This window comes from Streptomyces sp. NPDC047974 (genome assembly GCF_040653375.1).
In the GTDB taxonomy this organism is placed as follows: domain Bacteria; phylum Actinomycetota; class Actinomycetes; order Streptomycetales; family Streptomycetaceae; genus Streptomyces.
On record NZ_JBEZNU010000010.1, the window covers coordinates 55,929 to 112,011 of the forward strand.

Below are 56,083 nucleotides of genomic sequence, written 5' to 3' on the forward strand. Positions count from 1 at the left end.
CGGTCTCACCCGCGAGGCCGACGCCGACGTCGACGGCACCGCCACCGTCGTCCTCAAGAGCAAGGCCGACAAGAAGGGCGAGACCACCACGCTGTACGTGGCCAAGGACTCCGCCAAGCCGTACATCCTCCGCTCCGTCACCGCCGGCGGCGACGAGCCCGGCACGGTCACCCTCAGCGACTACGACAAGCCGCTGAACGTCACCGCCCCGCCGGCCGACCAGGTCATGGACATGGAGGCGCTGATGAAGGCCGGCGCCGGCAGCTGACCCCCGGCACCGAGTAGCGGCCACGCGCGCGTGGGGCGACCCTGGTGACAGGGTCCGGGGGACTCCGGGGGGTACTCCGGGGGGACGAGGAGGCTCGTATGCGGTCCCAGTCCAGCCACCGGAAGCTCCGCGCCGCTGCCGTCGCCGCCGTCGCCGCCGTCGCGGTCCCCGCCCCGGCGGCGGCCTGGGCGGCGGCGCCGCAGGGCCACGCCCCTGCCGTCGCGGCCCCGACCCCGGATCCCTTCGACGGGCTCACCCCCGCCGAGATCGCCGACCGGGCCGTCGACGCCACCCGCTCCGCGGACTCCCTGCGCATGACCGGACAGGCCGTGTCCGAAGGGCAGGAATTCGACCTCGACCTCTCCGTCGACGACCAGGGCTCCTGCCAGGGCCGCATCGGCGTCGACGAGGCCGACGCCGAACTCCGCCGGCTCGACGGCGTCACCTACATGAAGGGCGACGCGGCCTTCTGGCGGGCCTCCATGACCGCCGAGGGCGTCCCCGAGAACCAGATCGACCCGGTCATCGAACTGATCGACGGCCGCTGGCTCAAGATCGGCCCTGGCCAGGCCGGGGCCGCCGACCTCGGCGAGGTCTGCGACCTCGACCTGCTCCTCGACGACCTCGGCGAGGGCCAGGAGGACCACGCCGGCTTCACCCGCGGCCCCGACCGCGAGATGGACGGCGACCCCGTCGCGACCCTCGTGGAGAAGGAGTCCGGCGAGACCACCACCGTCTCCGTCGCCCAGGAGGGCAAGCCGTACATCCGCCAGGTCGTCGTGACCGGCGGCGACGAACCCGGCTCGATGACCCTCTCCGAGTTCGACCGCCCGGTGGAGGTCACCGCCCCGCCCGCCGACGAGACCGTCGACCTCTCCCGGCTCGACTCCGGCACCCCTGCCTGAAACCCGCAGGTCAGCCCCGTGCCGGACGGGAATGTCCGACGACCCGGTTAGCCTCTTCAAGGTGACCGCACGCATCACCGACCCCGAGCAGCTCAAGGAGCTCCTCGGCATCCCCTTCACGCCGGAGCAGACGGCCTGCATCACCGCGCCGCCCGCCCCGCAGGTCATCGTGGCCGGAGCCGGCTCCGGCAAGACCACGGTGATGGCGGCCCGGGTCGTGTGGCTGGTCGGCACCGGACAGGTCGCCCCCGAGCGGGTCCTCGGCCTCACCTTCACCAACAAGGCCGCCGGCGAACTCGCCGAGCGCGTCCGCACCGCCCTCGTCCGCGCCGGCGTCACCGACCCCGACCCGGTCGACCCGGAGGACCCTCCCGGCGAGCCCCGCATCTCCACGTACCACGCCTTCGCCGGGCAGCTCCTCACCGACCACGGCCTGCGCATCGGCCTCGAACCGACCTCCCGGCTCCTCGCCGACGCCACCCGCTACCAGCTCGCCGCGCGCGTGCTCCGCGAGGCCCCCGGCCCGTACCCCGCGCTCACCAAGTCCTTCCCGACCCTCGTCGAGAACCTCCTCGCGCTCGACGCCGAACTGGCCGAGCACCTCGTCGAACCCGCCGAGCTCCTCGCGTACGACGCCGAGCTCCTCACCGCCCTCGCCGAGGCCCGGCTCACCAACGACGACCTGCGCAAGCTCCCCGAGACGGCCCACGCCCGCCGCGAGCTCACCGGACTCGTCACCCGCTACCGGGCCGCCAAGCGCTCCCGCGACCTCCTCGACTTCGGGGACCAGATCGCCCTCTCCGCGCGCCTCGCCACCACCCGCCCCGAGGTCGGCGGAATCCTCCGCGACGAATACCGGGTCGTCCTCCTCGACGAGTACCAGGACACCTCCGTCGCCCAGCGGCTCCTCCTCTCCGGCCTCTTCGGCCAGGGCAGCGGCCACCCCGTCACCGCCGTCGGCGACCCCTGCCAGGCCATCTACGGCTGGCGCGGAGCCTCCGTCGCCAACCTCGACGACTTCCCGGCCCACTTCCCGCACGCCGACGGCACCCCCGCGAGCCGCCGGTCGCTCTCCGAGAACCGGCGCAGCGGCGGCCGCCTCCTCGACCTCGCCAACGGGCTCGCGACCCCGCTGCGCGCCATGCACGAGGGCGTGGAGGCGCTGCGTCCGGCGCCGGGCGCCGAGGCCGACGGCACCGTCCGCGTCGCCCTCCTCCGCACCCACACGGAGGAGCTCGACTGGCTCGCCGACTCCCTCGCCCACCTCGTCCGCACCGGCCGCGAGCCCGGCTCCATGGCCGTCCTGTGCCGCACCGCCGGCGACTTCCCCGCGATCCAGGCGGCGCTCGTCGCCCGTGGCGTCCCCGTCGAGGTCGTCGGCCTCTCCGGCCTCCTCCACCTCCCCGAGGTCGCCGACCTCGTCGCCGTCTGCGAGGTCCTCCAGGACCCCGGGGCCAACGCCTCCCTGGTCCGCCTCCTCACCGGCCCCCGCTGGCGCATCGGCCCCCGCGACCTCGCCCTCCTCGGCCGCCGCGCCCGCCTCCTCGTCCGCCACGGCGACGCCGGCCCCGACCCGGCGCAGCGGCTCGCCGCCGCCGTCGAGGGCGTCGACCCCGCCGAGGTGACCTCGCTCGCCGATGCCCTCGACACCTTCCTCGACTCCGGCGGCCACCCCGACGACGGCCTGCCGTTCTCCGCCGAGGCCCGGGTCCGCTTCGCGCACCTCGCCGCCGAGCTGCGCTCGCTCCGCGCCTCCCTCGCCGACCCCCTGATGGACGTCCTCCACCGGGTCCTGACCGTCACCGGCCTCGAAGTGGAGCTCTCCGCCTCCCCGCACGCGCTCGCCGCCCGCCGCCGCGAGACCCTCGGCAACTTCCTGGACGTGGCCGCCGGCTTCGCCTCCCTCGACGGCGAGGCCGGCCTCCTCGCCTTCCTCGGCTTCCTGCGCACCGCCGTCCAGTTCGAGAAGGGCCTCGACAACGCCCTGCCGGGCGGCGAGAACACCGTGAAGGTCCTCACCGCCCACAAGTCCAAGGGCCTGGAGTGGGACGTCGTCGCCGTCCCCGGCCTGGTCGCCGGCCAGTTCCCGTCCGCACGCGCGCGTGAGTCCTGGACCTCCCAGCCCCAGGTCCTCCCGCACGCCCTGCGCGGCGACGCGGCGACCCTCCCGGACCTCGACGCCTGGGACGCCGCCGCCATGAAGTCCTTCAAAGCGGCGATGACGGACCACCAGCACACCGAGGAACTCCGCCTCGGCTACGTCACCTTCACCCGCCCCCGCACCCTCCTCCTCGCCTCCGCCCACTGGTGGGGCCCCTCCCAGAAGAAGCCCCGGGGCCCCTCGGCCTTCATGCAGGCCCTGTACGAGCACTGCGAGCAGGGCCACGGCGACATCGAGGCGTGGGCGGAAGCCCCGGAGAAGGACGAGGAGAACCCCCTCCTGGCGGAGGCCACCGGCGACCTCCCCTGGCCGCTCCCGCTCGACGAGGAGGCCCTGGCCCGCCGTAGGCAGGCGGCGGAGCACGTCAGGGCCGCCCTCCGGGCCCTCCCCCCGCAGCCCGGCCGCGCCACCCGGCCGGGCCCCGCCCCCGCCGCCGCCCTCCCGGACCGGCCCGCCGAGGGCCTCTGGCTCCCCGGCGACCTCGTGGAGGAGCCCCCGTACGAGCCCGGGGACGCCCCGTACGACGAACCCCCGTACGAGCCGGAGGAGACTCCGTACGACGAGCCCCCGGGCACCCCGGCCCCGTTCGGCGGGCCCGCGGACGGCGCCGGCCCGGCCGAAGCGATCCCGGCCGACGCGCTCCCGGCCGACGCGATCCCGCACCCCCGGGAGCACGGGCTCACCCCGGAGGAGGCCCGCACCATCGCCTCCTGGGACAAGGACCTCACCGCCCTCACCGAGGAGCTGCACCGCACCCGCGCCACCACCCGCGACGTCCTCCTCCCCGCCTACCTGTCCGCCTCCCAGGTGATCCGCCTGGCCGAGGACCCGGACGCCTTCGCGCAGGAGCTGGCCAGGCCCATGCCCCAGCGCCCGCAGCCCGCGGCCCGCCGGGGCACCCGCTTCCACGCGTGGGTGGAGTCCCGCTTCGAGGAGCTGCCGCTGCCGTTCCTCGCCCCGGACGAGCTCCCCGGCGGCGAGGACTTCGCGGGCGAGCCGGAGATCGTCGACGAGCGTGACCTGGAGAGCCTCAAGGAGGCCTTCGCGCGCACCCCGTACGCCCACCGCACCCCGCACCGCGTGGAGGTCCCCGTCCACCTCACGCTGGCGGGCCGGGTGGTCCGGGGCCGGATCGACGCCGTCTACCGGGACCCGGACTCGGGGGCGTACGAGATCGTCGACTGGAAGACCAGCCGGCACCGCACCGCCGACCCCCTCCAGCTGGCGCTGTACCGGCTCGCCTGGGCCGAGCAGCACGGCCTGGACCCGGAGGAGGTGGCCGCCGCCTTCGTCTACGTCCGGACCGGCGAGGTGGCCCGGCCGGCCCGGCTGCCGGGGCGGGCCGAGCTCGAGGCGATCCTGCTGGGCGGGGCACCCTCCGGCGCCGGATAGGCTCGTGACCATGAGCGAGACCCCGGACAGCGCCGTCCACCCCGTACGCGCGTACGTCGCGCAGCACCGCGCCGCCTTCCTCGGCGACCTCGCCGAGTGGCTGCGGATCCCCTCCGTGTCGGCGCAGCCGGAGCGCGCCGGGGACGTGCGGCGCAGCGCCGACTGGCTCGCCGGCGCCCTTGAGGACACGGGGTTCCCCACGGTCGAGGTGTGGGAGACGGACGGGGCCCCGGCGGTGTTCGCCGAGTGGCCGTCCGCCGACCCGGACGCGCCCACGGTCCTGGTCTACGGCCACCACGACGTGCAGCCCGCGGCCCGTGAGGACGGCTGGCACACCGACCCCTTCGAGCCGACCGTGGTCGACGGGCGGATGTACGCGCGCGGGGCGGCCGACGACAAGGGCCAGGTGTTCTTCCACACGCTCGGCGTCCGCGCCCACCTCGCGGCCACCGGCCGCACGACGCCCGCCGTCCACCTGAAGCTGCTCGTGGAGGGCGAGGAGGAGTCCGGCTCGCCGCACTTCCGCGCGCTCGTCGAGGAGCGCGCCGACCGGCTCGCCGCCGACGCGGTGATCGTCTCCGACACCGGCATGTGGTCCGAGACCACCCCCACCGTCTGCACCGGCATGCGCGGGGTCGCCGACTGCGAGATCGACCTGTACGGCCCCGACCAGGACATCCACTCCGGTTCCTTCGGCGGCGCCGTGCCCAACCCGGCGACCGTCGCCGGCCGGATCGTCGCCGCCCTCCACGACGACGCCGAGCGGGTCGCGATCCCCGGCTTCTACGACGGGGTGGCCGAGCTCACCGAGGCCGAGCGGCGGCTCGTCGCCGAGCTGCCGTTCGACGAGGCGGCCTGGCTGCGCACCGCCAGGTCCCACGGCACCCTCGGCGAGGCCGGACACTCGACCCTGGAGCGCGTCTGGGCCCGCCCGACGGCCGAGGTCAACGGCATCGGCGGCGGCTACCAGGGCCCCGGCGGCAAGACGATCGTGCCCGCCTCCGCCCACCTCAAGCTGTCCTTCCGGCTGGTCGCCGGACAGGACCCGGACCGGATCGAGACGCTGGTACGGAAGTGGCTGGCGGGACTCGTGCCCGCCGGGATCCGGTACGACATCGTCTTCGGCGCCCCGACCCGCCCCTGCCTCACCCCGCTCGGCCACCCGGCCCTGACCGCGGTGGCCGGGGCGATGAGCAAGGCCTTCGACGGGGCCACCGTCCGCTACACGCGCGAGGGCGGCTCGGGACCGGCCGCCGACCTCCAGGACGTCCTGGACGCGCCCGTGCTCTTCCTGGGCATCTCGGTCCCGTCCGACGGCTGGCACGCGCCGAACGAGAAGATCGAGCTCGACCTCCTCATGAAGGGCGTCGAGACGACCGCGTACCTGTGGGGCGACCTCCCGGCCGCCCTGCGCGCCGGCGGGCGCTGAGGCGCGGGGCCGGAGCCGTAATGACCGACACCGATCCGGGGGAGTAGGAAACACCTGTGGACACCCTGAGCAACGCGTTCGCGGACCACCCGATCTCGCTCACCGCCCCGAGCGGGATCGACCGCGCCGCCCACCACCGTCTCGACGAGGCGTGGCTGGCCGCCGCCTGGAGCCACCCGACCACCCGGGTCTTCGTGGTCTCCGGCGGCCAGGTGCTGATCGACGACCGGCCCGACGGCACCACCGAGCTGGTCATGACCCCGGCGTTCGAGGCGCCGATGACCGAGACGCACCGCTACTTCCTCGGCACCGACGCCGACGGGGTCTCCTACTTCGCGCTCCAGAAGGACTCGCTGCCCGGCCGCATGGACCAGTCGGCGCGCCCGGCCGGCCTGCGCGAGGCCGGTCTGCTGCTCTCGCCGCGCGACGCGGGCCTGATGACCCACGCGGTGGCCCTGGAGAACTGGCAGCGCCTGCACCGCTTCTGCTCCCGCTGCGGCGACCGCACGGTGATCGCGGCGGCGGGGCACATCCGCCGCTGTCAGACCTGCGGCGCCGAGCACTACCCGCGGACCGACCCGGCCGTGATCATGCTGGTCACCGACGACCAGGACCGGGCGCTCCTCGGCCGCCAGGTGCACTGGCCGGAGGGCCGCTTCTCCACGCTCGCCGGCTTCGTCGAGCCCGGCGAGGCGATCGAGGCGGCGGTGGTCCGGGAGGTCTTCGAGGAGGCCGGCGTCACCGTCGGCGAGGTCTCCTACGTGGCCAGCCAGCCGTGGCCCTTCCCGTCCAGCCTGATGCTCGGCTTCTTCGCCCGGGCCACCTCCCCGGAGATCGAGGTCGACGGCGAGGAGATCGACGAGGCCCGCTGGTTCTCCCGCGAGGACCTGGAGGCCGGCTTCGCCTCCGGCGAGATCCTCCCGCCGTACGGCATCTCGATCGCCTCCCGCCTCATCGAGCTCTGGTACGGCAAGCCCCTGCCGAAGCCCGGCGACGTCGTCTGAGCCGTACCCGGTCCTGCCCGGCCCCGTCAGCCCGCCCCGGGCGACGGGGCCGAGCCGTCCCCGCCGCCCGCGCTCCCGGGCGGCAGGGGCCGCCCCTCGATCGCCGCTCTCACGTGCTCCTCGGTCAGCCGGTCGCTTCCGTGGGCGTCGGCGAACGCCTGGAGCCGGCCGAGCGGCGTGTCCGGCGCCGCCGGTCCCTCGACGATCGTGAAGCCCCCGACCTGCGCCCAGAACTCCGCCCCCACGTCCTGCGGATCGTTGTCGTCCATGCCGGGGACGCTAGCGCCCGCCACTGACAAAGGGCCCCCGGCCGGTGCGGCCGGGGGCCCTTCGCGCGTGCGGAGGAGGCGCGGTCAGGCGCCGAGCGCCTGCTTGACCTGGGCCAGGCTCGGGTTCGTCATGACGACCTCGGCGGCGCCGGAGGAGGGCGCCACGCGGACGGTCGGAACCGTCTGGTTTCCGCCGTTGGCCTGCTCGACGAAGGCGGCCGACGCGGGGTCCAGCTCGATGTTGATCTCGGTGTAGGCGATGCCCTCGCGGTCCAGCTGGCCCTTCAGCCGGCGGCAGTAGCCGCACCACTCGGTGCTGTACATCGTCACGGTGCCCTGCATGGCCAGGCGCTCCTCTGGGGTCGGGGTCGGGGGTCGGTGCCGAAGGGAGAACGTACGCCACCGGGCCGGCCATTCCCGCACGCCGGGTGAGCTGCGCCGCTTCCCGCCCACCCGGGCGGGGTGATCATGCGACGGTACGACCGCGCCCCCGGGCCTGTGGACGACGCACCGCACCGGCCCGCCCGACCTGGCAGCATGGCGGAGTGACAGCAGCAACGCACTCCCCTCTCTTCCCGCGGGTCCCGGAGACCGCCGACGCGGTGCTCGACGGGCTCGACCCGGAGCAGCGCGAGGTCGCCCTCGCCCTGCACGGCCCGGTCTGCGTCCTCGCGGGCGCCGGCACGGGCAAGACGCGGGCGATCACCCACCGGATCGCCTACGGGGTGCGGGCCGGCGTGCTGCCGCCCGCGAGCGTGCTCGCCGTCACCTTCACCAACCGCGCCGCGGGCGAGATGCGCGGCCGGCTCCGCCAGCTCGGCGCGGGCGGCGTGCAGGCCCGCACCTTCCACTCGGCGGCCCTCCGGCAGCTCCAGTTCTTCTGGCCGAAAGCGATCGGTGGTCCGCTGCCCCGGCTCGTCGAGCGGAAGGTCCAGCTCGTCGCCGAGGCCGCGGCCCGCTGCCGGGTCCGGCTCGACCGCAGCGAGCTGCGGGACGTCACCGCGGAGATCGAGTGGGCCAAGGTCACCCAGACCGTGCCCGCCGACTACCCGGCGGCCGTGGCCCGCGCCCGGCGCGACGCCCCCCGGGACCCGGCCGAGATCGGCCAGCTCTACGCGATGTACGAGCAGCTCAAGGGCGAGCGCTCGGTGATCGACTTCGAGGACGTGCTGCTGCTCACCGTCGGCATCCTCCAGGACCGCCACGACATCGCCGAGCAGATCCGCGGCCAGTACCAGCACTTCGTCGTCGACGAGTACCAGGACGTCTCCCCGCTCCAGCAGCGCCTCCTGGAGCTGTGGCTGGGGGAGCGGGACAGCCTCTGCGTGGTCGGCGACGCCAGCCAGACCATCTACTCCTTCACCGGCGCCACCCCCGACCACCTGCTGGACTTCCGCCTCCGCCACCCGCGAGCGACCGTGGTCAAGCTGGTCCGCGACTACCGCTCCACCCCCCAGGTCGTCCACCTCGCCAACGGCCTGCTCAACCAGGCGAGCGGCCGGGCCGCCGACCACCGCCTGGAGCTGATCTCGCAGCGCGAGGCCGGCCCCGAGCCGGTCTACACCGAGTACGGCGACGAGCCCGCCGAGGCCGAGGGCACCGCCCGCCGCGTCCGCGACCTGATCGCCGCCGGAGTCCCCGCCGGCGAGATCGCCGTCCTCTACCGGATCAACGCCCAGTCGGAGGTCTACGAGCAGGCCCTCGCCGACGCCGGCGTCCCCTACCAGCTGCGCGGCGCCGAGCGCTTCTTCGAGCGCCAGGAGGTACGGGAGGCGGGCGCGGCCCTGCGCGGCGCGGCCCGCTTCGGGGCGAACGACTCGCTCCTCGACGGCGCCGACGACCTCCCGGCCCAGGTGCGAGCGGTGCTTTCCGGCCAAGGCTGGTCCAGCGAACCGCCGGCGGGCTCCGGCGCCGTCCGCGACCGCTGGGAGTCCCTCGCCGCGCTCGCCCGGCTCGCCGACGACTTCGCCGCCGCCCGCCCCGGCGCCACCCTCTCCGACCTCGTCGCCGAGCTCGACGAGCGGGCCGCCGCCCAGCACGCCCCCACCGTCCAGGGCGTCACCCTCGCCTCGCTGCACGCCGCCAAGGGCCTGGAGTGGGACGCCGTCTTCCTCGTCGGCCTCACCGACGGCATGCTGCCGATCACCTACGCCAAGACGGACGAGCAGATCGAGGAGGAGCGCCGGCTCCTCTACGTGGGCGTCACCCGCGCCCGGGTCCACCTGACGCTCTCCTGGGCGCTCTCCCGCTCCCCGGGCGGCCGCGCCTCCCGGGTCCCCAGCCGCTTCCTCAAGGGACTGCGCCCCGGCTCCGGCAGCCGGGCGGGCGGGTACGCCGCGGCCGGCGGCATCGAGCGGGGCGGCTCCGGCGGCCCGGCCGGCGCGGGTGCCCGCCGCCGCCCGCGCGGCCCGGTCCGCTGCCGGGTCTGCGGCACCACCCTCACCGAGGCCGGGGCCATGAAACTCCTCCGCTGCGAGGACTGCCCCTCGGACATGGACGAGGGCCTGTACGAGCGGCTGCACGCCTGGCGGGGCGAGCGGGCCCGCGAGCTCGGCCAGCCCGCCTATTGCGTCTTCACCGACAAGACGCTCATGGCGATCGCCGAGCGCGTCCCCTCCTCCGGCGGCGAGCTCGCCATGATCGCCGGGGTCGGCACCCGCAAGCTGGACCGCTTCGGAGCCGATGTCCTGGCCATCTGCGCAGGTGAAGAGGGTGTGACGGAGCCGACGGAAGACTGATCGAAACTCGTGGGAAAAATAGTTTGCGCCCGCCCCGTCAAGCCCCATAGGTTCTTAACCACGCAACAGCGGCTTCATATGAAGCGCTGTCTCGTGCTGTACTTGTCCAAATGAACATCGAGAGCCCGGCTCACCCCCGAGCTCTCCGAGACGCCGAGAGGAGGCGATTCCAGTGATCAGCACCATCAAGAGCACCACCGTCATCAACGACACCGTCGTCAGCACCGCCAAAATGACCGATCGCTCGGTCGTCTCCGCCTGCTCGCTCGGCCTCTCCGCCTTCGCGCTCCTTGGCAGCGGTCTGCCCGTCACCGGTCTGTCCGGTCGCGGCATGGCCGCCATCGAGCGCGACGAGCGACCGACCAAGGCACGGGTGGCTGAAGAGACCAAGGCCGGATTCACGGCCTACGGCTTCGCGGCAGCCGGTGCCGGCAAGCAGCAGACGACGACGCACCACCACATGATGTGGGCCTTCCGTGGGCTCGAACCCTGGAGTGATCCAGCCTGACCCGATCAGGCCGGCGCCTTCAGGGCCGCGGAACCCCACCCGGGATCCGCGGCCCTTCTGTTTGTCCCCGAACGGGGACGACGGAGCGAAGGGGCCTCGGGACAACCAACCCGGTACCAGCCGAAGACCCGGCCGACCGGCCGGAAACGACCAGACGAGGAAAGACACCCGTGCAACTCGAAGCGCACGCCCCGTCCGTACCGCCTTCCGAAACGATCCCCCCGTCCGGCCTCACGGAGGACCACGCCTTGACCCCCCTGACATCGCTCACCGCGCTCGACGACGCCATCGAGAACCTCGGCGTCCCGGTCCCCTGCCGGGCCTACGACCCGGAGGTCTTCTTCGCCGAGTCCCCGGCCGACGTCGAGTACGCGAAGTCCCTCTGCAAGACCTGCCCGCTGGTCGCGGCCTGCCTCGCCGGCGCCAAGGAGCGCCGTGAGCCCTGGGGTGTCTGGGGCGGCGAGCTCTTCGTCCAGGGCGTGGTCGTCGCCCGCAAGCGGCCCCGTGGCCGCCCGCGCAAGAACCCGGTCGCGGCATGACCGCCCTGACCTGGGAGGCAGTACCCCACAAGGCCCCCAGGCGCACCGGAACGATCGACCACCCCCTCACGCACGATCCCCAGAAGCAGGCCCCGATGACCACGTCCGCCTTCGAGCCCATCCGCTCCGCTACCCCCGACTTCTCCACCGGCGGCGCCCCCGCGTCGCGTCAGAACAGGACCCGTGACATGCAACTCATCCCAGAAGCCCTGGCCCGTGCCCATATGCGCGAGCGCCGGCGTGAGGCCGAGGCGGAACGTCAGGCCGTGCGCCTGATCGCCGCCCGGCGCATGCAGCGCCGCGCCGAGCGCGTCTCGCTGCGCGCCCGCCGCGCCCTCGCCATGGCCGTCATGAACTGAGCGCCCCACCAGGCGTCCCCGCGGGGGCCGGTCCGAACGGACCGGCCCCCGCGGTGCGTTGCACCACCGCGGCCGCCCCGCCGGGCTATCGTCACGAGGATGAACGAGCCCCGCGCCGCGGAGGAGCCCGTGGTCTGCGCACGCTGCGGCAGGACCGCCGACACCCTCCCGATCACCTGGACCTGCTCCGTCGAGAACGGCCGCCGCCAGTACTTCTGCGAGGAGTGCGCCCGCGCCAACATCCGGGCCATCGAGGGCCGCCTCGACTCCTCCTGGTGGTGAGCCGGCTCAGGGCGCCGGATCGAAGCCGGGGAGCCAGGCGGTCAGCTCGTCCCGCAGCCGCACCGTCGCGTTCAGCTGGCAGAGCACCCCGATCGTCGACAGCGTCACCCGATGGATCAGCAGATACGAGGGCGGCAGGTTCAACTGACGCCCCAGCTGGTGCGCGGGGGAGCGGGGGTCGGCGATCCGGGCCGCCTGCGTCCGCATCCAGCCCCGGGTGAAGACGAAGGACTCGGCCTCCGCCGGCTCGATGATCGGCAGCAGGTACTCCAGGACCTCCTCCGGATCGAGCGCCACCGACTCCTTCACGAAGCCCTCCGACCGCAGCAGCGCGTACACGGTCTCCGCCTCGCCGGCCAGCGTCATCCGCAGACAGGTCCCGATGGTCTCCGGCAGCCCGCCCGGCAGCCGGTCCACCGTGCCGAAGTCCAGCACCCCCAGCCGCCACCCGGCCGGATCGTCCGCTCCGCCGCCGGCGGCCGGCAGCAGCCGGAAGTTCCCCGGATGCGGATCCGCGTGCAGCAGCCCGGTCCGCGCCGGACCCGAGAAGAGGAACCGGGCGAGCAGCTGGCCCGCCCGGTCCCGCTGCTCCTGGCCGCCCTCCGCGATCACCTCCGCGAGCGGGATCCCGTCCATCCACTCGGTCACCAGGACCTGCTCCGCCTGGTGCACCACCTCGGGCACCACCACGTCCGGATCGTCCGCGAAGACCTCGGCGTGCTCCCGCTGCGCCCGCGCCTCCAGGGCGTAGTCCAGCTCCTCCGACACCCGCTCGCGCAACTCCGCGATGAGCGGCTTCACCTCGATCCCCGGCACCAGCGGCCCGAGCAGCCGGGCGAACCGCCCCAACTGCGCCAGGTCCGAGAGCAGCGCCTCCCCGGCGCCCGGGTACTGCACCTTGACGGCGACCTCGCGGCCGTCGTGCCAGACCGCCCGGTGCACCTGCCCGATCGACGCGGCCGCCGCCGGCTTGTCCTCGAACTCCAGGAACAACTCCCGCCATCCGTCCCCGAGCCGCTCCGCAAGCACCCCGTGCACGGTCTTCACCGGCATGGGCGGGGCCGCCTCCTGAAGCTTCGTCAGCGCCGCCCGGTAGGGGCCGGCGATCTCCTCCGGCAGCGCCGACTCGAAGACCGACAGCGCCTGGCCGAACTTCATGGCCCCGCCCTTGAGTTCGCCGAGCACCTTGAACAGCTGCTCCGCCGTCCGCTCCTGGAGCTCCCGGGCCACGAACTCCGCCGACTTGCCCCCGATCCGCTTCCCGAGCCCCCATGTCGCCCGGCCCGCGAAGCCCAGCGGCAACGCGGCCAACTTGGCGGTCCGGGTGACCGCCTTCCGGGGAAGATCAGACATGCGCCCCTCCAATTCCCAGACTGCCGTGCCGCGCAGGGCTGCGCCCCGCCATTGTGGACCCAGCCTCCCCGGCGCCCGAGGCGCCCACCCCCACCCTGCCCCGGGCGGCCCCGCAGGGACAGGCCGGGTGCGGCACCAGTCGCTCGGACCGCCACCCCAGCGAGGGCATGGCCGCCTCCCACCGGACCCCGGTGCTCGCCGGCAACTCCCCGTCCAGGAAGGCGAGGGCGTGCCCGGCGGCCAGCCCCGCCACCGCCGTCGCCAGCGCCACGTCACAGGCCGGCAGCGGATGCGGCGCCCCCGAACGCCACTGCGCGAGCAGCCGGGGCCACGCCGGGTCCCGGTCCGTCGCCTCCTCCTGGAGGCACCGGGCACACGCGGTCCCGCCCGGCAGCACCAGCGGCCCCACCACCCCGGTCGCCTCCAGCACCCCCGCGTACAGATGGGGCACCCCGGCCGCCATCCACGGCTCCGCCGGCACCGGGTCCGGCACCCGCACCCCGAGCCCGTCCCGGTCCGTCACCACCACGAGTGACACCGCGGCCCGGCCGTCCCCGTCACCCGGTGCGCCCCGCCGGCCCGTCCGCCACGCCGCCACCGGACCGCGCGACCAGCGCCCCACGAGCCTCCGCGCCGCCGCCACCCGCCGCTCGCCGACCGCCTCTGCGGGCAGTCCGCCCGGCGCCGTCTCCCATGGCTCGACCCGGCCGCCGTCCACCACCTCCACCCCGCCCACGCCGGCCGCCGCGAGCAGTGCCGCCACCATCGAGCCCACCCGCCCGGCACCCCGCACCCGCACCCGCTTCTCCCGCCGGGCCGCGAGCGTCCCCAGCGCCCGCTCCGGCTCCGGGCACACCACCGACAGCGCGGCCAGATCCGCCCGCAGCGGATCGAGCGCCGTGTCCACCGCCCCGGCCGCGGGCCCCGCCCGCCCCGGCCGCCCGGCGGCGGCCTCCACGAGCAGCCCCACCGCCGCGAGCCTCCCGAGCAGCGCGTCGAGCCGCCCCTCCGGCAGCCCGAGCGCCGCCGCCTCCGCCCGCAGCAGCGCCGTCCCGCGCGTGCCGTCCATCAGCCCCAGCAGCCGGCCCGTCGCCGCGTCCACCGGATCCAGCACCACCGCGTGCGCGGGCGCCACCCCGTACTGCACGCACGTGAGACTCCGCCACGCCCGGCGCAGCGCCGGCTTCACCATCGGATGCATCCCCGCCCCCGTCCTCCGCCGTGTTCCCTCGGTGATCAGAGTGCCCACCACCGCGGAACGCCGCGGAAAGTTGTCCACAGGTCCGCCCGAAAGTCCTACGGGCGGAAAGTCACACCGGACATGCGCGGGGGATTCCGCCGCTCCCGCCGGGTACCGTCGAGGGCGTGTCAGTCGAGATCCGCAGGAGCGCCCGCCGCACCCGTTCCGTCTCCGCCTACCGCGAGGGGGACCGCACGATCGTCCTCATCCCGGCCCGGATGTCGGAGGCCGAGGAGCGCCGCTGGGTCGGCGTGATGCTGGAGAAGCTCGACGCCAAGGACCGGGACAAGGAGCGCCGCGCCACCCGCGGCGACGCCGAGCTCGCCGAGCGGGCGGCCCGGCTCTCCGAGCGCTACCTCGACGGCAGGGCCCGGCCCGGCTCGGTCCGCTGGGTCACCAACCAGAACAGCCGCTGGGGCTCCTGCACCCCCGCCGAGGGCAGCATCCGGCTCTCCCACCGCCTCCAGCCGATGCCCGAGTACGTCGTCGACTACGTCCTCCTGCACGAGCTCGCCCACCTCCTCGTCCCCGGCCACGGCCCCGACTTCTGGCGGCTCCTGGAGGCGTATCCCCGCACCGAGCGGGCCCGCGGTTACCTCGAAGGAGTGGTCGCCGCGGACCGCCTCCCGGTGCCGCCGGACGCCGATCCCGCACCCTGAGGCCCTTTTTCCCGATTCCGTACCGGATCGGACCTCCCCTGTCTCAATGTCGTCCCCAGCGGTTAGCCTGGCGCGAGTCATTCGCCATCGGGATGGGGGACGGTCGTTACGCATGGCCAGGGAATTCCAACGCGGCCACAAGGCCAAGATCAGTGATCTGACCGCGGGCACCGATCTGTACGTGGGCGTGCAGATCTCCGCTCCCGGGCTCACCTTCGACATCAGCTGCTTCGGTCTCGACGCCGAGGAGCGGCTGTCGGACGACCGGTACTTCGTCTTCTTCAACCAGCCGAAGTCTCCCGAGGAGTCCATCCAGCAGCTCGGGGCGCAGGCCGGGGACACCGAGTCCTTCCGCGTCACCCTCGACCGGATCCCCCCGCAGATCCACAAGCTCGCCTTCACCGCCACCATCGACGGCGACGGCCAGATGTCGCAGGTCGGCCCCGGCTGGATCCGGATCGTCGCCGGCGGCGAGGAGGTCGCCCGCTACGCCTTCACCGGCGCGGAGTTCTCCACCGAGCGCGCGGTCATGCTCGGCGACTTCTACCTGAAGGACGTGTGGCGCTTCGCCGCCGTCGGCCAGGGCTTCGACGGCGGCCTGGAAGCGCTGCTGCGGAACTTCGGCGGAGAGGTCCTGGAGGAGGAGCCCGCCGTCCCGCAGCCGGCCGCCCCCCAGCAGGCCGCCCCCGGCTTCGCCGCCCCCGCCCAGACCGCGGCCCCGCCCGCCTTCGGCGCCCCCGCCCCCGCCGCCCCGGCGCCGGCTCCCGCGCCCGCCCCGGCCTTCGGCGCCCCGCAGCCCGGCTACGGCGCGCAGCCGCCCACGCCGCCGCCGGCCCCGCAGCCGGTGCACACCCAGCCCACGATGGTCGCGCCGCTCGCCCCCGCGCCCGTGCCGCCGCCGCCCCCGGCTCCGGCCGCCGGCCCGTACGGCCAGCAGCCGCCGCAGGCCCCCTACGGGCAGATCCCCGGCCAGACCCCGCCGCCCGGCGCCCCCTACGGGCAGCCGCCGCAGGCGCCGTACGGCCAGCAGCCCGGCTACGGCCAGCCCGCCCCGTACGGCCAGCAGCCCGGCATGCCGCCGGGCATGCCGCCGCAGGGCGTCCCGCAGGGCGCGCCCGCGACCGGCGCCGGGCTCGCCGCCGCGCTCGCCCCGTTCAAGGAGACCGCGACCGGCGCCCGCTGGACCCCGCAGAACCAGCAGCTCATGCGGGTCGACCTCAGCATGGGCGGCACCCCCGTCCTCGCCCGCCAGGGCTCCATGGTCATGTACCAGGGCAAGGTCGACTTCTCCTACAAGGGCGCGGGCTTCGCGGGCCGGATCGTCGGCAACGCCACCGGCCAGGAGATGCAGCTGATGCGCTGCTCCGGCCGCGGCCAGGTCTTCCTCGCCGAGAGCGGTGCGCATCTGCACCCGATCGAGCTCCAGGGCGACGCCATCTGCGTCTCCGCGGAGAACGTGCTCGCCTTCGACGAGTCCCTCCAGTACGAGGTCCGCCGCATCGAGGGCCACGGCATCCCCGGCGGCGCCCTGTTCACCATGCAGTTCCAGGGCACCGGCACCGTGATCGTCAAGACCCACGGCGTCCCCGTGGTCCTGCCCGTCACCCCGACGACCTTCGCGGACTGCAACGCGGTCGTCGCCTGGTCGGCCGCCTCGCAGGTCATCCTCTCCAGCCAGGTCCGGCTCCGGCGCAACGCCTACCCCGGCCACAGCGGGGAGACCGTGAACCTCCAGTTCCGGGGCGCCCCCGGCAACTTCATCGTCGTTCAGCCGTACGAGGTCTGAGGGAGCCCGACACCATGAACCAGCAGCTCGCGGGCTATGCCCCGACCCCCATCGCGGCCCGCATGGAGAACCACGGCCGCACCATGCTCAAGGTGGCCATGGCCTCCGGCCAGGACCTCTACGCACGGTCCGGCTCGATGGTCGCCTACGAGGGCTTCATCAGCTACGAGCCCAATCCGCCCGCCGTCCGCCAGGTCGCCAGGGAATGGGCCACCGGCGAGGGCGCGCCGATCATGAAGTGCGCCGGCGACGGCCTGCTCTACCTCGCCGACTACGGCGCCGACGTCGTCGTGATCAACCTCCAGAACGACGCCATCTCGGTCAACGGCTCCAACCTCCTCGCCTTCGACGCCCACCTCCAGTGGGGCGTCGAGCGGGTCAAGGGCCTCGCCAAGTTCGCCGGCCAGGGCCTGTTCAACGTGGGGATCGCCGGCACCGGCTGGGTCGCGCTCACCTCGCGCGGCACCCCGATCGTCGTCGACTGCGGCCGCGGCGAGGACGAGACGTACGTCGACCCCGACGCGCTCGTCGCCTGGTCGCCGGCGCTCAAGGTCAAGGGCAAGCGCAGCTTCAAGGCGTCCTCCCTCATCGGGCGGGGCAGCGGTGAGGCATACCAGATGGCCTTCTCGGGCCAGGGCATCGTCGTCGTACAGCCCAGCGAGGACAGCAGCGACCGGCTTCGGGTCCGGGGCTGAGGGGGAGCGAGAACACATCATGCAGAGCCCGCTTTTCAACCACGCCGAGCAGCAGAGCCAGGAGCGGTACGTCATCCAGAACCCGCAGCTGCTGCGGGTCAGCCTCACCGGCCACGACGACATCCTCGCCCGCAAGGGCGCCATGGTCGCCTACCAGGGCCTCGTCGACTTCGACGGCGAGTACCAGAGCGCCAACCAGCAGCGGGCCCGCGCCCGCACCGGCGAGGGCCTCGACCTGATGCGCTGCTCCGGCCAGGGCACGGTCTACTTCGCCAACCTGGCGCAGTACATCCACGTCGTCGAGGTCGAGCAGGAGGGCCTCACCGTCGACAGCGCCTACGTGCTGGCGCTCGACACCAGCCTGCACACCGAGGTCATCGCCGTCGACAGCCAGTACGGCGTCTCCGGCACCGGCAAGTACCAGCTCAACATCACCGGCCGCGGCAAGGTCGCCCTCATGACCTCGGGCCAGCCGCTGATGCTCCAGGTCACGCCGGAGAAGTACGTGAGCGCCGACGCGGACGCGATCGTGGCCTGGTCCACCTCGCTGCGGGTCCAGATGCAGGCGCAGACGCACAACAGCAGCGTCCGCAGCCGGCGCGGCAGCACCGGCGAGGGCTGGGAGCTCAGCTTCCTCGGCCAGGGCTTCGCCCTCGTCCAGCCCAGCGAGGTCATGCCCCCGCAGAACGCCGCCATCGGGCAGGGCGTCGCCGCCCAGTTCGGCGTCGGCCAGCAGGGCGCCCACGGCCAGAACCAGAACAACGCCTGGAACTGACGCGCGGACGGCAGCACGGCGAAGGGCCCCCGGTCTCCCGGGGGCCCTTCGCCGTGCTGCGGCCCACCTCACAGGCGGGCCAGCGTCGCCTCCGTCAGCCGCACCACCGAGGTGTCCGCCACGGCGGCCACCTCGTCGTACGCGAACCACTTCAGGTCCAGCGACTCCTCGCTGATCTGAGCCACCGCCTCCGCCGGGGCCAGCGCCGCGTACTGCACGTCGAGGTGCCAGTGGCAGGGCGCCGGGATCGGATGCCGGTCGAGGCGCACCGGACCGCCCGGCAGCAGCGTGAGACCCGCGATCCCCGACTCCTCGGCGGCCTCGCGCAGCGCCACCGCCTCCATGGTCGTGTCGCCCTCCTCGCAGTGACCGCCCATCTGGAGCCACATGCCGAGCTTCTTGTGCAGGGTCAGCAGCACCCGCCCGCGCGACGGGTCGATCACCAGCGCGCTGCCGGTGAGGTGACCGGCCGAGCAGGGCTTGTACATGCCGTCCGGATGCGCGGCCAGGTGCTCCAGGTAGAGCGCGCGCAGCTCCGGCTGGCCCTCGTACCCCTTGAGGACGAGGACCGCGTCGTCGTGCAGCGTCACTTCGCGTCGTCCCCGTCCCCGTCCTCGGGCGTGTCGCCCTTGGCGGCCTCGCCGAGCAGCTTGTCCAGCTCGGAGAAGTCCAGGTGCTCGCGGTGGACGAAGCCGTCCGGGTCGTCGAGGTCGGTCGCCGTCGGCAGCATGTCCGGGTGCTCCCACAGCGCGTCACGGCCGTCGACACCGCGCGCGTCGGTGAGCGAGGCCCACAGCCGGGAGGCGTCCCGCAGCCGGCGCGGCCGCAGCTCCAGACCGATCAGGGTGGCGAAGGTCTGCTCGGCGGGACCACCGGTGGCCCGGCGCCGGCGCAGCGTCTCGCGGAGCGCGTCCGCCGAGGTCAGCCGGGTCTTGGCGGCCTCGTGGACCACCGCGTCCACCCAGCCCTCGACCAGCGCGAGCGCCGTCTCCAGACGGGCCAGGGCCGCCTTCTGCTCGGGCGTGTCCTGCGGCTGGAACATGCCGGACTGGAGCGCCTCCTGGAGCTGCTCCGGGTGGGTCGGGTCGAGCTGGGAGACGGCCTCCTCCAGCTTCGAGGTGTCGACCTTGATGCCGCGCGCGTAGGACTCGACCGCGCCGAAGAGGTGCGCCCGCAGCCACGGCACGTGCGCGAAGAGCCGCTGGTGGGCGGCCTCGCGCAGGGCCAGGTAGAGCCGCACCTCGTCGGCGGGCACGCTCAGGTCCTTGCCGAAGGACTCCACGTTCAGCGGGAGCAGCGCGGCCCGGCCGGCCGGGCCGAGCGGCAGGCCGACGTCGGTCGAGCCGACGACCTCGCCCGCGAGCGCGCCGATGGCCTGCCCGATCTGCTGGCCGAACATGGCGCCGCCCATCGACCGCATCATGCCGATCAGCGGGCCCGCCATGGCCTGCATCTCCTGCGGCAGCACGTCGCCCATGGCGGTGCCGACCCGCTCGGCGACCGGGTCCACCAGCTCCTTCCACGCCGGGAGGGTCGCCTCGACCCACTCGGCACGGCTCCACGCCACCGCGGTGTTCGCCCCGGAGGGCAGCGAGGTGACCTGGTCGAGCCACAGGTCGGCGAGGCGGACCGCCTCCTCGACCGCGGTCTTCTCGGCCGGGCCCACGCTGGCGTCCTTGACGCCGTCGGCGGTGCCCTGGGCGACCACCTGGCGGGCGATCTGCTTGGCCATGTCCCAGTTCACGGGACCGCCCTCGTAGCTCAGCATCTGGCCGAGCTGCTGGAAGGCCGCGCCCAGGTCCGTCGGGTTCATCGACCCGAACATCGCGGCGAAGGGATTGTCCCCGCCACCCTGGCCGCCCATGCCGGGGATGCCGAATCCGAACGGGTTCGCCCCGAACGGACCGCCGCCCTGGCCACCGGACCCCTGGCCACCTCCGGCGGGGTCCTTCTTCTTGCCTTCGTCGCCGTCCTCCGGCTCCTCCGGCGGAAGGCCGAATCCGAATGGGGTGTCACTCACAGGTTTCCTCGGCTCCTAGGGCCGCCGGCTCTCCGCCGGCGGCGACTGCCCGCTGCACAACACCAGCGTAGACATCCGGGTCGGATATGGGCTCAAGTCTCCGCCGGGCCGTGCCCTGCGGCAGGATGGACGCCACCTGGTACGTACGCGTCATCCCCGTACGTACTGAAGACAACCACTGGAGTCGGTCGGTGAGTTCCCCAGATCCGCAGGTTCGCGGAGCGCGAAACCACTCAACCCGGTCCGCCGCGCGCGGTCCCGTCGTCGCGGTCACCGGCGCCGCCACCGGCGTCGGAGCCCTCCTGACCAGGCGTCTCGCCGATTCGGAGGAGGTCCGGCGGGTCATCGCCGTCGACGAGCGGCGCGGCGAGGTGGCCGAGGCGACCTGGCATGTCCTCGACGTACGGGATCCGGCCATCGCGGAGAAGCTGCGCGGCGCCGACGTCGTCGTGCACCTCGCCGTCGACCTCGATCTGGAGACCGACCCCGCCGCCCGGTCGGCCTACAACGTGCGCGGCACCCAGACGGTCCTCACGGCCGCCGCGGCGGCCGGTGTCCACCGGGTCGTCCTGTGCACCTCGACCATGGTCTACGGCGCCCTCCCCGACAACGACATCCCGCTCTCCGAGGACGCCGAGCTGCGGGCCACCGCGGAGGCCACCGGCGTCGGCGACCTCCTGGAGATCGAACGGCTCGGCCGCCGCGGCTCCCGCGCCCACCCCGGCCTCAACGTGACCGTGGTCCGCCCGGCCGTCCTGGTCGGCGGTACGGACACGGCGCTGACCCGCTACTTCGAGTCGCCCCGGCTGCTCGTCGTCGCCGGCTCCCGCCCCACCTGGCAGTTCTGCCACGTGGAGGACCTGGTCAGTGCCCTGGAGTACGCGGCCCTGGAGAAGGTCGACGGCGAGTTCGCGGTCGGCTGCGAAGGCTGGCTGGAGCAGGAGGAGGTCGAGGAGCTGTCGGGGATCCGCCGCATGGAGCTGCCCTCGGCGGTCGCCCTGGGCGCCGCGGCCCGGCTGCACCGCATCGGCCTCACCCCGTCCCCGGCGGGTGACCTCGCCTACACCATGCACCCCTGGGTGGTGAGCGTCGGCCGGCTCCACGACGCGGGCTGGCGCCCCAGGTGGACCAACGAGGAGGTGCTCGCGGCGCTCCTGGAGGAGGTCCAGGGCCGGCACACGGTCGCGGGCCGCCGGCTCGGCCGCAAGGACGCCACGGCGGCGGGCGCGGCGGGCGCCACGGTGGCCCTCCTGGGCACCGCGGCCCTGGTGCGGCAGATGAGGAAGAGGCGCGGCCTGTAGGACCCTCCTACGGAGGGTCCCGGTCCACCGGTCGAAAACGCTATTCCGGGATGTCGGAGCCGTGCGGCACCATGGACGGCATGACGACCACGCACGACCACCCCGGTGAGCAGGCCGCGGACGACCCGATCAAGCTGCTCGCGATCCGCGACACCCCGCTCTCGGTCGACGAGGTCTTCCGGGCCGTCGGCGACGACGCGGCGGGCGGCACGACCCTCTTCGTCGGCACCGTGCGCAACCACGACGGCGGAGCCGACGTGGACGCGCTGGGCTACTCCTGCCACCCCAGCGCCGAGGCCGAGCTGCGCCGGGTCGCCGAGAAGGTCGTCGCGAACTACCCGGTCCGCGCCCTGGCGGCGGTCCACCGCGTGGGCGACCTGGAGGTCGGCGACCTGGCGGTCGTCGTCGCCGTCTCCTGCCCCCACCGCGGCGAGGCCTTCGAGGCCTGCCGCAAGCTGATCGACGACCTCAAGCACGAGGTCCCGATCTGGAAGCACCAGACCTTCTCGGACGGCACAGAGGAGTGGGTGGGAGCCTGCTGAGCCCTCGCCCCGAGGCTGGGGGTCCCCCCGGACGGAGTCTGGGGGAGGGTGGGAGCCTGCTGAGCCCTCGCCCCGAGGCTGGGGGTCCCCCCCGGACGGAGTCCGGGGGAGGGTGGGAGCCCCCCTGAGGGGCCCCTTGAGAGGCTTGTACGGGTGGCAAGCAGGCGCGCCGACACGGTGTAGCCGAACGCCCGATTTGCGTAACCGGCCCCCAGGCCCGAGCGTTGGTGGCACAGATGAATAATCTGCTGATCAACTCACTGGGGATGGGAGGTCGGGATGGCAGTGCTGGCCTGGTTGCTGATTCCGCTTTTCGCAGTCGTCGGCGCGGCGATATGGGGAAGCTGGGTCCAGAGGAACAAGACGATAGGTGACGTGGCCGAACTCGCCGGCTACGCCCGCTTCAGGGACGCCATGGAGCGTTCCCACCCCACCGCACCCGATTCCGCTCCGTTCCGGCCCGTGGCCGAGCCCGCCCCCGCGGAGTCCTGACCGGCCCCTGACGGAGGCCCGGCGGCGTCCCGTACGGACCGCCCCAGGGGTGCGCGCACAGGCGAGTCCCGTACTGTCGTTCCATGCCACGCCGCACCGCGACGATGCTCGCCTCCACCCTGGTCCTGATCTGCCTGCTGATCGCCGGCGTCCTGATCCCGGTGCCGTACTCGGAGATGAGCCCCGGGCCCACGGTCAACACCCTCGGCGAGGCGCGCGGCGAGCCGGTCCTCCAGATCTCCGGTCGCAAGACCTACCCGACCGACGGCCACCTCAACATGACCACGGTCAGGGTCACCAGCGCGGACTACAAGATGAACGCCGTCGAGGCGGTCTACGGCTGGCTGACCCACGACAACGTGGTGGTGCCGCACGACACCCTCTACCCGGACGGGAAGACGGAGGAGGAGTCGAGCCAGGAGAACGCCGAGGAGTTCTCCCAGTCGCAGGAGAGCGCCAAGGTCGCCGCCCTCGACGAGCTCGGCATCCCCTTCACCACCCGGGTCGTCGTCGCCTCCGTGGTGAAGGACTCCCCGGCGGAGGGCACCCTGCACGCCGGTGACGTGATCAAGGCCGTCGACGGCGTGCCGGTCACCAAGCCGGCCGACGTCGCCGCGCAGGTGACCAAGCGGAAGCCGGGCCAGAAGGTCGAGTTCACGATCGTCCCGGCCAAGGAGGCGGCCGCCGCCGAGAAGGCGCACAAGGAGGCGACCGTCACCCGGAAGGTCGCCGTCACCACCGTGAAGTCCGAGGAGGGCGACCGGGCGATCGTCGGCATCCAGGCCGGCACCGACCACGTCTTCCCGTTCACCATCGACATCAAGCTGGCCGACGTCGGCGGCCCCAGCGCGGGCCTGATGTTCGCGCTCGGCATCGTCGACAAGCTGACCCCGGAGAGCCTCACCGGCGGGAAGTTCGTCGCGGGCACCGGCACCATCGACGACGACGGCAAGGTCGGCCCGATCGGCGGCATCCAGATGAAGCTGGTCGGCGCGCGGAACGCCGGCGCCGAGTACTTCCTCACCCCGGCCGACAACTGCGCCACGGCGGCCGACGACACGCCCGACGGGCTCACCCTCGTCAAGGTCGACACCATCGACGACGCCACCAAGTCGCTGGAGAAGCTCCGCAAGGGCGACACGGCGGGCCTCCCGAGCTGCTCGAAGAGCTGAACCGGTACGGGACCCCGCGCGGGGCCCCGTACCCGTACCGCTCAGCCCTCGAAGGTCGCCGCGAGCGCGTCGGCCAGCCCCGGCACCAGGTCCGGGCCGGTCAGCACCTCGGTCGGCGAGTCCTTCTCGCGCAGCCGGATCGCCGCCTCCCGGGCGCCGGTCCGCAGCACGGCCACGGTCATCCGGACCTCCTGGCGGTCCGGGTGCGCGGCCACCCACTTGTTCAGCTTGGCGCCGCTCAGGTCCTTGGGGACCTGGGCCTCCGCCGACGGCGGCAGCATCAGCCGCTCCACGGTGAGGGCGCAGCCGGCCACCCCGTCCGGCCAGGCGATGGTGCCGAGGAACTCGTCGAGCGGCTTGCCCTTGGGGATCTCCTCCTGCTCGATGGGGGTGTAGGCGGTCGCGTCCTCGCCGAGCTTCAGCGAGGGCGCCTGGGCGCGCAGCCGGGCGGTGTCGACCAGGGCGAAGAGGCGGGCGGGCCGGTCCCAGCCGAGGCCCGAGGCGTACTCGTCGATCTCGAGCACCGCACGGGTGAGGGGACTGGAGGCCATCGGCGGGCCCGAGGGGGAAAGGTTGGACATGACCAATATCCTGCCTCCTCTTCCCCCGGAGACGGGAACTAGGTAAAGCGTCAGTAAGTTGCACCAGTGGGCCCTACGATCGCGGGGCCCGCTTTCCGACGCATCAACACCGAGGGGCGCACGTTGGCTTTCCAGATGCCGGACCGTGGCGGCAGCCCGTCCGGGCCAAGGATCAGAGTCGGCCGGCCGTCCCGGCGGGCCCGCACCCTGCTGATGACACTGGGCGTCCTGGCCGTCCTGGCCATGGCGTTCGTGATGTTCGCCGGGTTCTGGACGGACTGGCTCTGGTACCGCTCGGTCCACTACTCGTCCGTGTTCACCACCACCCTGTGGACCAAGATCGGCCTGTTCGCGGTCTTCGGGCTGCTGATGGGCCTCGTCGTCGGCCTCAACATCTGGCTGGCGTACCGGCTCCGCCCGCCGCTCAGCGCGATGTCGCTGGAGCAGCAGAGCCTCGACCGGTACCGGATGGGCGTCGCCCCGTTCAAGAAGTGGGTGCTGCTCGCGATCACCGCCCTGGTCGGGCTGATCGCCGGCGCCTCCGCCTCCGGCCAGTGGCGCACCTGGCTCATGTGGGTCAACGGCGTGGACTTCGGTGAGAAGGACGTCCAGTTCGGCAAGGACGTCTCCTTCTACGCCTTCGACCTGCCCTGGTACCGCTTCCTGCTGGCGTTCGGCTTCGCCGCGGTGGTGCTCTCGCTGATCGCCGCGGCGATCACCCACTACCTGTACGGCGGGCTGCGGGTCACCAGCCCCGGCGCCCGCGCGACCGCCGCCGCCACCGGCCACCTCTCGGTGCTGCTCGGCGTCTTCGTGACGCTGAAGGCCGTGGCGTACTGGCTCGACCGGTACGGCCTGGCGGTGAAGTCCAGCGACTTCAAGGCCACCGGCAACTGGACGGGCCTCCGGTACGTCGACGCCAACGCCTACCTGCCGGCGAAGACGATCCTCTTCTGCATCGCCGTCATCTGCGCCGTGCTCTTCTTCGCCACCCTGTGGCGCCGCACCTGGCAGCTGCCGGTCATCGGCTTCGGCCTGATGGTGCTCTCCGCCGTCCTCATCGGCGGCCTGTACCCGGCGATCGTGCAGAAGTTCCAGGTCCAGCCGAACGAGCAGGCCAAGGAAGCCCCGTACATCCAGAACAACATCGACGCGACCCGCAAGGCGTACGCGATCGACGACACCAAGCTGGAGAACTACTCGGGCAAGTCGACGGTGAAGGCCAAGGACAAGCTGCGCGCGGACGCCGACACGGCGGCCGCCTACCGCATCCTCGACCCGAACATCGTCTCGCCGACCTTCCAGCAGCTGGAGCAGAAGCGGAAGTACTACCAGTTCCCGACGACGCTCGACGTGGACCGCTACCAGGGCCAGGACGTCGTCATCGGTCTGCGCGAGCTGAACATCCGCGGCATCCCGAAGCGGAACTGGATCAACGACCACTTCACCTACACCCACGGCTACGGCGCCATCATGGCCCGCGGCACCCAGACCGACGCCAACGGCTCCCCGGTCTTCACCGAGTCGGGCCTGCCGACCACGGGTGAGCTCGGGAAGTACCAGCAGAAGATCTACTACGGCGAGAAGACCGACCAGTACTCGATCGTGGGCGGCCCCCAGAAGGAGCTGGACTACGAGGAGAACGGCGAGAAGACCACCAGCTACGAGGGCAACAGCGGCGTCAGCCTGGAGAGCGCCTTCAACCGCGCGGCCTACGCGGTGGCCTTCAGCGAGCCGCAGATCCTCTACTCCGGGGCCATCGGCGACGGCTCGCGGATCCTGTACAACCGCACGCCCAAGCAGCGCGTCGAGGCCGTCGCCCCGTGGCTGACCATCGACGGCGACGCCTACCCGGCGGTCGTCGAGGGCAAGATCAAGTGGATCGTCGACGCGTACACGACCACCAACGGCTACCCGTACGCCTCGCGGACCACGCTCGGCGACACCACCGCCGACTCGCTGACCGTCGGCAACCAGCAGCGCGCGGTCGTGGCCCAGCAGAACCAGGTCAACTACATCCGCAACTCGGTGAAGGCCACCGTCGACGCCTACGACGGCACGGTCACCCTCTACCAGTGGGACACCGAGGACCCGGTCCTGAAGACCTGGATGAAGGCCTTCCCCGACACGGTGAAGCCCAAGTCCGAGGTCAAGGGCGACCTCCTGGAGCACCTGCGCTACCCGCAGGACATGTTCAAGGTCCAGCGCGAGCTGCTGACCCGCTACCACGTCACCGACCCGGCCCAGTTCTACAGCGGCTCGGACGCCTGGCAGGTGCCGAACGACCCGACCAACAAGGACAACGTGGCGGTGCCGCCGTACTACCTGAGCATGAAGATGCCCGGGGACGCGGAGCAGCGCTTCTCGCTGACCACGACCTTCACCCCCAACGGGCGGCCCAACCTCGGCGGCTTCATGGCGGTCGACGCCGACGCCACCAGCAAGGAGTACGGCCGGCTGAGGCTGCTCCGGGTCACCGAGGACGTGCCCGGCCCGGCGCAGGTCCAGAGCAAGCTCAACAGCCTGCCCGACGTCGCCACCTTCGTCCGTGACATGCGGGGCGCCGACTCGGACATCCAGTACGGCAACCTGCTGACCGTGCCGCTCGACGGCGGGTTCCTGTACGTGGAGCCGGTCTACGCCCAGGGGCGGAACGCGCTCTACCCGCTCCTGAAGAAGGTCGCGGTGTCGTACGTGGACGCCGACCAGCCGGGCGGCGACACCACCAAGGACACCACGGTGTTCGAGAACACCCTCACGGAGGCGCTCAACGCGGTCTTCGGCGTGGAGGGCACGACCCCGCCGACGACCCCGCCGGGCACCGAGCAGCCGCCGACCACCCCGCAGCCGCCGGCCTCGGCGGACGCGGCGCTGAAGCAGGCCATCGCCGACGCCCAGAAGGCGTACGACGCGGGCGAGGCGGCACTGGCGAAGCAGGACTGGGCCGCCTACGGCAAGGCCCAGGAGGACCTCCAGGACGCACTGGAGAAGGCCGCCGAGGCCGGTGCCAAGCTCCAGCCGTCCGGTGCGGGCGGTGCCGAGAAGCCGGCCGAGAAGCCGGCCGAGGGCAGCTGACCTGCGAGATTCACCCCGCGTCGTGATAGTGTTACTTCACCGACGCGGGGTGGAGCAGCTCGGTAGCTCGCTGGGCTCATAACCCAGAGGTCGCAGGTTCAAATCCTGTCCCCGCTACTGACACGAGGGCTCGGATCCATAAGGATCCGGGCCCTCGTCGCGTGTCGGCATGACGGAGGGCATCGAAGAGCGGTACGGAAGGGGCGAGTTGAGGCCTGACGTGTTTGACTTGTCTCTCTGTGGGCATGTCGACAAAACGCTGAGGTGACCTCACGGGCTGCGGTATACCGGGTGTGCGCGGGTTGCGGGTGGTGCGACGATGGTATTTATGGGGGACAGGGCAACTCTGTTGGAGACAGGGCGGTTTGTGCAGCGGCACGCCAGAAATGCCGCGGACGAGATCATCGAGGCCGTGCCGGCCGTCGATGCGGTCGTCGTCGACAGCACCCCCCGAGCCGGGGCCGTCCCGGACGCCGGACCGGACACCGAGGCCGAGACCGAGGCCGAGACCGAGGGCCGGCACCGCAGGGCCGCCGAGCGCGGTGACACCGACGCCATGAGCGCCCTCGGCGCCCTCCTGCTCCGCCGCGGCGACCTCGACGGCGCCGAGCCCTTCCTGCGCGGCGCCACCGCCGAGGGCGACCGCGCCGCCGCCAACAACCTCGGCGTCCTCCTCCACCAGCGCGGCTACCCCGACGAGGCCGCCGGCTGGTGGCGGGTCGCCGCCGTCGCCGGCTCCGCGCCGGCCGCGCACGCCCTGGGCCGCCTCCACCGTGAGCGGGGCGACGAGCCCGCCGCCGAGTACTGGCTCCGCCAGGCCGCCGAACAGGGCCACGCCCTGGGCGCCTACGCCCTCGCCGACCTCCTGGAGCACCGCAGCGACGTCGGCGCCGAGCGCTGGCTGCGCGCCGCCGCCGAGCAGGGCCACCGCGAGGCCGCCTACCGCCTCGCCCTCGCCCTGGAGCGCCGCGCCACCGAGACCCTGCGGGGCCCGCACGCCTACGGCCCCACCACCGCCACGGGCCGCGCCGGCCACGCGTACGACACGGCCGGCCGCCTGCGCGCGGCCGACCCCGCGCGCGCCGGCGACGACCGGCCGCCCGTCCCCGTGCCCGCCCCGGCCCGGGCAGGCGAGACCGGCGGCGCCGGGCCGCTCGGCGAGGCCGAGCAGTGGTTCCGGCAGGCGGCGGCCCGGGGACACCGGCGGGCCGCGCTGCACCTCGGAGCCATCCTGGAACAGCGCGGCGAGCTGAAGGAGGCCGGCCGCTGGTACCTCAGCTCCGCCAAGGAGGGCGAGGCGAAGGCCGCCTGCGCCCTCGGCTTCCTGCTGCGCGACGCGGGCGACGAGGAGAGCGCCGCCGTCTGGTGGCTGCGCGCCGCCCAGGACGGCGACGGCAACGCCGCCAACGCGCTCGGCGCCCTGCACGCCGCCCGCGGCGAGCAGCAGACCGCCGAGCGCTGGTACCGCGCCGCCATGGACGCCGGGGACGTCAACGGCGCCTACAACCTCGGCCTGCTCTGCGCCGCCCAGGACCGCCTCCCGCAGGCCGAGCAGTGGTACCGCCGCGCCGCCTACGCCGGCCACCGCGAGGCCGCCAACGCGCTCGCCGTGCTGCTCCTCCAGGCCGGGGACGCGGGCGGCGCCGAGCCGTGGTTCTCCAAGGCCGCCGAGGCCGGCTCCGTGGACGCCGCCTTCAACCTCGGCATCATCCACGCGGGCCGCGACGAGGACCGCTCCGCGCTCGCCTGGTACGAACGGGCCGCCGCCGCCGGGCACACCGAGGCCGCCCTCCAGGTCGGCATCGCCGCCCTGCGCGACGGCGACGAGCGGACCGCCGAGCGCCACCTGCGCTGCGCGGCGGGCGGCGGCAGCGCCGAGGCCGCCTTCCGGCTCGCCACCCTCCTGGACGCCCGCCGCCCCGACCCCGGTCCGGTGGTCCTCGGCGCGCCCGTGGACCAGAAGACCGAGTGCGAGGAGTGGTACGAGCGGGCCGCCCAGCAGGGCCACCGGCGCGCCCAGGTCCGGGTCGGCATGCTCGCCGCCGGCCGGGGCGACCTCACCGGGGCCGCCCGCTGGTACCGGGAGGCCGCCGAGGCCGGCAGCCGCAACGGCGCCTTCAACCTCGGTCTGCTCCTCGCCCGCGAGGGCAGCGAGCGCGAGGCCGCCCTCTGGTGGACCCGGGCCGCCCGGGCCGGGCACGGCCGCGCCGCGCTCCGCCTCGCGCTGCTCGCCGCCCGCCGGGGCGAGCTGTCCGAGGGCCGCAAGTGGTGCGCCCACGCCGTGGAGCTCGGCCCGGCCGAGGTCGCCGAGCGGGCGGCGCGGCTCAGCGAGGCGCTGCACCAGGAGCTCACGGCGTAAACGCGATTTGCTCCTGTCACGACAGTCCCGTAAAGTGGTGTTCACCGACGCGGGGTGGAGCAGCTCGGTAGCTCGCTGGGCTCATAACCCAGAGGTCGCAGGTTCAAATCCTGTCCCCGCTACTCAGTAGCCCGAAGGCCCGGATCGTATCCATACGATCCGGGCCTTCGGCGTTTCGGTGTGTCCGGAGGCGCGGGCACACGAAGAAGGGGCGCCCCGGCGGGGCGCCCCTTCTCGGTGGACGGCTAGGCCGCCGCGCAGTTCGGGCAGAGGCCGCGGTAGGTGACCTCGACGTTCGAGATGGTGAAGCCGAAGCGCTCCGCGTCCGGCAGGTCCTTCAGCGGGTCGCCCGCCGGGTGGACGTCCCGGATGGCGCCGCAGCCGGCGCAGATCAGGTGCTGGTGGGGCCGGTGGGCGTTGGGGTCGTACCGCTTGGCGCGGCCGTCGGTGGCGACCTCGATGACCTCACCGAGCGTCACCATCTCGCCCAGCGTGTTGTAGACGGTGGCACGGGAGATCTCGGGCAGGCGCTCGACGGCGCGGGCGTGCACCTCGTCGGCGGTGAGATGCACGTGGTCGCCGTCGAGGACCTCGGCGACGACACGGCGCTGGGCGGTCATCCGCCAGCCGCGTCCGCGCAGTCGTTCCAACAGGTCGCTCATGAGGGTCAGGGTAACAGCGGGGGGAATTTCAGTCGGCCACGCTGTGGGCCGGCAGCCAGCAGCGGATGATGTCGCGGACGGACACCATGCCGACCGGTCCCAGGTCGTCGAGGACCACGAGGTGGCGGAAGCCGCCGCGGGTCATCGCCTCGGCCGCCTCCTGGAGGGTCCAGCCGGGGGCGGCGAAGACCACCTCGTGGGTGGTGTGGGAGCCGGCCGGCTCCCGGTCGGGGTCCTCTCCCCGGCCGAGCGAGTTGAGGATGTCGCGCTCGGTGAGGATGCCGAGCCCGGCGTCGCCGTCCAGGACGACGGCCGCGCCGACCCGGCGGGCCGACATCAGCCGGGCGGCCTGCCGGAGTGTGTGGGCGGGTCCGATGGTGAGGACCACCGTGCTCATGGCGTCACGGACGAGCATGGATGGAGCCACCTCCTCGGCGAACCGCCCCTCAGGAGCGGTTCACAAATGCACAAGTGGGGGCTCCCAGAGTTGCACCGGGAGAGGGGTCCGACAAGGGGGCGCGCAAGGCGTCCCCCGGGGCGGACGGGAGCGCGTTCAGGCGCCGGGCGTCCCCGCGGACCCCAGCCGGCCGAGCAGCTCCTCGTGCAGCAGACCGTTGGAGGCCGCCGCGTTCCCGCTGTGCGGGCCGGGCCGGCCGTCCAGGCCGGTGTACGAGCCGCCGGCCTCCTGCACCACGATCGCCACCGCCGCCATGTCCCAGAGCGACAGCTCCGGCTCCGCGCACAGGTCGACCGTGCCCTCGGCCACCATCATGTACGGCCAGAAGTCGCCGTACGCCCGGGTCCGCCAGCACGCGCGCGTGAGGTCCAGGAAGGCGTCCAGCTTCCCGCGCTCCTCCCAGCCGCTCAGCGAGGAGTACGCGAAGGAGGCGTCGGCCAGCGAGGCCACCTGGGACACCCCGATCCGGCTCCCCGACGCCGGGCCGGTGCCCGTGAAGGCTCCCAGCCCCTTCGCCGCCCACCAGCGGCGGCCGAGCGCGGGCGCCGACACCACGCCGACCACCGGCTCGAAGCCGGTCTCGCCCTCCTCCATCAGCGCGATCAGGGTCGCCCACACCGGCACCCCGCGCACGTAGTTCTTGGTGCCGTCGATCGGGTCGATCACCCAGCGGCGCGGGCCGGTGCCCTCGACGCCGTACTCCTCGCCGAGGATCGCGTCCCCGGGCCGCTCCTCCTGCAGCCCGGCGCGGATCAGCTCCTCGGCGGCCCGGTCCGCCTCGCTCACCGGGGTCATGTCGGGCTTGGTCTCGACCTTGAGGTCGAGGGCCCGGAAGCGGGCCATGGTGGCCGCGTCGGCGGCATCCGCGAGGGCATGGGCAAGACGCAGGTCATCGTGGTAATCGGCCATGTCCGGCACTCTAGCGCCGCCCGGACGCCGCCCGCCGGACCGTCTCGCGCGGCCGTGCGAACCCTCCCGTCCCTTGACAGCGCAGGTGCGGCCTGCCGACGCTGGGGGGCCACCGTCCCGGTCCGGAGGCGCCCATGCCGACCGCCCGCGAGGCCCTCCTCGACGCCGCTCTCGCCGCCCTGGCGCGGCACTCCTGGTCCGCCGTCCGGATGGCCGACCTCGCCGTCGCCGCCCGGGTCTCCCGGCAGACGCTCTACAACGAGTTCGGCAGCAAGGAGGGGCTGGCCCGCGCCCTCGTCCGGCACGAGGCCGACGCCTACCTCGCCGGCGTACGCCGCCTCCTCGCGGCCCAGGAGCCGCCCCCGCGGGCCCTCGCGGCCGTCGCCGAGTGGACCGTCGTCCGGGCCGGCGACCGGCCGATACTGCGCGCGCTGCTCACCGGCGCCTGGACGGAGGGCCTGCCCCGGCCCCGCCCCGCCCGGCCGGGCGCCCGTCCCGCCCCCGTACCGGCGCAGCGAAGGGCCGACGCAGGGCCGCCGGCGCCCGGGGAACTGCTCGCGACGACGGCGCTGTGCGCGGGGGAGCGGTGGGCGGCCGGCTGCGAGCTGGCGCTGCGGCTCGCCGTCAGCCATGTGGTGGCCCCGGCGCTGCCGCCGGAGGGTCAGTGCGCGGAGCCGGACAGCTGGAGGCCGATGACCCCCGCGATGACCAGCGTGATCGAGACGATCTTGAGCGTGGAGACCACGTCGCCGAGGAAGACCATGCCGTAGATCGCGGTGCCGGCCGCCCCGATCCCCGTCCACACCGCGTACGCGGGCCCCACGTCGAGCTTCCGCAGGGCGAGGGTCAGCAGCCCGAAGCTGCCGAGGGCGAAGCAGGCGAAGGCGATCGTCGGCCAGAGCCGGGTGAATCCGTGGGAGAGCTTCAGGCAGACCGCGAACCCCGTCTCCAGGATCCCGGCGACCACCACCAGCAGCCACGCCATCGTTCCCGCCTCCCACCAGGTCGGATTCCTCGCACTTGTGCGGTTATGTCCATACCGGCATGGAGGCGGGCGTAAACACCGGCGGGGGAGCGGTCAGTCGCCCTCGCGGCGCTCCCGGGTGGCGAGCAGCCGCCGCAGCGAGAAGAGCCGCGCCGGATCCGCGTGCCCCTCCGCCACCCAGGCGTCCAGGGCGCACTCCGGCTCGTCGTGGCTGCACGCGCGCGGGCACTCCTCCGTGCCGGGCTCCAGGTCGGGGAAGGCGTGGATGACCCGGGCCGGGTCGACGTGGTGCAGGCCGAAGGAGCGCACGCCCGGGGTGTCGATGACCCAGCCCTCGGCGGCGTCCAGGGGCAGCGCGAGCGCCGAGGTGGTGGTGTGCCGGCCGCGGCCGGTCACCGCGTTCACATGGCCGGTGATCCGCCGCTTCTCCACCGGCACCAGCGCGTTCACCAGCGTCGTCTTGCCGACGCCGGAGTGGCCGACGAAGGCGGTGACCCGCCCGTCCAGGTGCTCCCGCACCCGGTCCGCCGCGCCGCCGTCGTACAGCTCCTCGCGGTTCACCACCACGTGCGGGATGTCCAGGTCGCCGTAGAGCTCCAGGAGCTTTTCCGGCGGGGCCAGGTCCGACTTCGTCATCACCAGGAAGGGCTCCAGGCCGCCGTCGTACGCGGCCACCAGGCAGCGGTCGATCAGCCGGGGGCGCGGCTCGGGGTCGGCGAGCGCGGTGACGATCGCGAGCTGGTCGGCGTTGGCGACGACCACCCGCTCGTACGGGTCGTCGTCGTCGGCCGTGCGGCGCAGCACCGAGTCCCGCTCCCCGATCCGCACGATCCGGGCCAGGGTGTCCTTCTCGCCGGACAGGTCGCCCACCAGGGAGACCCGGTCACCGACGACCGCGGCCTTGCGGCCCAGCTCGCGGGCCTTCATCGCGAGCACGGTCCGGTCCTCGACCAGACAGGTCAGCCGGCCGCGGTCCACGGTGAGGACGAGGCCCTCGACGGCGTCCTCGTGCTTGGGACGGATGGAGGTGCGGGGCCGGGTGCCCTTGCGGTTGGGCCGCTGGCGGATGTCGTCCTCGTCGGTGCGCTTGCCGTAGTGCCGCATCGTTCAGGCTCCGAGCATTTCGGTCCACATCCCCGGGAAGTCCGGCAAGGTCTTGGCCGTCGTCGCCACGTCCTCGATCTCCACGCCCTTCACGGCGAGGCCGATGATCGCGCCCGCGGTCGCCATCCGGTGGTCGTGGTACGTGTGGAACACGCCGCCGCGCAGCGGGCGCGGGCGGATGTGGAGGCCGTCCTCGGTCTCCGTGACGTCACCGCCGAGGCCGTTGATCTCCCGGGTGAGCGCCGCGAGCCGGTCGGTCTCGTGGAGCCGCAGGTGCGCCACCCCGCGCAGGGTCGAGGGGGAGTCGGCGAGGGCGGCGACGGCCGCGATGCCGGGGGTCAGCTCGCCGACCTCGCCCAGGTCCACGTCGATGCCGTGGATCCGGCCCGTGCCGGTGAAGGTGAGACCGGCCTCGGTGAGCTCGCAGGCGCCGCCCATCTCGGTGAAGATCCGGCGCAGCTCGTCGCCGGGCTGGGTGGTGCGGGCCGGCCAGTCGGGGACGGTCACCCGTCCGCCGGTGATCAGCGCCGCCGCCAGGAACGGCTGCGCGTTCGACAGGTCGGGCTCGATGACCAGGTCACGGCCGCGCAGCGCCGACGGGGCCACCCGCCACACGTCCGGGGCGCCGCCGTGCTCCGGCTCGTCGACCTTGGCGCCCACCGCGCGGAGCATGTCGACGGTCATCCGGATGTGCGGCATCGACGGCAGCCGGCCGCCGACGTGCCGGACCTCGACGCCCTGGTTGAAGCGGGCACCGGAGAGCAGGAGAGCGCTGACGAACTGGGAGGACGAGGAGGCGTCGATCTCCACGACCCCGCCCTCCAGGCCGCCGGTGCCGTGCACGGTCATCGGGAGGGCGCCGCGGCCCTCGTCGTCGATCCGGGCGCCGAGCGCGCGGAGCGCGTCGATCACCCCGTGCAGCGGGCGCTCGTGGGAGCGGGGGTCGCCGTCGAAGCGGACCGGGCCGTCGGCGAGCGCGGCGACCGGCGGCAGGAAGCGCATGACCGTGCCGGCGTTGCCGACGTCGACCGTCGCGGGGCCGCGCAGCGGGGCGGGGATGATCCGCCAGGCCTCGCCGCTGCCGTCCGGGCCCACGCCCTCGTCGATCTTCACGCCCAGGGTGCGCAGCCCCTCGGCCATCAGCAGGGTGTCGCGGGAGCGCAGCGGGCGGCGCACCCAGCCGGGCTCGGCGGCGAGCGCGGCGAGCACCAAGGCGCGGTTGGTGACCGACTTCGAGCCGGGCACGGTCACGGTCGCGTCGACGGGGCCGCCCGCGTACGGAGCGGGCCACAGGTCCTGGGCTGCGGAGTGCGACGGATCGGGGTGCGCGGGGGAAGCTGCGGTCATGCCCTCACTGTACGGGGGTGTCAGAGACCGAGAAGCCAGGTGGCGCCGCCGATCAGGCAGCTGAGCGACACGACGTGGAAGAAGGCCAGCCACACTCCGGCGGGCACATGGGTGAGCCGGGAGAGCTGGTCGGCGTCGGAGGTGGGGGCCCCGCCGTGCCGGCGCGTGGACTGGAGCTCGAAGGGGGGCCGGACCCCGCCCAGGAGCAGGAACCACACCACCGCGTACGCGAAGGCGGCCTGCACCTCCGGCGCGGCCAGCCAGGACACCAGGACGAAGAGTCCGCCGGTGAGGAGGACGCTGAGGATCCCGTACGCGTTGCGGACCATGACCAGGACCGCGAGGAGCAGCGCCGTCGCCGCCCACAGCAGCACGGCGACCAGGCCCGCGCCGAGCAGCGCCGCCCCGCCGAGGCCGAGCAGCGGGGCCGCCGTGTAGCCGGCGGCCAGGGTGAGGACGACGCCGAGGCCGGTCGGGCGGCCCCGGGTGACGGTGAGGCCGCTGGTGTCCGAGTGCAGCCGGATCGCCTGCAGCCGGCGGCGGCAGGCGAGCGCGACCAGGGCGTGGCCGCCCTCGTGGGCGATGGTGATCGCGTTCCGCGCGAGCAGCCAGATCCGGCGGGGCACGGTGACGGCGAGCGCGGCGACGCCGGTGGCGATCACCAGCCACTCGGGCGGGGCGGCCTGCGGGCTGAAGAGGTCCATCCTTCGGTCCGCTCCTCTCGGGCTCGGGGATCGTGGCAGTGTGGCACGCATGTGCGGACGATTTGCGGCCGGCCGGCGCCCCGAGGATCTCGTCGAGACCTTCGGGATCGAGAAGTGGGAGCCGACGGAGACCCTGGAGCAGGACTGGAACGTGGCCCCCACCAAGGAGGTCCACGTCGTTCTCGAACGCCCTCTGAAAGACGCGGAGAGCCGCCGTCCGGTTCGCCAGCTGCGCGCGCTGAAGTGGGGACTGGTCCCGTCCTGGTCGAAGTCGCCGGAGGGCGCGGCCCGGATGATCAACGCCAGGGCGGAGACGCTCCACGAGAAGCCCTCCTTCAAGCGCGCCTTCCAGTCCCGCCGCTGCATCCTGCCCGCCGACGGCTATTACGAGTGGGTGACCGGCGCCGCCGAGCGCGACCTGGAGGTCGAGGGGAGGAAGAAGCGGCCCCGCAAGCAGCCGTACTTCGTGACCCCCGCCGACGGCTCCGTCATGGCCATGGCGGGTCTGTACGAGTTCTGGCGGGACCCCGCGCTGCCGGCCGAACACCCGCACGCCTGGTGGGCCACCTGCTCGGTGATCACCACCGAGGCGGAGACCGCCCCGCTCGGCGTGGCGCCCGCCGAGGGCCCCGGCTCGCTCGCCGAGATCCACCCCCGGATGCCGCTGATGCTCACCGAGGACCGCTGGGACGCCTGGCTGGACCCGGCCACCACCGGACTCGACGAGCTGCGCGCCCTGCTCGCGCCGCCGCCGGAGGGCCTGATGCGGGCCTTCCCGGTCGCCACCGCCGTCAGCAACGTCCGCAACAACGGCCCCGAACTGCTCGCCGAGCTGGCGGGACCGGAGCTCGGCACGCTGTTCTGAGGCGCGCGGTCCCGAGGCACCCGCTTCTGGGGCACGTGGTTCCGAGGCGCGCGGTCCCGGACCGCCCCCGGGGCCGCCCCGGGCGGCAGGATGGGGACGTGACGAAGATCGAGACCGTGCCCACCGACGCCGGTGAGGCCCGCATCACCTGGCACCCCGCCCGCGAGGCCCGCCGCGTCCTCGCCCTCGGCCACGGCGCCGGCGGCGGCATCGAGGCCCGCGACCTCGCCGCCCTCGCCGCCGCCCTGCCCGCCCACGGCGTCACCGTCGCCCTGGTCGAGCAGCCCTGGCGGGTCGCGGGCAGGAAGGTCGCGCCCGCGCCGAAGACCCTCGACACCGGCTGGCGCGGGCTCTGGCCCGCCCTCGCGAAGCCCGGCCTCCCCGTCGTCGCGGGCGGGCGCAGCGCGGGCGCCCGGGTCGCCTGCCGCACCGGCGCCGAGCTCGGCGCCGCCGCCGTCCTCGCCCTGAGCTTCCCGCTCCACCCGCCGGGCAGGCCGGAGAGCTCCCGGGCCGCCGAACTCCTCTCCACCGGCCTCCCCACGCTCGTCGTCCAGGGCGGCAACGACCCCTTCGGCAAGCCCGCAGAGTTCCCGTCCGGAGGCACGTACGAACTCGTGGAGGTCCCGTACGGCGACCACGGCTTCGCCGTCCCCAAGCGCGCCCCCGTCGACCAGGACGAGGCCGTCCGCGGCATCGTCGGAGCGGTCGCCGACTGGCTCGCCGCCCTGCGCTGACCCCGCCGCCGCCCCGGGAATGCCGGGGCCCGGGGCGCTGTTGTGGAGAGCGTCGGTGTGAGAAGCGAGAGAGGGAGTCCGTCGCATGGGTTCGACCATCTGCCCGGAGCGGGCCAGGTCCGCGGAGCTCGACTGGACCGTGCTGCCCGCCCCCAAGGCCGCCCCTATTCGGGCGGCGGGCGGAGCCGATCCTCGTCTATCCTCCGAAACGAGCGGGTCCGGCATCGGCCCCGTCACCGCGCTGGAGGAGGTGGGTCCGGTCACTGGGACCGACACAGGGACCGACGACGGCCCCGAGGAGACGACCGAGGAGCGCAACGCGCGCTTCGAGCGGGACGCCCTCGGCTTCCTCGACCAGATGTACTCCGCCGCGCTGCGGATGACGCGCAACCCCGCGGACGCCGAGGACCTCGTGCAGGAGACCTACGCGAAGGCGTACGGCTCCTTCCACCAGTTCCGCGAGGGCACCAACCTCAAGGCGTGGCTGTACCGCATCCTCACCAACACCTTCATCAACTCGTACCGCAAGAAGCAGCGCGAGCCCCAGCGCAGCGCCGCCGAGGAGATCGAGGACTGGCAGCTCGCCCGCGCCGAGTCGCACATGTCGACCGGACTGCGCTCCGCCGAGTCGCAGGCCCTCGACCACCTCCCCGACTCGGACGTGAAGGCGGCGCTCCAGGCGATCCCCGAGGAGTTCCGCATCGCGGTCTACCTCGCCGATGTCGAGGGCTTTGCCTACAAGGAGATCGCCGACATCATGGGGACCCCCATCGGTACGGTGATGTCCCGCCTGCACCGGGGCCGCCGCCAGCTCCGCGGCATGCTCGAGGACTACGCCCGCGAGCGCGGCCTCGTCCCCGCCGGCGCCGGAGAGTCGTCCAAGGATCTGAAAGGCGCGGACTCATGAGCTGCGGAGACCCGCACGAGACGGACTGCTCGGAAGTCCTCGATCATCTCTACGAGTTCCTCGACCGGGAGATGCCCGACGGTGAGTGCACCAAGTTCGAGGTGCACTTCGAGGAATGCTCCCCGTGCCTGGAGAAGTACGGCCTGGAGCAGGCGGTGAAGAAGCTCGTCAAGCGCTGCTGCGGCAGCGACGAGGTCCCCACCGACCTGCGCGCCAAGGTCATGGGCCGGATCGACCTGATCCGCGCCGGGCACCTGGTGCCCGAGCAGGACGCGGTCGCCCCCGAGGCGCAGACGCCGCAGACCCCGGCCGCCCAGGAGTGACCGGACGGGTGTGCGGGTCCTCCGCCGCGCATCCGTCAGCTTGTATCACCCGATGGTAGGAATCGACGGCGGCCCGCCTTGAGCGGCCGCCGTCCTCGCTAGCGTGCACCGCGTGACGGTCGTGAAGCCCCTCCCGCGAACGGCCCGCGCGTACATCGTCTGCGCCGCCCTCGGGGCCGGAGCGTGCGCCCTGCCCGCGCTCCTCCCCCCGTCGCCCACCCCCTGGGCGACCGCCGGCCTCCTCGCCGCCCTGTACGCGCTCTGCGAGCTGCCCGCCCGCTGCCGCCTCCTCGGCCGCTCCGCCGGCGGCTCCGTCCCCATGGGCACCGGCTCCTTCTACCCGGTGCTGCTCGCCGCCGCCCTGCTGCTGCCCCCGGCCGCCGCCGCGCTCACCGCCCTCCCCGGCGGCCTCCTCGCCCGGGTCGACGAACCCCCCGCCCGCTGGCGCCGCACCTGGCGCGCCGCCGCCACCGCCCTCGCCGTCTGGGCCGCCGCCCACACCGCCGCCGCCCTCGACGCCCCCGGCGGAGCGTTACCCCACGCGCTGCTCCCCGCCCTCGGCGCGGCCCTCGCCTTCTGCCTCGTCCTCACCGCCCTCGACGGCGGCATCCGCGCCACCGCCGACGGCCTGCCGCCCCGCGCCGCCTGGCGCGGACTCCTCGGCCGCGCCCTCGCCCCGCACCTCGTCCACGGCCTCGTCGGCCTCATGATGGCCGTCCTCTGGCGCAGCCCCCACGGCCCCGCCGCCGCCCTCCTCGTCCTGCTGCCCATGTACCTCTCCTGCTGGGTCTTCGCCCAGTACCACCACGAGCGCGCCGCCCACCAGGCCACCATCCGCGCCCTCGTCCAGGCCGTCGACATCAAGGACAGCTACACCCGCGGCCACAGCGAACGCGTCGGCCACGCCTCCGTCCTGATCGCCCGTGAGCTCGGCATGGACGGCGACCGGCTCGACACCGTCCGCTTCGCCGGCATCCTCCACGACGTCGGCAAGCTCGGCGTCCCCACCCGCGTCCTGCGCAAGGACGGCCCGCTCACCCCCGAGGAGCGCCGGATCATCGAACTCCACCCCGAGTACGGCCACGAGATGGTCCGCGGCATCGGCTTCCTCGGCGAGGCCCGCGCGGCCGTCCTCCACCACCACGAACGCATCGACGGCACCGGCTACCCCTACGGGCTGCGCGGCGAGGAGATCCCCGAATGCGCCCGCGTCGTCGCCGTCGCCGACGCCTTCGACGCCATGACCTCCACCCGCTCCTACAGCCGCGCCCGGCCCGTCGCCACCGCCCTCGCCGAGCTGGAGCGGTGCGCCGGCAGCCACTTCGACCCCCGGATGGTCGCCGCCCTCGCCCGCGCGCTCGACCGCTGGGGCTGGCGGACCGCCGTCACCGCCGACGAAGCCGGTACGCAGGTCCCCGCGCCCCGCGCCCCGGGACCGCTCGCGCCCCAGCCGAAGGAGCCCGCATGAGACCGGGCGCGGCCACCGTCGGCGCCGTCCGCGCCGCCGCCCTCCTCCTCGGCGCGGCCGGCCTCGCCCACACCCTCTGGCACGGCCTCGCCGAACCCGGCAACGCCCTCGCCTTCGGCACCCTCGTCGCCCTCGGCGAACTGGCCCGCCGGGGCGCCCGCCCCGTGAGCGAGGCGCTGCGGGGGAGCGAACCCGCCCCGCTCGCCGCGGCCGCCGCCCTCGCCTACGCCCTGCTCGGCGCCGACGCCGGCACGCCCACCACCCACGGCGTCCTCCAGACCGTCGCCGTCGTCTGCGCCGCCGGCCTCGCCGGGATCGTGCCCCACATCGCCCGCCGCCGCGCCCAGGACGACGACCGGGGCCCCGACCCGGACCACCTCGCCCGCCGGGTCCTCACCGTCGGCTTCGCCGCCCTCTGCTTCCAGCCGCTCTACAACGCCGGCGCCCTCACCGGCCCCGTCGGCACCGGCGCCCCCTACGTCCTCTTCCTCCTCCTCGTCCTCGTCCTCACCGGCCTCTGCGACGCCGTCCTCGCCGCCCTGCTGCTGCGCGCCCGCACCGCCTACCCGTACGGCCCCCTCCTCCGCGACGAACTGCGCGCCCTCCTCGGCATCGGCTCCGCCGTCTGCGCCACCGGCGTCGTCATGGCCCTCGGCGTCGCCGCCGCCGGACTCTGGGCGCTGCCCGTCCTCGCCGTGCCGCTGCTGCTCACCCAGGTCTCGTACCGCCGGTACGAGACCGTGCGCACCGTCAACCGGCAGACGATCGCCTCCCTCGCCCGGGCGACCGAGATCGCCGGCTGCACCCCACCGGGGCACGCCCGCCGGGTCGCCGCCCTCGCCACCGCCGTCGGCCGCGAGCTGGGCCTCGGCGGCTCCGAGCTGACCGTCCTGGAGTACGCCGCCCTCATGCACGACATCGGCCAGCTCTCCCTCCTCGACCCCGTCCCCGGCGGCGCCACCGCGCCGCTGCCCGCCGAGGACCAGCGCCGGATCGCCCTGCTCGGCGGCGAGGTGGTCCGGATGACCGGCGTCCCCGCGGCCGTCGCCCACGTCGTCGAGCGGCAGGCCGATCCGTACCGCGAGCAGCCGCTGCCGGCCCGGATCGTCCGCACCGTGAACGCCTACGACGACCTCGCGGGCGAGGACGGGGGCGCCGCCCTGGAGGCCCTGGAGACGCTCAGGCTCGGCACCGCCCGCGACCACCACCCCGAGGTCGTCGCCGGTCTGGCCCGGGTCCTCGCCCGCGACGGAGCCCCTGGGGTGACCTCGTCCCCGACGGGGTAACCCATGGGTAATGAGCGCGCGTCCGACCCGGCATGGTTGGATGCGAACAAGAGGGTGAAGCGACCGGCAGGCGGGAATCGTGAGGATCTTCGGGAAGGTACGGCATCGGCCCTCCGCCTCGTGGCGGCAGGCCACCGACCGCGCGTTCACGCTGATCGGCGACGGCCGGTACGAGGACGCGGGCGCGCTGCTCACGCGGGCGGCCGATCTGGAGCCCTGGCTCTCCGAGTCCTGGTTCAACCTGGCGCTGCTGCACAAGTTCCGGCACGACTGGGAGCAGGCGCGCGCCGCCGGACTGCGGGCCGTCGCCCTCCTCGACAAGGAGACCGGCGCCCCCGACTGGTGGAACGTCGGCATCGCCGCCACCGCCCTCCAGGACTGGCCGCTGGCCCGCCGCGCCTGGCAGGCGTACGGCCTGAAGGTCCCCGGGGCCTCCTCCGCCACCGGCGAGCCCGCCGGCATGGAGCTGGGCAGCGCCGCCGTGCGGCTCTCGCCCGAAGGGGAGGCCGAGGTCGTCTGGGGCCGCCGGCTCGACCCGGCCCGCATCGAGGTCCTCTCCATCCCGCTGCCGTCCTCCGGCCGCCGCTGGGGCGAGGTCGTCCTCCACGACGGCGTCCCGAACGGCGAGCGGACCACCACCGCCGGCCCCTCCTACCCCGTCTTCGACGAGATCGAGCTGTGGGCGCCCTCCCCGGTCCCCACCTGGGTCGTCCTCCTGGAGGCCGCCACCGAGGCCGACCGGGACGCCCTGGAGCAGCTCGCCGCCGAGGCCGGCTTCGCCGCCGAGGACTGGTCCTCGTCGGTACGGCTCCTGTGCCGCGCCTGCTCCGAGTCGACCATGCCCAGCGCCGAGGGCGAGGGCGACCACGTCGACCCGCACGACCACAGCGAGCCCGGCCACCCCGGACCGCTCGGCCACCGCTCGCCCGGCGAGCTGTGGGTGCCCGAGCGCGAGTGCGGCATCGCCGCCCCGGCCGACCTGGTCCGCGGACTCCTCGACGGCTGGGTCGCCGACAGCCCCGACAGCCGGGAATGGCGCGATCTCGAAGAGGTCTGCTGAGCCTTCCGCCCCGGCCCCGTAGGCTGTCCCCGACGGAATCGGGTTTTCAGGAAGGCGCGGCGGCACATGGCGCAGCAGGAGTCGGGCGAGCAGATCTTCACGGGCTACGCCCTGGACGACGACGGCTACATCGTGGACACGGAGGACTGCGAGGCGCGTGAGCTCGCGCACCGCGAGCGGGGCACGTCCCGCCCGATCACGGTCGTCGGCAACCCGGTGCTGCACCACGAGTGCAAGGACGTCACCGAGTTCGGCCCCGAACTGGCCGCCCTGGTCGACGACATGTTCGCCAGCCAGAAGACGGCCGAGGGCGTCGGCCTCGCCGCCAACCAGATCGGCGTCGGCCTCAAGGTCTTCGTCTACGACTGCCCCGACGACGAGGGCGTCCGGCACACCGGCCACGTCGTGAACCCGGTGCTCCAGGAGCTGCCGGCCGACCGCCGCCACCTGGACGACTCCAACGAGGGCTGCCTCTCGGTCCCCACCGCCTACGCGGAGCTGGCCCGCCCCGACTTCGCCGAGGTCCACGGCCAGGACCTGCACGGCAACCCCATCAAGGTCCGCGGCACCGGCTACTTCGCCCGCTGCCTCCAGCACGAGACGGACCACCTCTACGGCTTCCTCTACATCGACAAGCTCTCCAAGCGCGACCGCAAGGACGCGCTGCGCCAGATGGAAGAGGGCACCCCGCGCTACCCGGTCGTCGCCAACGGCTGACCGGCCCGCCCGTGACGAAGGGCCCCGCACCGGCACGGTGCGGGGCCCTTCGTCGTACGTCCTACTGCCAGCTCATGTCGCCGAGGACGTTGACCGGCACGGACTGCCAGCTCATGTCCCCCGCGGAGGCGGTGGCGGCGGTGCCGCCGACGATCAGCAGGGTGAGGACGGCGGTCGCGAGGGCGCGGGTCTTGCGGGTCAAGGTGTTTCCCCCAGAGGAGCGGTGACGCTGTACAAGATCAACTCTAGTGCGGTCGCCGCGCCCCGGCGGGAAACCTTCACATCCGGAGCTCAGAAGTCCTCGTCCAGGTCGACCGTGCCCTCGACCGCCACCTGGTAGGCGGAGGGGCGGCGCTCGAAGAAGTTGGTGAGTTCCTGGACGCCCTGGAGCTCCATGAAGGAGAAGGGGTTCTCGGAGCCGTAGACCGGCGCGAATCCGAGGCGGACCAGACGCTGGTCGGCGACGCACTGGAGGTACTCGCGCATGGACTCGGTGTTCATGCCGGGCAGGCCGTCGCCGCACAGGTCGCGGCCGAACTGGAGCTCCGCCTCGACGGCCTCCTGGAGCATGGCCGTGACCTGCTCGCGCAGCTCGTCGTCGAAGAGCTCCGGCTCCTCCTTGCGGACCGTGTCCACGACCTCGAAGGCGAAGTTCATGTGCATGGTCTCGTCGCGGAAGACCCAGTTGGTGCCGGTCGCCAGGCCGTGCAGTAGGCCGCGGGAGCGGAACCAGTACACGTAGGCGAAGGCGCCGTAGAAGAACAGGCCCTCGATGCAGGCGGCGAAGCAGATGAGGTTGAGGAGGAAGCGGCGGCGGTCGGCGGCCGTCTCCAGCTTCTCGATCTTCTCGACCGAGTCCATCCAGCGGAAGCAGAACTGCGCCTTCTCGCGGATCGAGGGGATCTCCTCGACCGCGTCGAACGCGGCGGCGCGGTCGTCCGGGTCGGGCAGGTAGGTGTCGAGCAGCGTCAGATAGAACTGGACGTGCACGGCCTCCTCGAACAGCTGGCGCGAGAGGTACAGGCGCGCCTCGGGGGAGTTGATGTGCTTGTACAGCGTCAGCACGAGGTTGTTCGACACGATCGAGTCGCCGGTCGCGAAGAACGCGACCAGCCGGCCGATCATGTGCTGCTCCGCCGGGCTCAGTTTCGCGAGGTCGGCGACGTCGGAGTGCAGGTCGACCTCCTCCACCGTCCAGGTGTTCTTGATCGCGTCCCGGTAGCGGTCGTAGAAGTCCGGGTAGCGCATCGGACGCAGGGTCAGTTCGAAGCCCGGGTCCAGCAGGTTCTTCTTCTCGGTGGAGCTCATTACTGGCAGGCCTCGCAGGACTCGGGGTTTTCCAGGGAGCAGGCGACCGCGTCGGGGTCGGCGACCTGCTGGACGGGGATCGTGGCGGCGGCCGCGGACGCGGACGCGGCGCGGGCGATCCGCGTCGCCGGGCGCGAGCGCAGGTAGTACGTCGTCTTCAGGCCCTGCTTCCAGGCGTACGCGTACATCGACGACAGCTTGCCGATGGTCGGCGTCTCCATGAAGAGGTTCAGGGACTGCGACTGGTCGAGGAAGGGGGTGCGGTCCGCGGCCATGTCGATCAGACCGCGCTGCGGGATCTCCCACGCCGTGCGGTACAGGTCGCGGACCTCGGCCGGCACCCAGGTGAAGTCCTGCACCGAGCCGTTGGACTCGCGCAGCGCCTCGCGGGTCTGCGCGTCCCACACGCCCAGCTCCTTCAGCTCGGCGACCAGGTACGAGTTGACCTGGAGGAACTCGCCGGAGAGCGTCTCGCGCTTGAAGAGGTTGGAGACCTGCGGCTCGATGCACTCGTACACGCCGGCGATCGACGCGATCGTCGCGGTCGGCGCGATGGCGAGGAGGAGGCTGTTGCGCATGCCGGTCGACGCGATCCGCTCGCGCAGGGCCGCCCAGCGCTCCGGCCAGTTCAGCTCGACGCCGTAGTGGTCCGGGTGGAGCACGCCCCGGGCGGTGCGGGTCTTCTCCCAGGCCGGCAGCGGGCCGTTGCGCTCGGCGAGGTCGGCGGAGGCCTCGTACGCGGCGAGCATGATCCGCTCGGCGATCCGGGTGGACAGCGCCCGGGCCGCGGCGGAGTCGAAGGGCAGCCGCAGCTTGAAGAAGACGTCCTGGAGGCCCATCGCGCCCAGGCCGACCGGCCGCCACTTCGCGTTGGAGCGGCCGGCCTGCTCGGTCGGGTAGAAGTTGATGTCGACGACCCGGTCGAGGAAGGTGACGGCCGTGCGGACGGTCGCGTCGAGCCGCTCCCAGTCGATGTCCCCGTCGGCCACGAACGCGCCGAGGTTGACCGAGCCGAGGTTGCAGACGGCCGTCTCGCCGTCGTTCGTGACCTCGATGATCTCGGTGCACAGGTTGGAGGAGTGGACGACCGTGCCGGGCTCGGCGGTCTGGTTGGCCGTGCGGTTCGAGGCGTCCTTGAAGGTCATCCAGCCGTTGCCGGTCTGCGCCAGGGTCCGCATCATCCGGCCGTACAGGTCGCGGGCCGGCATCGTCCGCCGGGCCAGGCCCTTCGCCTCGGCGGCGCGGTACGCGGCGTCGAACTCCTCGCCCCACAGGTCGACCAGCTCGGGCACGTCGGCGGGGGAGAAGAGCGACCACGCGGCGTCGGCGTTCACCCGGCGCATGAACTCGTCCGGGATCCAGTGGGCGAGGTTCAGGTTGTGGGTGCGGCGGGCGTCCTCGCCGGTGTTGTCGCGGAGCTCCAGGAACTCCTCGATGTCCGCGTGCCAGGTCTCCAGGTAGACGGCGGCGGCGCCCTTGCGGCGGCCGCCCTGGTTCACGGCGGCGACCGAGGCGTCCAGGGTCTTCAGGAAGGGCACGATGCCGTTGGAGTGGCCGTTGGTGCCGCGGATCAGCGAACCGCGCGAGCGGATCCGGGAGTACGACAGACCGATGCCGCCGGCGTGCTTCGACAGGCGCGCGACCTGGTGGTAGCGGTCGTAGATCGAGTCCAGCTCGTCCTGCGGGGAGTCCAGCAGGTAGCAGGAGGACATCTGCGGGTGGCGGGTGCCCGAGTTGAAGAGCGTGGGGGAGGACGGCAGGTAGTCCAGGCGGCTCATCAGGCCGTACAGCGCCGCCACCTCGTCCAGGGCGCGGACGCTGTCGTCCTCGGCGAGGCCCGCGGCGACCCGGAGCATGAAGTGCTGCGGGGTCTCGATGACCTTGCGGGTGATCGGGTGGCGCAGCAGGTAGCGGGAGTACAGCGTGCGCAGGCCGAAGTAGCCGAAGCGGTCGTCGGCGGCCGGGTCGATCAGCGCGTCCAGGCGGGCGGCGTGCAGCGTGACGAAGTCGGCGGTGCGGTCGGCGATCAGGCCCTCGCGGTGGCCGGTGGCGACCGAGGCGGAGAAGGAGACGGCGCCCTGGGAGACCGCCTCCTCGGCGATGGTGAGGGTGAGCAGGCGGGCGGCGAGCCGGGAGTAGGCGGGGTCCTCGGAGATGAGTCCGGCCGCGGCCTCGGTGGCCAGTTCGCGCAGCTCCGCCTCGTCCGAACCGGCGTGCCGGCCGCGCAGCGCGGCGGCGGCGACCCGGCCGGGGTCGGTGTCGGGGAGGTCGGCGGTGAGGTCGGTCAGGGTCCGCAGAAGTACGGTCCCGGGGCCGTCGCTCTCGCTCGCGGCGGCCTCGGCGGCTGACGGACCCGCAGGCGCGATGGTCACGTGGGGGCTCTCCCTCGCTCGGCCCGGGGCCACGGCGGGGGGAGGGGGGGCGGGCAGGCCTCCGCACGCACGGAAGCGCCCGCGTCCACCGGCCCATTCCGCGAGGCCCGGACGTCGTCGGCACCCGGAACGGACGGACCGGGCGCACCGTCGGCAGGTCCTCGGACTCCCCTCGTGCGAAAGCGCACGAAGCACACCGTTGCGGGACAGTTCCGGATTCGCACCGGATTCCCCTGCGGCGACAGCGAGCACGAGCATACATGTGGGGGGCGCCGATCTCGGCACCCCCCACATGTTGTGTCCCCTCGCTCAGGTGTCCGGACTCAGGTGTCCAGGGAGAACGCCCACAGGGGGGACAGGCCCGGCACCGGGCTCCAGTCCCGCCCGGGGACCCGGACGAAGCCCAGACGGCGGTAGATCCGGTGCGCGTCCGTCATCCGGTCCTGGGTGGACAGCACCAGCCGGACGCAGCCGTCGAGGGCCCGTGCCCGGTCGACGCAGGCCCGGACGAGCGCCTCTCCGACGCCCCGGCCACGCGCCGCCCGCGTCACCGCGAGGAGCCGGAACTCGGCCTCGTCGGGGCCGGCGATGTCCGCCCACTCCCCGCCGCCGACGGTGAAGGTGACCGCGCCGAGCAGTGTCCCGGCGGGGTCGACGGCGACCAGCACCTCGGCCTCGACGGCGCGCCGGGCGACGTCCCGCATCACCGGCAGGTAGTCGTCGTCCTCGCCGAAGGTGAGGTGCCCGTCGTCGAGGTAGGCGCGGGCGGTGAGCTCGCCGACCTCCTCGTACTCCTCCGGCCGTACGGCCCTGATCGTGAAGTCCATGCCCGCAGTCTGCCCGGCTCAGCCGCCGGCGCCCACCGAGTTGTCGGGCGCCCCGTCGCCGACGGGCGGCAGGTCGCCGCGCTCCACGGGCCCGTCCGGGCCGGTGGACTTCGGCAGGACGGCGTCGAGTTCGGCGTCGTCGGCCCGGTGGGCCTTGGCGGCGGCCCGCTTCAGCAGGTCGCGGGGGACGGTGAGCGGGGCGGCGACCTCGACGCGCAGCCCGTCCTCGTTGCGCAGGTAGGCGTGCCGGTCGCCGGCGCGGCGGTACCAGCCGTCGCCCTCGGCCTCGCAGCCGTCGCCGTCCGGGGGCCCGGCCACGCACTCCTCGGCGCGGAAGGGCCGCCGTTCGGCGCTGAGCGTGACGCTGCCGCCGTCCTTGTTCACGTACACGATCTGGAAGCCGTCGTCGCCGACGACCCCGGCGGACTGGAGCGCCGGTGCGAAGCCCTCGGCCTCGGTGACGTAGACGTGCTCGACGCGGGTCTGGGCGTACCGGGCGCGGGCCTCCAGGGCCGCGCGGTCGGGGGCCGGCGGGTCGGTGGCCGTCACGGTGCCGCAGCCGGCGAGCGCGGAGAGGCCGACGGCGAGCAGGAGCAGCTGCGGGGGAGTGGTCCGCGGTCGCATGGGGGCCTTTCGGTGGGTGGGGACGCGGCAGGCCGCCCGGCCTGGGAGGCGGGCGGCCTGCGGGGTGGTGCGGGGCGGCTCAGTGGCCGGCGCCGACCTTCGGGAGCTCGGTGCGGACACCGGCGTCGCCGGAGTCGGCCGTGTAGTCCGACGGCGAGGTCTCGTCGACGCCCTCGGGGGCCTTGACGGCCTTGAGGACGAAGGTGAGGACGACCGTGACCACGACGTTGAGCACGAAGGCGGTGAGGCCGATGTAGCCGATCTCGCCGATGCCGGGGATCTCGGCGGAGGAGCCGCCGAAGTGCTTCTGCTTCGGCGTCGACACGTTGTACGCGGCGATCGTGCCGTACACCATGCCGACGGCCCAGCCGGCGAGCAGCGCCCAGCGGTGGAACCAGCGGGTGAAGAGGCCGCCGACCAGGGCGGGGAAGGTCTGGAGGATCCAGATGCCGCCGAGGAGCTGGAAGTTGATGGCGACGGTCTTGTCCATGGTGAGGACGAAGGCGAGGGCGCCGACCTTCACCAGGAGGGACACCAGCTTGGAGACCTTGGTCTCCTGCTCGGGGGTGGCCGAGGGCTTGATGAAGTCCTTGTAGATGTTCCGGGTGAAGAGGTTCGCCGCGGCGATCGACATGATCGCGGCCGGCACGAGCGCGCCGATGCCGATGGCGGCGAAGGCCACGCCGGCGAACCAGGCGGGGAACATGTCCTCGAAGAGCTGAGGGATGGCCAGCTGGCCGTTCTGGACCTTGATCCCGGCGGCGATCGCCATGAAGCCGAGCAGCGCGAGCAGGCCCAGCATCAGCGAGTACAGCGGCAGGATGGTGGTGTTGCGGCGGATGACCTCGCGGCTCCTGGACGACAGGGTCGCCGTGATGGAGTGCGGGTACATGAAGAGCGCGAGCGCGGAGCCGAGGGCGAGCGTCGCGTACGTCCACTGTCCGGCCTCGCCGGGCACGAGCGCGCCGGCCTTGGCGGTGGTGAACTTCTCGTCCGCGGCGGCGAAGATCTCGCCGAAGCCGCCCAGCTTGATCGGGATGTAGACGATCGCCACCGCGATGACGATGTAGATCAGGGTGTCCTTGACGAAGGCGATGAGCGCCGGGGCGCGCAGACCCGAGGAGTAGGTGTACGCGGCGAGCACGCCGAAGGCGATGAGCAGCGGCAGGTCCTTGATGAACCAGTGGGTGTCCTCGCCGCCGCCGACGCCCATCACGTCCAGGACGGCCTGGATGCCGACGAGCTGGAGCGCGATGTACGGCATCGTGGCGAGGATGCCGGTGACCGCCACCGCGAGCGAGAGGCCCTTGGAGCCGAACCGGCCGCGGACGAAGTCGGAGGTGGTGACGTAGCCGTGCTTGTGCGACACCGACCAGAGGCGCGGCAGGAAGGTGAAGATCAGCGGGTAGACCAGGATGGTGTAGGGGACGGCGAAGAAGCCGGCCGCGCCCGCCGCGTAGATGGCCGCCGGGACGGCGACGAAGGTGTACGCGGTGTAGAGGTCTCCGCCGAGCAGGAACCAGGTCACCCAGGTGCCGAACGAGCGGCCGCCCAGGCCCCATTCGTCGAGGCTGTTCTCGTTCTCCGCCTTCCGCCATTTCGCGGCGAGGAAGCCCATGACCGTGACGGCCAGGAAGAAGAACACGAACACGCTGAGCGCGACGACGTTGACGTCCTTCATCGCTCCTCACCACCCTCACGGACGCGGCGGGCGCGCTGGTCGCGCTGCCAGAGCTTGTACGCGACGACGGTGAGCGCGGTCGCGATCAGCACCCACAGCATCTGGTACCAGTAGAAGAACGGGATGCCGGCGAGAAGGGGATCGACCTTCGCGTAGGAACCGACCCAGAGCATCGCCACGAACGGGGCGACGAGGCAGAGCGCGATGACGACCCTGGCCGGTGTGACGACCGGTTGTTTCCCGGTTCCGGTTTCTGACATGGTGAAGAAGTCCCCTCGCTGATCACCGGCTGATGCCGTGGAAATCTAAGGGACCGTCCAGCCCTTGGGAACCCTGGTCCGAATAACGGACTTGTATCGGGAAGGACATTCGAGCGAAACCCGATGTCCTCCGGGTTCTGGCCGAAAACGACGTACCCCGACACATCACACGGATGCGCCGGGGTACGGGTTCAGATCGATTTTCAGCCGTTCGGCCGCTGGAGCCTCGCGACGAACTTGTAGCGGTCGCCGCGGTAGACCGAGCGCACCCACTCCACCGGCTCGCCCTGGGCGTCCAGCGAGTGGCGGGAGAGCATCAGCATCGGCAGGCCGACGTCGGTGCCGAGCAGGCCCGCCTCGCGCGGGGTGGCGAGGGAGGTCTCGATGGTCTCCTCGGCCTCGGCGAGGTGCACGTCGTAGACCTCGGCGAGCGCGGTGTAGAGCGAGGTGTACTTGACCAGCGAACGGCGCAGCGCGGGGAAGCGCTTGGCCGAAAGGTGCGTGGTCTCGATCGCCATCGGTTCGCCGTTCGCGAGGCGGAGGCGCTCGATCCGCAGCACCCGGCCGCCGGCCGAGATGTCGAGCAGCCCGGCGAGGGTGTCGTCGGCGGTGACGTATCCGATGTCGAGGAGCTGCGAGGTGGGTTCGAGGCCCTGGGCGCGCATGTCCTCGGTGTACGAGGTGAGTTGGAGGGACTGGGAGACCTTGGGCTTCGCCACGAAGGTGCCCTTGCCCTGGATGCGCTCCAGACGGCCTTCGACGACCAGCTCCTGGAGGGCCTGGCGCACGGTGGTGCGCGAGGTGTCGAACTCGGCCGCGAGCGTCCGCTCGGGCGGCACCGGGGTGCCGGGCGGCAGGGTCTCCGTCATGTCGAGGAGGTGCCTTTTCAGCCGGTAGTACTTGGGCACGCGCGCGGTGCGGGTCGCCGCCCCGCCCTCTGTCTCCGTGCTGCCCGCCTCCGTGGCCATGGCCTGCCTTCCCGACTGTGCTGCTGCCGTCACCGGCTCCTCCGTCTGTCGCGGCTCACATGGTGGCACGGACCGGTCACGGGTCGTCGGCCTCCCTCAGGTGTCGGTCCGATAACGGACGCGACTGCCCTTCTTATACACCCTTGACACCCCTAAAGGTCTAGGCCAAGCTCCGGGTACTGGTCTAAACCATTAAAGACCAGGTCCCAGCCCCACGAGCACTACCTGACGTATGTCTTCGCGCGGTGGGCAGGGGTTGCAGGCATCCCTGAGGAGGGTGGCGTGAAGCGCAAGCTCATCGCGGCGATCGGCGTCGCGGGCATGATGGTCTCTATTGCCGCGTGTGGCGGTTCCGACAGCGGTGACAAGAAGGACAAGGCCGAGGGCGGCAACAAGTCGCTCACCGTCTGGGTCATGGACGGTTCCGCTCCCAAGGAGTGGATCGACGGCGTCAACAAGGAGTTCGAGGCCGCCCACCCCGGCGTCAAGGTCAACGTCGAGGTCCAGCAGTGGACCGACATCCAGACCAAGGTCACCACGGCCCTCTCCGAGGACACCCCGCCGGACGTCCTGGAGCTCGGCAACACCCAGACCACGGGTTACGCCGTCACCGGCGGCCTCGCCGACCTCTCGGGCGACAAGGACAAGCTCGGTTACAACAACTGGAGCAAGGGCATGCTGCCCTCGGCCGAGCTGGACGGCAAGCTCTACGCCGCTCCGTGGTGGGCCGCCAGCCGCGTCGTGATCTACGACAAGGCCGCCTACAAGAAGGCCGGCGTCACCCCGCCGAAGACCCGCACCGAGTGGATCGACGGCCTGAAGAAGCTCAAGGCCGCCGACGCCAAGTCGCAGCCCATCTACCTCCCGGGCCAGAGCTGGTACGTCCTCGCCGGCTTCCTGTGGGACGAGGGCGGCGAGCTCGCGGTCAAGGACGGCGACAAGTGGAAGGGTGGCCTGGCCACCCCGCAGGCCGCCGCCGCCATGAACTTCTACAAGGAGCTGCAGTCCTTCTCGACCGCTCCGAAGGACAAGGACGAGGCCACCCCGCAGCAGTCCGTCGACATCGTCCCCAAGGGCGGCGTCTCCTCCTGGATCGGTCTCGGCTGGGAGGCCGGCGGCGCGATCGCCGCCATCGAGAAGGCCGGCAAGAAGGCCGACTTCGGCTACTTCCCGATCCCGGGCAAGACGGCCGACAAGCCCGGCTCCGTCTTCTTCGGCGGCTCGAACCTCGCCGTCGCCGAGCGCTCCAAGAACCAGGAGCTCGCGAAGGAGTGGCTGGCCTTCGTCACGAACAAGAAGCAGCTCCAGTCGTACGGCACCGCCAACAAGGGCGGCATCATCCCCGTCGACACCTCCGCGCAGGTCACCCCCGAGGCCGGCTCCTTCGCCGAGGCCATGGTGAAGGTCGCCGAGGTCGGTCGCATCACGCCGATCACCGGCGGCTGGGCGAACGTCGAGACCGAGCCCAACCCGATCAAGGGCTACATGACCAAGGTCCTGAAGGGCGAGGACCCGCAGAAGGCCGGCGAAGAGGCCGACAAGGTCATCGCCGAGCGCATCAACCAGCAGTGATCCCACCCCGGTGGCGTGGCCGGTTCTCCCCGGCCACGCCACCGGGTCGTTGCAGTGATTTGCGGCCCGCTCCCCCGGGCCGCGCCCCGGTGGGCGCGGGAGCCCCAGAACCGCGAGGAAGAAGACCATGACCGTGGACTCCCAGGGGACGGCGACCGCCGGTTCCCAGGACGCGCCCGGGAGGGCGGCAGGGAAGTCGCAGACTCCGCCACCCCCTTCCGGCGCGAAGGAAGCCCTTCAGCCCTCGCGCGGCAGACGTTCGCTGCCTGGTGGGCTACTGCCGTACCTGCTCGTCACGCCCGCCCTGCTGTCCATGGCGGTGCTGCTGCTCTACCCCCTGATCAGCAACCTGATCCTCTCCTTCCAGTCGGTCAACCGGCGTGAGCTGATCCGCCGCGAGACCCCCTGGGTCGGCTTCGACAACTACGCGGAGCTGCTGGGGAACTCCGAGTTCTGGACCGTCGTCCTGCGCTCGGTCGCCTTCACCGCCGCCAACGTGGCGCTGATCATGGCGATCGGCACCGGCATCGGCCTGCTGCTCAACCGCCTCGGCAAGAAGATGCGCCTGGTGCTCTCCCTCGCGCTCGCCTTCGCCTGGGCCATGCCGATCGTCGCCTCCGTCACCGTCTTCCGGTGGCTCTTCGACGAGCAGTTCGGCGTCGCCAACTGGCTGATGCGCACGCTCGGCTTCTCCGGCTACGACCAGCACAACTGGTTCGAGACCGGCTTCTCCGCCTTCGTGATCATCACGGCCCTCGTCGTCTGGGGCTCCGTCCCCTTCGTCGCCCTCAACATGTACGCCGGCCTCACCACCGTGGGCACCGAGCTCTACGAGGCGGCCCGCATGGACGGCGCGAACGGCTGGCGGACCTTCTGGTCCGTGGTCTTCCCGAACCTCAAGCCCTTCTTCATGATCACCACCTTCCTGGAGATCATCTGGGTCTTCAAGGCGTTCACCCAGGTCTACGCCATGAACCAGGGCGGCCCCGACCGCGCCACCGAGACCCTTCCCGTCTTCGCGTACATCGAAGGCATGAGCCAGCAGCACTACGGCGTCGCGGCGGCCATCTCGATCCTCACCATCGTGATGCTCCTCGTGGCCATGTCCTTCTACTTCCGCCTGATCCTGAAGCAGGAGGACGAGCAGTGAGCACCACCGCACAGACCCCCAAGGCGCCGGCTCCCCAGGAGCTCGCCCCGCAGAAGCTGCGCCGCAAGCCGCTGACCGTCGGCACCGTCGCGAAGAACGCCACCGCGCTCGTCCTGGCCGTGATCTTCGTCTTCCCGGTCTACTGGATGTTCTCGTCCTCGCTGAAGCCGCAGAGCGAGATCCTCACCAAGGACCCGGTCTTCTTCTTCACGCCGACCTTCGAGAACTACGGCAACGCCACCGGCGTCGACCTCTTCTGGACGTACGTCACCAACAGCCTGATCGTCACGGTCGGCGCCGTCCTCCTGGCCCTGCTCGTCGCCCTCGCCGCGAGCTTCGCGATCGCCCGCATGAAGTTCAAGGGCCGCAAGGGCATCGTCCTCATCGTGATGATGGCCCAGATGGCCCCCTGGGAGGTCATGGTCATCGCGATGTACATGATCGCCCGCGACAACGAGATGCTGAACAGCATCCCGCTGCTCACCGCGATCTACTTCGTGATGGTCCTCCCCTTCACCATCTGGACCCTGCGCGGCTTCATCGCCGCCGTCCCGGTCGAGCTGGAGGAGGCCGCCCAGATCGACGGCTGCACCCGCGGCCAGGCCTTCCGCAAGGTCATCTTCCCGCTGCTCGCCCCGGGCCTGATGTCCACCTCGCTCTTCGGCTTCATCACGGCCTGGAACGAGTTCGCCATGGTCCTGGTGCTCAACAAGGACAAGACGAACCAGACCCTGACGCTCTGGCTCACCCAGTTCCAGACCGCGTTCGGCGACGACTGGGGCGCCACCATGGCCGCCTCCACGCTCTTCGCCCTGCCCGTGCTCATCGTCTTCCTCTTCCTCCAGCGCAAGGCCGTCGGCGGCATGACCGCCGGCGCGGTGAAGGGATAACGGCGCCCCATGACCACACTGGTACACGGCTCGGACACGCTGACCCGCGACGCGCTCACGGTCCTCCAGCCCGGCTTCGTCGGCACCACCGCCCCCGACTGGCTGCTCCGCCGGATCGGCGAGGGCCTGTCGTCCGTCGGCCTCTTCGGCCGCAACGTCGCGGACCCCGGGCAGCTCGCCCGGCTCACCGCCCAGCTCCGCGCGGAGCGGGAGGACGTCCTCGTCGCCATCGACGAGGAGGGCGGCGACGTCACCCGCCTGGAGGTCAACGAGGGCTCGTCCTTCCCGGGCAACTACGCCCTGGGCCGGGTCGACGACGTCGAGCTGACCCGGGCCGTCGCCCGCGAGCTCGGCCGCCGGCTCGTCGCCTGCGGGATCGACCTCAACTGGGCCCCCTCGGCCGACGTGAACTCCAACGCCGAGAACCCGGTCATCGGCGTCCGCTCCTTCGGACCCGACCCGGACCTGGTCGCCCGGCACACCGTGGCGTACGTCGACGGCCTCCAGGCCGTCGGGGTCGCCGCCTGCACCAAGCACTTCCCCGGACACGGCGACACCAACGTCGACTCGCACGACGCGCTGCCCCGGATCGATGTGGACCTCGCCACACTGCACGCCCGTGAGCTGGTGCCTTTCCGCGCGGCCATCGCCGCCGGTACCAAGGCGGTCATGAGCGCGCATATCCTGCTCTCCGCGCTCGACACCGAACGTCCGGCCACCCTGAGCCCGCAGATCCTCACCGGTCTGCTCCGCCAGGAGCTGGGCTTCGACGGCCTGATCGTCACCGACGGCATGGAGATGCAGGCCGTCGCGGCGACGTACGGCATCGAGCGCGGATCCGTCCTCGCCATCGCCGCGGGCGCCGACGCCATCTGCGTCGGCGGCGGGCTGTGCGACGAGGACACCGTGCTGCGGCTGCGCGACGCGCTGGTCTCCGCGGTACGGACCGGTGAACTGCCCGAGGAGCGGCTGGCCGACGCCGCGGCGCGCGTGCGCGCC

At 72.9% G+C, this 56,083-nt stretch carries 55 protein-coding genes, 2 tRNA genes and 1 riboswitch (2 of these 58 only partly in view); of the genes, 35 read left to right on the forward strand and 22 right to left on the reverse strand.

Features of this window, described 5'->3' with window-relative positions; translation table 11 throughout:
- The 5 genes from AB0E19_RS16365 to nudC form a co-directional block, all read left to right on the forward strand.
- Positions 1-268, forward strand: partial view of a hypothetical protein gene (locus AB0E19_RS16365; RefSeq protein WP_362179609.1) — the final stretch only. It extends 509 nt beyond the left edge of the window; the window shows 268 of its 777 coding nt (coding positions 510-777); the start codon falls outside the window, past its left edge; the stop codon is at positions 266-268.
- 98 nt (positions 269-366) lie between these two features.
- Positions 367-1,173: a hypothetical protein gene (locus AB0E19_RS16370; RefSeq protein WP_362179612.1), complete on the forward strand. Its 807-nt coding sequence runs from the start codon at positions 367-369 to the stop codon at positions 1,171-1,173.
- Positions 1,174-1,234: 61 nt separating this feature from the next.
- Positions 1,235-4,726 carry a UvrD-helicase domain-containing protein gene (locus AB0E19_RS16375; protein WP_362179615.1) on the forward strand — a complete coding sequence of 1,164 codons (3,492 nt, stop codon included), beginning with the start codon at positions 1,235-1,237 and terminating at the stop codon, positions 4,724-4,726.
- Positions 4,727-4,736: 10 nt separating this feature from the next.
- On the forward strand, positions 4,737-6,155 hold the full coding sequence (locus AB0E19_RS16380; RefSeq protein ID WP_362179619.1) for a dipeptidase: 1,419 nt from the start codon (positions 4,737-4,739) through the stop codon (positions 6,153-6,155).
- 56 nt (positions 6,156-6,211) lie between these two features.
- Positions 6,212-7,159 (forward strand): NAD(+) diphosphatase, encoded by a 948-nt coding sequence (nudC, locus tag AB0E19_RS16385; RefSeq protein WP_360606049.1) that lies wholly within the window; start codon positions 6,212-6,214, stop codon positions 7,157-7,159.
- A 26-nt stretch (positions 7,160-7,185) separates the two neighbouring features.
- Here the strand turns inward: nudC and AB0E19_RS16390 are convergent, their stop codons facing one another.
- Both AB0E19_RS16390 and AB0E19_RS16395 read right to left on the reverse strand, forming a co-directional pair.
- Entirely contained in the window at positions 7,186-7,428 is a 243-nt protein-coding gene (locus AB0E19_RS16390) for a hypothetical protein (protein WP_362179624.1), read from the reverse strand.
- 84 nt (positions 7,429-7,512) lie between these two features.
- Positions 7,513-7,770 (reverse strand): mycoredoxin, encoded by a 258-nt coding sequence (locus tag AB0E19_RS16395; RefSeq protein ID WP_362179627.1) that lies wholly within the window; start codon positions 7,768-7,770, stop codon positions 7,513-7,515.
- Positions 7,771-7,973: 203 nt separating this feature from the next.
- Here AB0E19_RS16395 and AB0E19_RS16400 point away from each other — a divergent pair, with 203 nt between their 5' ends.
- From AB0E19_RS16400 to AB0E19_RS16420, 5 genes are all read left to right on the forward strand, one after another.
- On the forward strand, positions 7,974-10,166 hold the full coding sequence (locus tag AB0E19_RS16400; RefSeq protein WP_362179630.1) for an ATP-dependent DNA helicase UvrD2: 2,193 nt from the start codon (positions 7,974-7,976) through the stop codon (positions 10,164-10,166).
- 172 nt (positions 10,167-10,338) lie between these two features.
- Positions 10,339-10,674, forward strand: coding sequence for a hypothetical protein (locus AB0E19_RS16405; RefSeq protein WP_362179633.1), 336 nt, complete (start codon positions 10,339-10,341; stop codon positions 10,672-10,674).
- A gap of 170 nt (positions 10,675-10,844) precedes the next feature.
- Positions 10,845-11,213, forward strand: coding sequence for a WhiB family transcriptional regulator (locus tag AB0E19_RS16410; protein ID WP_031013886.1), 369 nt, complete (start codon positions 10,845-10,847; stop codon positions 11,211-11,213).
- On the forward strand, positions 11,210-11,572 hold the full coding sequence (locus AB0E19_RS16415; protein ID WP_362179638.1) for a hypothetical protein: 363 nt from the start codon (positions 11,210-11,212) through the stop codon (positions 11,570-11,572). Before AB0E19_RS16410 ends, AB0E19_RS16415 begins: the two co-directional genes overlap by 4 nt.
- A 99-nt stretch (positions 11,573-11,671) precedes the next feature.
- Positions 11,672-11,854, forward strand: coding sequence for a hypothetical protein (locus AB0E19_RS16420; protein ID WP_031013884.1), 183 nt, complete (start codon positions 11,672-11,674; stop codon positions 11,852-11,854).
- A 6-nt stretch (positions 11,855-11,860) separates the two neighbouring features.
- Here AB0E19_RS16420 and AB0E19_RS16425 read toward each other — a convergent pair whose 3' ends face one another.
- Together AB0E19_RS16425 and AB0E19_RS16430 are read right to left on the reverse strand one after the other, a co-directional pair.
- Positions 11,861-13,207, reverse strand: coding sequence for an AarF/ABC1/UbiB kinase family protein (locus AB0E19_RS16425; protein ID WP_362179642.1), 1,347 nt, complete (start codon positions 13,205-13,207; stop codon positions 11,861-11,863).
- Positions 13,200-14,408 carry a TOMM precursor leader peptide-binding protein gene (locus AB0E19_RS16430; protein ID WP_362179646.1) on the reverse strand — a complete coding sequence of 403 codons (1,209 nt, stop codon included), beginning with the start codon at positions 14,406-14,408 and terminating at the stop codon, positions 13,200-13,202. Before AB0E19_RS16430 ends, AB0E19_RS16425 begins: the two co-directional genes overlap by 8 nt.
- A gap of 164 nt (positions 14,409-14,572) precedes the next feature.
- Between AB0E19_RS16430 and AB0E19_RS16435 the strand changes: the two genes are divergently transcribed.
- The 4 genes from AB0E19_RS16435 to AB0E19_RS16450 all read left to right on the forward strand — a co-directional run bounded on the left by AB0E19_RS16435 (position 14,573) and on the right by AB0E19_RS16450 (position 18,362).
- Positions 14,573-15,106, forward strand: coding sequence for a M48 family metallopeptidase (locus AB0E19_RS16435; protein ID WP_362179649.1), 534 nt, complete (start codon positions 14,573-14,575; stop codon positions 15,104-15,106).
- A gap of 112 nt (positions 15,107-15,218) precedes the next feature.
- Positions 15,219-16,892 (forward strand): TerD family protein, encoded by a 1,674-nt coding sequence (locus AB0E19_RS16440; RefSeq protein WP_362179652.1) that lies wholly within the window; start codon positions 15,219-15,221, stop codon positions 16,890-16,892.
- A 14-nt stretch (positions 16,893-16,906) separates the two neighbouring features.
- Positions 16,907-17,587, forward strand: a complete 681-nt coding sequence (locus AB0E19_RS16445) for an AIM24 family protein (RefSeq protein WP_362179655.1) — start codon at positions 16,907-16,909, stop codon at positions 17,585-17,587.
- Positions 17,588-17,606: 19 nt separating this feature from the next.
- Positions 17,607-18,362 carry an AIM24 family protein gene (locus AB0E19_RS16450; protein WP_362179658.1) on the forward strand — a complete coding sequence of 252 codons (756 nt, stop codon included), beginning with the start codon at positions 17,607-17,609 and terminating at the stop codon, positions 18,360-18,362.
- A 68-nt stretch (positions 18,363-18,430) separates the two neighbouring features.
- On the opposite strand, the gene AB0E19_RS16455 is transcribed toward AB0E19_RS16450, so the two are convergent.
- A complete protein-coding gene (locus tag AB0E19_RS16455) occupies positions 18,431-18,952 on the reverse strand; it encodes an NUDIX hydrolase (protein WP_362179661.1) in 522 nt (173 codons plus the stop codon).
- Complete coding sequence (locus AB0E19_RS16460) at positions 18,949-20,382, reverse strand: zinc-dependent metalloprotease (protein WP_362179664.1); 1,434 nt, start codon at positions 20,380-20,382, stop codon at positions 18,949-18,951. The genes AB0E19_RS16455 and AB0E19_RS16460 overlap by 4 nt, the downstream gene beginning before the upstream one ends.
- Positions 20,383-20,573: 191 nt before the next feature.
- Between AB0E19_RS16460 and AB0E19_RS16465 the strand changes: the two genes are divergently transcribed.
- From AB0E19_RS16465 to AB0E19_RS16480, 4 genes are all read left to right on the forward strand, one after another.
- Positions 20,574-21,683 carry an SDR family oxidoreductase gene (locus tag AB0E19_RS16465; protein ID WP_189946609.1) on the forward strand — a complete coding sequence of 370 codons (1,110 nt, stop codon included), beginning with the start codon at positions 20,574-20,576 and terminating at the stop codon, positions 21,681-21,683.
- A gap of 80 nt (positions 21,684-21,763) precedes the next feature.
- The gene (locus tag AB0E19_RS16470; RefSeq protein WP_360606090.1) at positions 21,764-22,225 is read left to right on the forward strand and encodes a molybdenum cofactor biosynthesis protein MoaE; all 462 of its coding nucleotides are present in this window, start codon (positions 21,764-21,766) and stop codon (positions 22,223-22,225) included.
- Between the two features lie 279 nt (positions 22,226-22,504).
- A complete protein-coding gene (locus AB0E19_RS16475; RefSeq protein WP_240981472.1) occupies positions 22,505-22,717 on the forward strand; it encodes a hypothetical protein in 213 nt (70 codons plus the stop codon).
- Between the two features lie 83 nt (positions 22,718-22,800).
- Positions 22,801-23,889 (forward strand): PDZ domain-containing protein, encoded by a 1,089-nt coding sequence (locus AB0E19_RS16480; RefSeq protein WP_362179670.1) that lies wholly within the window; start codon positions 22,801-22,803, stop codon positions 23,887-23,889.
- 41 nt (positions 23,890-23,930) lie between these two features.
- Here AB0E19_RS16480 and AB0E19_RS16485 read toward each other — a convergent pair whose 3' ends face one another.
- Positions 23,931-24,470: a PPA1309 family protein gene (locus tag AB0E19_RS16485; RefSeq protein WP_362179673.1), complete on the reverse strand. Its 540-nt coding sequence runs from the start codon at positions 24,468-24,470 to the stop codon at positions 23,931-23,933.
- Positions 24,471-24,605: 135 nt separating this feature from the next.
- Here AB0E19_RS16485 and AB0E19_RS16490 point away from each other — a divergent pair, with 135 nt between their 5' ends.
- From AB0E19_RS16490 to AB0E19_RS16505, 4 genes are all read left to right on the forward strand, one after another.
- Positions 24,606-27,545 carry a UPF0182 family protein gene (locus AB0E19_RS16490; RefSeq protein WP_362179676.1) on the forward strand — a complete coding sequence of 980 codons (2,940 nt, stop codon included), beginning with the start codon at positions 24,606-24,608 and terminating at the stop codon, positions 27,543-27,545.
- Positions 27,546-27,588: 43 nt separating this feature from the next.
- A tRNA-Met gene (locus tag AB0E19_RS16495) sits at positions 27,589-27,662 on the forward strand.
- Between the two features lie 202 nt (positions 27,663-27,864).
- Entirely contained in the window at positions 27,865-29,904 is a 2,040-nt protein-coding gene (locus AB0E19_RS16500) for a sel1 repeat family protein (RefSeq protein ID WP_362179679.1), read from the forward strand.
- A gap of 48 nt (positions 29,905-29,952) precedes the next feature.
- Positions 29,953-30,026 (forward strand) — tRNA-Met (locus AB0E19_RS16505).
- A 123-nt stretch (positions 30,027-30,149) separates the two neighbouring features.
- Here AB0E19_RS16505 and AB0E19_RS16510 read toward each other — a convergent pair.
- From AB0E19_RS16510 to hisN, 3 genes are all read right to left on the reverse strand, one after another.
- Positions 30,150-30,566 carry a Fur family transcriptional regulator gene (locus AB0E19_RS16510; RefSeq protein ID WP_362179682.1) on the reverse strand — a complete coding sequence of 139 codons (417 nt, stop codon included), beginning with the start codon at positions 30,564-30,566 and terminating at the stop codon, positions 30,150-30,152.
- Positions 30,567-30,594: 28 nt separating this feature from the next.
- Positions 30,595-30,981, reverse strand: coding sequence for a CBS domain-containing protein (locus tag AB0E19_RS16515; RefSeq protein WP_169087041.1), 387 nt, complete (start codon positions 30,979-30,981; stop codon positions 30,595-30,597).
- Between the two features lie 138 nt (positions 30,982-31,119).
- Positions 31,120-31,932: a histidinol-phosphatase gene (gene hisN, locus AB0E19_RS16520; protein ID WP_362179687.1), complete on the reverse strand. Its 813-nt coding sequence runs from the start codon at positions 31,930-31,932 to the stop codon at positions 31,120-31,122.
- A gap of 134 nt (positions 31,933-32,066) precedes the next feature.
- Between hisN and AB0E19_RS16525 the strand changes: the two genes are divergently transcribed.
- Entirely contained in the window at positions 32,067-32,702 is a 636-nt protein-coding gene (locus tag AB0E19_RS16525; protein WP_362179690.1) for a TetR/AcrR family transcriptional regulator, read from the forward strand.
- On the opposite strand, the gene AB0E19_RS16530 is transcribed toward AB0E19_RS16525, so the two are convergent.
- From AB0E19_RS16530 to AB0E19_RS16545, 4 genes are all read right to left on the reverse strand, one after another.
- Positions 32,594-32,917 (reverse strand): multidrug efflux SMR transporter, encoded by a 324-nt coding sequence (locus AB0E19_RS16530; protein WP_169087028.1) that lies wholly within the window; start codon positions 32,915-32,917, stop codon positions 32,594-32,596. The genes AB0E19_RS16525 and AB0E19_RS16530 overlap by 109 nt on opposite strands.
- Positions 32,918-33,010: 93 nt before the next feature.
- Complete coding sequence (rsgA, locus tag AB0E19_RS16535; protein ID WP_362179694.1) at positions 33,011-34,021, reverse strand: ribosome small subunit-dependent GTPase A; 1,011 nt, start codon at positions 34,019-34,021, stop codon at positions 33,011-33,013.
- A 3-nt stretch (positions 34,022-34,024) separates the two neighbouring features.
- A complete protein-coding gene (gene aroA, locus AB0E19_RS16540) occupies positions 34,025-35,368 on the reverse strand; it encodes a 3-phosphoshikimate 1-carboxyvinyltransferase (protein WP_362179697.1) in 1,344 nt (447 codons plus the stop codon).
- A 20-nt stretch (positions 35,369-35,388) separates the two neighbouring features.
- Positions 35,389-36,072, reverse strand: a complete 684-nt coding sequence (locus AB0E19_RS16545) for a M50 family metallopeptidase (protein WP_362179700.1) — start codon at positions 36,070-36,072, stop codon at positions 35,389-35,391.
- Positions 36,073-36,121: 49 nt separating this feature from the next.
- Between AB0E19_RS16545 and AB0E19_RS16550 the strand changes: the two genes are divergently transcribed.
- From AB0E19_RS16550 to def, 8 genes are all read left to right on the forward strand, one after another.
- Positions 36,122-36,937, forward strand: coding sequence for an SOS response-associated peptidase (locus tag AB0E19_RS16550; protein WP_362179705.1), 816 nt, complete (start codon positions 36,122-36,124; stop codon positions 36,935-36,937).
- Between the two features lie 98 nt (positions 36,938-37,035).
- A complete protein-coding gene (locus AB0E19_RS16555) occupies positions 37,036-37,671 on the forward strand; it encodes an alpha/beta family hydrolase (protein ID WP_362179709.1) in 636 nt (211 codons plus the stop codon).
- Between the two features lie 250 nt (positions 37,672-37,921).
- Complete coding sequence (locus AB0E19_RS16560) at positions 37,922-38,578, forward strand: sigma-70 family RNA polymerase sigma factor (protein ID WP_030758313.1); 657 nt, start codon at positions 37,922-37,924, stop codon at positions 38,576-38,578.
- A complete protein-coding gene (rsrA, locus tag AB0E19_RS16565; protein WP_360611478.1) occupies positions 38,575-38,901 on the forward strand; it encodes a mycothiol system anti-sigma-R factor in 327 nt (108 codons plus the stop codon). Before AB0E19_RS16560 ends, rsrA begins: the two co-directional genes overlap by 4 nt.
- Before the next feature lie 121 nt (positions 38,902-39,022).
- A complete protein-coding gene (locus AB0E19_RS16570) occupies positions 39,023-40,369 on the forward strand; it encodes an HD-GYP domain-containing protein (RefSeq protein WP_362180135.1) in 1,347 nt (448 codons plus the stop codon).
- A complete protein-coding gene (locus tag AB0E19_RS16575; RefSeq protein WP_362179713.1) occupies positions 40,366-41,655 on the forward strand; it encodes an HD domain-containing protein in 1,290 nt (429 codons plus the stop codon). The genes AB0E19_RS16570 and AB0E19_RS16575 overlap by 4 nt, the downstream gene beginning before the upstream one ends.
- 79 nt (positions 41,656-41,734) lie before the next feature.
- Complete coding sequence (locus tag AB0E19_RS16580) at positions 41,735-42,715, forward strand: hypothetical protein (protein ID WP_031013187.1); 981 nt, start codon at positions 41,735-41,737, stop codon at positions 42,713-42,715.
- Positions 42,716-42,781: 66 nt separating this feature from the next.
- Complete coding sequence (gene def, locus AB0E19_RS16585) at positions 42,782-43,432, forward strand: peptide deformylase (RefSeq protein ID WP_362179718.1); 651 nt, start codon at positions 42,782-42,784, stop codon at positions 43,430-43,432.
- A gap of 61 nt (positions 43,433-43,493) precedes the next feature.
- On the opposite strand, the gene AB0E19_RS16590 is transcribed toward def, so the two are convergent.
- The 8 genes from AB0E19_RS16590 to AB0E19_RS16625 all read right to left on the reverse strand — a co-directional run bounded on the left by AB0E19_RS16590 (position 43,494) and on the right by AB0E19_RS16625 (position 51,472).
- Positions 43,494-43,634, reverse strand: a complete 141-nt coding sequence (locus tag AB0E19_RS16590; RefSeq protein WP_362179721.1) for a hypothetical protein — start codon at positions 43,632-43,634, stop codon at positions 43,494-43,496.
- An 89-nt stretch (positions 43,635-43,723) separates the two neighbouring features.
- Positions 43,724-44,740, reverse strand: coding sequence for a ribonucleotide-diphosphate reductase subunit beta (locus AB0E19_RS16595; protein WP_362179724.1), 1,017 nt, complete (start codon positions 44,738-44,740; stop codon positions 43,724-43,726).
- Positions 44,740-47,112: a ribonucleoside-diphosphate reductase subunit alpha gene (locus AB0E19_RS16600; protein ID WP_362179728.1), complete on the reverse strand. Its 2,373-nt coding sequence runs from the start codon at positions 47,110-47,112 to the stop codon at positions 44,740-44,742. The genes AB0E19_RS16595 and AB0E19_RS16600 overlap by 1 nt, the downstream gene beginning before the upstream one ends.
- Positions 47,113-47,268: 156 nt before the next feature.
- A riboswitch (cobalamin riboswitch) is annotated at positions 47,269-47,345 on the reverse strand.
- A 90-nt stretch (positions 47,346-47,435) separates the two neighbouring features.
- Positions 47,436-47,939, reverse strand: a complete 504-nt coding sequence (locus tag AB0E19_RS16605; RefSeq protein WP_362179731.1) for a GNAT family N-acetyltransferase — start codon at positions 47,937-47,939, stop codon at positions 47,436-47,438.
- 18 nt (positions 47,940-47,957) lie between these two features.
- Entirely contained in the window at positions 47,958-48,563 is a 606-nt protein-coding gene (locus AB0E19_RS16610; RefSeq protein WP_362179734.1) for a hypothetical protein, read from the reverse strand.
- 79 nt (positions 48,564-48,642) lie between these two features.
- Positions 48,643-50,244, reverse strand: coding sequence for a monocarboxylate uptake permease MctP (gene mctP, locus AB0E19_RS16615; protein WP_362179737.1), 1,602 nt, complete (start codon positions 50,242-50,244; stop codon positions 48,643-48,645).
- Positions 50,241-50,504: a DUF3311 domain-containing protein gene (locus AB0E19_RS16620; RefSeq protein ID WP_362179740.1), complete on the reverse strand. Its 264-nt coding sequence runs from the start codon at positions 50,502-50,504 to the stop codon at positions 50,241-50,243. Before AB0E19_RS16620 ends, mctP begins: the two co-directional genes overlap by 4 nt.
- A gap of 203 nt (positions 50,505-50,707) precedes the next feature.
- Positions 50,708-51,472 (reverse strand): GntR family transcriptional regulator, encoded by a 765-nt coding sequence (locus tag AB0E19_RS16625; protein ID WP_189848221.1) that lies wholly within the window; start codon positions 51,470-51,472, stop codon positions 50,708-50,710.
- Positions 51,473-51,754: 282 nt separating this feature from the next.
- Here AB0E19_RS16625 and AB0E19_RS16630 point away from each other — a divergent pair, with 282 nt between their 5' ends.
- The 4 genes from AB0E19_RS16630 to AB0E19_RS16645 all read left to right on the forward strand — a co-directional run.
- Positions 51,755-53,044, forward strand: coding sequence for an extracellular solute-binding protein (locus tag AB0E19_RS16630; RefSeq protein ID WP_362179743.1), 1,290 nt, complete (start codon positions 51,755-51,757; stop codon positions 53,042-53,044).
- A gap of 127 nt (positions 53,045-53,171) precedes the next feature.
- Entirely contained in the window at positions 53,172-54,194 is a 1,023-nt protein-coding gene (locus AB0E19_RS16635) for a sugar ABC transporter permease (RefSeq protein WP_362179746.1), read from the forward strand.
- Between the two features lie 56 nt (positions 54,195-54,250).
- Positions 54,251-55,084 (forward strand): carbohydrate ABC transporter permease, encoded by an 834-nt coding sequence (locus AB0E19_RS16640; RefSeq protein WP_362180140.1) that lies wholly within the window; start codon positions 54,251-54,253, stop codon positions 55,082-55,084.
- Between the two features lie 9 nt (positions 55,085-55,093).
- On the forward strand, positions 55,094-56,083 hold the 5' portion of the coding sequence (locus tag AB0E19_RS16645; RefSeq protein WP_362179749.1) for a glycoside hydrolase family 3 N-terminal domain-containing protein. It continues 537 nt past the right edge of the window; only the first 990 of its 1,527 coding nucleotides appear in the window; the start codon lies at positions 55,094-55,096; its stop codon lies off the right edge, out of view.

Coding starts and splice junctions, on each gene's coding strand:
- AB0E19_RS16370 (WP_362179612.1), top strand. CDS start 367: ATGCGGTCCCAGTCCAGCCACCGGAAGCTCCGCGCCGCTGCCGTCGCC.
- AB0E19_RS16380 (WP_362179619.1), top strand. CDS start 4,737: ATGAGCGAGACCCCGGACAGCGCCGTCCACCCCGTACGCGCGTACGTC.
- AB0E19_RS16390 (WP_362179624.1), bottom strand. CDS start 7,428: ATGGACGACAACGATCCGCAGGACGTGGGGGCGGAGTTCTGGGCGCAG.
- AB0E19_RS16395 (WP_362179627.1), bottom strand. CDS start 7,770: ATGCAGGGCACCGTGACGATGTACAGCACCGAGTGGTGCGGCTACTGC.
- AB0E19_RS16415 (WP_362179638.1), top strand. CDS start 11,210: ATGACCGCCCTGACCTGGGAGGCAGTACCCCACAAGGCCCCCAGGCGC.
- AB0E19_RS16420 (WP_031013884.1), top strand. CDS start 11,672: ATGAACGAGCCCCGCGCCGCGGAGGAGCCCGTGGTCTGCGCACGCTGC.
- AB0E19_RS16425 (WP_362179642.1), bottom strand. CDS start 13,207: ATGTCTGATCTTCCCCGGAAGGCGGTCACCCGGACCGCCAAGTTGGCC.
- AB0E19_RS16430 (WP_362179646.1), bottom strand. CDS start 14,408: ATGCATCCGATGGTGAAGCCGGCGCTGCGCCGGGCGTGGCGGAGTCTC.
- AB0E19_RS16440 (WP_362179652.1), top strand. CDS start 15,219: ATGGCCAGGGAATTCCAACGCGGCCACAAGGCCAAGATCAGTGATCTG.
- AB0E19_RS16445 (WP_362179655.1), top strand. CDS start 16,907: ATGAACCAGCAGCTCGCGGGCTATGCCCCGACCCCCATCGCGGCCCGC.
- AB0E19_RS16450 (WP_362179658.1), top strand. CDS start 17,607: ATGCAGAGCCCGCTTTTCAACCACGCCGAGCAGCAGAGCCAGGAGCGG.
- AB0E19_RS16470 (WP_360606090.1), top strand. CDS start 21,764: ATGACGACCACGCACGACCACCCCGGTGAGCAGGCCGCGGACGACCCG.
- AB0E19_RS16475 (WP_240981472.1), top strand. CDS start 22,505: ATGGCAGTGCTGGCCTGGTTGCTGATTCCGCTTTTCGCAGTCGTCGGC.
- AB0E19_RS16480 (WP_362179670.1), top strand. CDS start 22,801: ATGCCACGCCGCACCGCGACGATGCTCGCCTCCACCCTGGTCCTGATC.
- AB0E19_RS16485 (WP_362179673.1), bottom strand. CDS start 24,470: ATGTCCAACCTTTCCCCCTCGGGCCCGCCGATGGCCTCCAGTCCCCTC.
- AB0E19_RS16490 (WP_362179676.1), top strand. CDS start 24,606: ATGCCGGACCGTGGCGGCAGCCCGTCCGGGCCAAGGATCAGAGTCGGC.
- AB0E19_RS16500 (WP_362179679.1), top strand. CDS start 27,865: ATGGTATTTATGGGGGACAGGGCAACTCTGTTGGAGACAGGGCGGTTT.
- AB0E19_RS16510 (WP_362179682.1), bottom strand. CDS start 30,566: ATGAGCGACCTGTTGGAACGACTGCGCGGACGCGGCTGGCGGATGACC.
- AB0E19_RS16515 (WP_169087041.1), bottom strand. CDS start 30,981: ATGCTCGTCCGTGACGCCATGAGCACGGTGGTCCTCACCATCGGACCC.
- hisN (WP_362179687.1), bottom strand. CDS start 31,932: ATGGCCGATTACCACGATGACCTGCGTCTTGCCCATGCCCTCGCGGAT.
- AB0E19_RS16525 (WP_362179690.1), top strand. CDS start 32,067: ATGCCGACCGCCCGCGAGGCCCTCCTCGACGCCGCTCTCGCCGCCCTG.
- AB0E19_RS16530 (WP_169087028.1), bottom strand. CDS start 32,917: ATGGCGTGGCTGCTGGTGGTGGTCGCCGGGATCCTGGAGACGGGGTTC.
- rsgA (WP_362179694.1), bottom strand. CDS start 34,021: ATGCGGCACTACGGCAAGCGCACCGACGAGGACGACATCCGCCAGCGG.
- aroA (WP_362179697.1), bottom strand. CDS start 35,368: ATGACCGCAGCTTCCCCCGCGCACCCCGATCCGTCGCACTCCGCAGCC.
- AB0E19_RS16545 (WP_362179700.1), bottom strand. CDS start 36,072: ATGGACCTCTTCAGCCCGCAGGCCGCCCCGCCCGAGTGGCTGGTGATC.
- AB0E19_RS16550 (WP_362179705.1), top strand. CDS start 36,122: ATGTGCGGACGATTTGCGGCCGGCCGGCGCCCCGAGGATCTCGTCGAG.
- rsrA (WP_360611478.1), top strand. CDS start 38,575: ATGAGCTGCGGAGACCCGCACGAGACGGACTGCTCGGAAGTCCTCGAT.
- AB0E19_RS16575 (WP_362179713.1), top strand. CDS start 40,366: ATGAGACCGGGCGCGGCCACCGTCGGCGCCGTCCGCGCCGCCGCCCTC.
- def (WP_362179718.1), top strand. CDS start 42,782: ATGGCGCAGCAGGAGTCGGGCGAGCAGATCTTCACGGGCTACGCCCTG.
- AB0E19_RS16595 (WP_362179724.1), bottom strand. CDS start 44,740: ATGAGCTCCACCGAGAAGAAGAACCTGCTGGACCCGGGCTTCGAACTG.
- AB0E19_RS16605 (WP_362179731.1), bottom strand. CDS start 47,939: ATGGACTTCACGATCAGGGCCGTACGGCCGGAGGAGTACGAGGAGGTC.
- AB0E19_RS16610 (WP_362179734.1), bottom strand. CDS start 48,563: ATGCGACCGCGGACCACTCCCCCGCAGCTGCTCCTGCTCGCCGTCGGC.
- mctP (WP_362179737.1), bottom strand. CDS start 50,244: ATGAAGGACGTCAACGTCGTCGCGCTCAGCGTGTTCGTGTTCTTCTTC.
- AB0E19_RS16620 (WP_362179740.1), bottom strand. CDS start 50,504: ATGTCAGAAACCGGAACCGGGAAACAACCGGTCGTCACACCGGCCAGG.
- AB0E19_RS16625 (WP_189848221.1), bottom strand. CDS start 51,472: ATGGCCACGGAGGCGGGCAGCACGGAGACAGAGGGCGGGGCGGCGACC.
- AB0E19_RS16635 (WP_362179746.1), top strand. CDS start 53,172: ATGACCGTGGACTCCCAGGGGACGGCGACCGCCGGTTCCCAGGACGCG.